At 69.5% G+C, this 48,018-nt stretch carries 41 protein-coding genes; 25 read left to right on the plus strand and 16 right to left on the minus strand.

The window, feature by feature from the left end; all coding sequences use genetic code 11:
- Nucleotides 1-77: 77 nt before the first annotated feature.
- Both D7W82_RS13815 and D7W82_RS13820 read left to right on the plus strand, forming a co-directional pair.
- Nucleotides 78-314, plus strand: a complete 237-nt coding sequence (locus D7W82_RS13815) for a hypothetical protein (RefSeq protein WP_014400128.1) — start codon at nucleotides 78-80, stop codon at nucleotides 312-314.
- 59 nt (nucleotides 315-373) lie between these two features.
- The gene (locus D7W82_RS13820; protein WP_370450994.1) at nucleotides 374-1,987 is read left to right on the plus strand and encodes a phospholipase D-like domain-containing protein; all 1,614 of its coding nucleotides are present in this window, start codon (nucleotides 374-376) and stop codon (nucleotides 1,985-1,987) included.
- Here D7W82_RS13820 and D7W82_RS13825 read toward each other — a convergent pair.
- Nucleotides 1,984-3,351, minus strand: coding sequence for a hypothetical protein (locus D7W82_RS13825; RefSeq protein WP_120618800.1), 1,368 nt, complete (start codon nucleotides 3,349-3,351; stop codon nucleotides 1,984-1,986). The genes D7W82_RS13820 and D7W82_RS13825 overlap by 4 nt on opposite strands.
- Before the next feature lie 104 nt (nucleotides 3,352-3,455).
- Entirely contained in the window at nucleotides 3,456-4,055 is a 600-nt protein-coding gene (locus D7W82_RS13830; protein ID WP_120618801.1) for a hypothetical protein, read from the minus strand.
- A 270-nt stretch (nucleotides 4,056-4,325) separates the two neighbouring features.
- Here D7W82_RS13830 and D7W82_RS13835 point away from each other — a divergent pair, with 270 nt between their 5' ends.
- From D7W82_RS13835 to D7W82_RS13875, 9 genes are all read left to right on the plus strand, one after another.
- Nucleotides 4,326-4,706: a BlaI/MecI/CopY family transcriptional regulator gene (locus tag D7W82_RS13835; RefSeq protein WP_014400122.1), complete on the plus strand. Its 381-nt coding sequence runs from the start codon at nucleotides 4,326-4,328 to the stop codon at nucleotides 4,704-4,706.
- Between the two features lie 5 nt (nucleotides 4,707-4,711).
- On the plus strand, nucleotides 4,712-6,838 hold the full coding sequence (locus D7W82_RS13840) for a M56 family metallopeptidase (RefSeq protein WP_120618802.1): 2,127 nt from the start codon (nucleotides 4,712-4,714) through the stop codon (nucleotides 6,836-6,838).
- Nucleotides 6,839-6,924: 86 nt separating this feature from the next.
- Nucleotides 6,925-8,640 (plus strand): aldehyde dehydrogenase, encoded by a 1,716-nt coding sequence (locus tag D7W82_RS13845; RefSeq protein WP_120618803.1) that lies wholly within the window; start codon nucleotides 6,925-6,927, stop codon nucleotides 8,638-8,640.
- Between the two features lie 52 nt (nucleotides 8,641-8,692).
- The gene (locus tag D7W82_RS13850) at nucleotides 8,693-9,868 is read left to right on the plus strand and encodes a tetratricopeptide repeat protein (protein WP_120618804.1); all 1,176 of its coding nucleotides are present in this window, start codon (nucleotides 8,693-8,695) and stop codon (nucleotides 9,866-9,868) included.
- Nucleotides 9,869-9,941: 73 nt separating this feature from the next.
- Complete coding sequence (locus tag D7W82_RS13855) at nucleotides 9,942-10,493, plus strand: hypothetical protein (RefSeq protein ID WP_120618805.1); 552 nt, start codon at nucleotides 9,942-9,944, stop codon at nucleotides 10,491-10,493.
- A 144-nt stretch (nucleotides 10,494-10,637) separates the two neighbouring features.
- On the plus strand, nucleotides 10,638-11,030 hold the full coding sequence (locus D7W82_RS13860) for a hypothetical protein (RefSeq protein WP_147439327.1): 393 nt from the start codon (nucleotides 10,638-10,640) through the stop codon (nucleotides 11,028-11,030).
- A gap of 8 nt (nucleotides 11,031-11,038) precedes the next feature.
- Nucleotides 11,039-11,458, plus strand: a complete 420-nt coding sequence (locus tag D7W82_RS13865; protein WP_120618807.1) for a hypothetical protein — start codon at nucleotides 11,039-11,041, stop codon at nucleotides 11,456-11,458.
- A gap of 49 nt (nucleotides 11,459-11,507) precedes the next feature.
- A complete protein-coding gene (locus tag D7W82_RS13870; RefSeq protein ID WP_147439328.1) occupies nucleotides 11,508-11,921 on the plus strand; it encodes a hypothetical protein in 414 nt (137 codons plus the stop codon).
- Nucleotides 11,922-11,929: 8 nt separating this feature from the next.
- Nucleotides 11,930-12,325: a hypothetical protein gene (locus D7W82_RS13875; protein ID WP_120618809.1), complete on the plus strand. Its 396-nt coding sequence runs from the start codon at nucleotides 11,930-11,932 to the stop codon at nucleotides 12,323-12,325.
- A gap of 52 nt (nucleotides 12,326-12,377) precedes the next feature.
- Here D7W82_RS13875 and D7W82_RS13880 read toward each other — a convergent pair whose 3' ends face one another.
- Nucleotides 12,378-13,514: a cyclic nucleotide-binding domain-containing protein gene (locus D7W82_RS13880; RefSeq protein WP_120618810.1), complete on the minus strand. Its 1,137-nt coding sequence runs from the start codon at nucleotides 13,512-13,514 to the stop codon at nucleotides 12,378-12,380.
- On the minus strand, nucleotides 13,511-15,100 hold the full coding sequence (locus D7W82_RS13885; protein ID WP_120618811.1) for a sodium:proton antiporter: 1,590 nt from the start codon (nucleotides 15,098-15,100) through the stop codon (nucleotides 13,511-13,513). Before D7W82_RS13885 ends, D7W82_RS13880 begins: the two co-directional genes overlap by 4 nt.
- Before the next feature lie 158 nt (nucleotides 15,101-15,258).
- Here D7W82_RS13885 and D7W82_RS13890 point away from each other — a divergent pair, with 158 nt between their 5' ends.
- Together D7W82_RS13890 and D7W82_RS13895 are read left to right on the plus strand one after the other, a co-directional pair.
- On the plus strand, nucleotides 15,259-16,029 hold the full coding sequence (locus D7W82_RS13890) for an ABC transporter ATP-binding protein (RefSeq protein WP_120618812.1): 771 nt from the start codon (nucleotides 15,259-15,261) through the stop codon (nucleotides 16,027-16,029).
- Nucleotides 16,026-16,829 carry an ABC transporter permease gene (locus tag D7W82_RS13895; protein WP_120618813.1) on the plus strand — a complete coding sequence of 268 codons (804 nt, stop codon included), beginning with the start codon at nucleotides 16,026-16,028 and terminating at the stop codon, nucleotides 16,827-16,829. Before D7W82_RS13890 ends, D7W82_RS13895 begins: the two co-directional genes overlap by 4 nt.
- Here the strand turns inward: D7W82_RS13895 and D7W82_RS13900 are convergent.
- Complete coding sequence (locus D7W82_RS13900; RefSeq protein WP_120618814.1) at nucleotides 16,826-17,998, minus strand: sorbosone dehydrogenase family protein; 1,173 nt, start codon at nucleotides 17,996-17,998, stop codon at nucleotides 16,826-16,828. The two genes, D7W82_RS13895 and D7W82_RS13900, sit on opposite strands and share 4 nt — an antisense overlap.
- A 165-nt stretch (nucleotides 17,999-18,163) precedes the next feature.
- Here D7W82_RS13900 and D7W82_RS13905 point away from each other — a divergent pair, with 165 nt between their 5' ends.
- Both D7W82_RS13905 and D7W82_RS41505 read left to right on the plus strand, forming a co-directional pair.
- The gene (locus D7W82_RS13905; RefSeq protein ID WP_120618815.1) at nucleotides 18,164-18,742 is read left to right on the plus strand and encodes a type 1 glutamine amidotransferase domain-containing protein; all 579 of its coding nucleotides are present in this window, start codon (nucleotides 18,164-18,166) and stop codon (nucleotides 18,740-18,742) included.
- Nucleotides 18,743-19,155: 413 nt separating this feature from the next.
- Nucleotides 19,156-20,049 carry a hypothetical protein gene (locus tag D7W82_RS41505; protein WP_120618816.1) on the plus strand — a complete coding sequence of 298 codons (894 nt, stop codon included), beginning with the start codon at nucleotides 19,156-19,158 and terminating at the stop codon, nucleotides 20,047-20,049.
- Nucleotides 20,050-20,123: 74 nt separating this feature from the next.
- Here D7W82_RS41505 and D7W82_RS13915 read toward each other — a convergent pair whose 3' ends face one another.
- Nucleotides 20,124-21,047, minus strand: a complete 924-nt coding sequence (locus D7W82_RS13915; protein WP_120618817.1) for a DUF1684 domain-containing protein — start codon at nucleotides 21,045-21,047, stop codon at nucleotides 20,124-20,126.
- A gap of 117 nt (nucleotides 21,048-21,164) precedes the next feature.
- Here D7W82_RS13915 and D7W82_RS13920 point away from each other — a divergent pair, with 117 nt between their 5' ends.
- Nucleotides 21,165-22,007: a 2-oxo acid dehydrogenase subunit E2 gene (locus D7W82_RS13920; protein ID WP_120618818.1), complete on the plus strand. Its 843-nt coding sequence runs from the start codon at nucleotides 21,165-21,167 to the stop codon at nucleotides 22,005-22,007.
- Between the two features lie 29 nt (nucleotides 22,008-22,036).
- Nucleotides 22,037-22,267: a hypothetical protein gene (locus D7W82_RS13925; protein WP_120618819.1), complete on the plus strand. Its 231-nt coding sequence runs from the start codon at nucleotides 22,037-22,039 to the stop codon at nucleotides 22,265-22,267.
- Nucleotides 22,268-22,277: 10 nt separating this feature from the next.
- Here the strand turns inward: D7W82_RS13925 and D7W82_RS13930 are convergent, their stop codons facing one another.
- Nucleotides 22,278-23,027, minus strand: coding sequence for an SDR family NAD(P)-dependent oxidoreductase (locus tag D7W82_RS13930; RefSeq protein ID WP_120618820.1), 750 nt, complete (start codon nucleotides 23,025-23,027; stop codon nucleotides 22,278-22,280).
- Between the two features lie 106 nt (nucleotides 23,028-23,133).
- On the opposite strand from D7W82_RS13930, the gene D7W82_RS13935 reads away from it, so the two are divergent.
- The gene (locus tag D7W82_RS13935) at nucleotides 23,134-23,739 is read left to right on the plus strand and encodes a TetR/AcrR family transcriptional regulator (protein ID WP_233587524.1); all 606 of its coding nucleotides are present in this window, start codon (nucleotides 23,134-23,136) and stop codon (nucleotides 23,737-23,739) included.
- Between the two features lie 91 nt (nucleotides 23,740-23,830).
- A complete protein-coding gene (locus D7W82_RS40515; protein ID WP_158617657.1) occupies nucleotides 23,831-24,391 on the plus strand; it encodes a hypothetical protein in 561 nt (186 codons plus the stop codon).
- 55 nt (nucleotides 24,392-24,446) lie between these two features.
- On the opposite strand, the gene rsgA is transcribed toward D7W82_RS40515, so the two are convergent.
- Nucleotides 24,447-25,535 (minus strand): ribosome small subunit-dependent GTPase A, encoded by a 1,089-nt coding sequence (gene rsgA, locus D7W82_RS13940; protein WP_120618822.1) that lies wholly within the window; start codon nucleotides 25,533-25,535, stop codon nucleotides 24,447-24,449.
- Nucleotides 25,536-25,893: 358 nt separating this feature from the next.
- On the opposite strand from rsgA, the gene D7W82_RS13945 reads away from it, so the two are divergent.
- A complete protein-coding gene (locus D7W82_RS13945) occupies nucleotides 25,894-26,631 on the plus strand; it encodes a MerR family transcriptional regulator (RefSeq protein ID WP_120618823.1) in 738 nt (245 codons plus the stop codon).
- Nucleotides 26,632-26,699: 68 nt separating this feature from the next.
- On the opposite strand, the gene D7W82_RS13950 is transcribed toward D7W82_RS13945, so the two are convergent.
- On the minus strand, nucleotides 26,700-27,455 hold the full coding sequence (locus tag D7W82_RS13950) for a hypothetical protein (RefSeq protein WP_147439329.1): 756 nt from the start codon (nucleotides 27,453-27,455) through the stop codon (nucleotides 26,700-26,702).
- Nucleotides 27,456-27,728: 273 nt separating this feature from the next.
- On the opposite strand from D7W82_RS13950, the gene D7W82_RS13955 reads away from it, so the two are divergent.
- The 4 genes from D7W82_RS13955 (at nucleotide 27,729) to D7W82_RS13970 (ending at nucleotide 40,421) form a co-directional block, all read left to right on the plus strand.
- Nucleotides 27,729-28,628 (plus strand): hypothetical protein, encoded by a 900-nt coding sequence (locus D7W82_RS13955; protein ID WP_120618825.1) that lies wholly within the window; start codon nucleotides 27,729-27,731, stop codon nucleotides 28,626-28,628.
- 225 nt (nucleotides 28,629-28,853) lie between these two features.
- Nucleotides 28,854-36,284, plus strand: a complete 7,431-nt coding sequence (locus tag D7W82_RS13960) for a HAMP domain-containing protein (protein WP_120618826.1) — start codon at nucleotides 28,854-28,856, stop codon at nucleotides 36,282-36,284.
- 119 nt (nucleotides 36,285-36,403) lie between these two features.
- Nucleotides 36,404-38,377, plus strand: coding sequence for an ATP-binding protein (locus tag D7W82_RS13965; protein ID WP_120618827.1), 1,974 nt, complete (start codon nucleotides 36,404-36,406; stop codon nucleotides 38,375-38,377).
- Between the two features lie 118 nt (nucleotides 38,378-38,495).
- Nucleotides 38,496-40,421 carry a sulfatase-like hydrolase/transferase gene (locus tag D7W82_RS13970; RefSeq protein ID WP_120618828.1) on the plus strand — a complete coding sequence of 642 codons (1,926 nt, stop codon included), beginning with the start codon at nucleotides 38,496-38,498 and terminating at the stop codon, nucleotides 40,419-40,421.
- Here the strand turns inward: D7W82_RS13970 and D7W82_RS13975 are convergent.
- The 6 genes from D7W82_RS13975 to D7W82_RS14000 all read right to left on the minus strand — a co-directional run bounded on the left by D7W82_RS13975 (nucleotide 40,418) and on the right by D7W82_RS14000 (nucleotide 45,602).
- Nucleotides 40,418-41,329 (minus strand): DUF3396 domain-containing protein, encoded by a 912-nt coding sequence (locus D7W82_RS13975; RefSeq protein ID WP_120618829.1) that lies wholly within the window; start codon nucleotides 41,327-41,329, stop codon nucleotides 40,418-40,420. The two genes, D7W82_RS13970 and D7W82_RS13975, sit on opposite strands and share 4 nt — an antisense overlap.
- Nucleotides 41,326-42,036 carry a hypothetical protein gene (locus tag D7W82_RS13980; protein WP_233587526.1) on the minus strand — a complete coding sequence of 237 codons (711 nt, stop codon included), beginning with the start codon at nucleotides 42,034-42,036 and terminating at the stop codon, nucleotides 41,326-41,328. The genes D7W82_RS13975 and D7W82_RS13980 overlap by 4 nt, the downstream gene beginning before the upstream one ends.
- A gap of 92 nt (nucleotides 42,037-42,128) precedes the next feature.
- Nucleotides 42,129-43,061 carry a type VI immunity family protein gene (locus D7W82_RS13985; protein WP_120618830.1) on the minus strand — a complete coding sequence of 311 codons (933 nt, stop codon included), beginning with the start codon at nucleotides 43,059-43,061 and terminating at the stop codon, nucleotides 42,129-42,131.
- Nucleotides 43,058-43,771, minus strand: a complete 714-nt coding sequence (locus D7W82_RS13990; RefSeq protein WP_120618831.1) for a hypothetical protein — start codon at nucleotides 43,769-43,771, stop codon at nucleotides 43,058-43,060. The genes D7W82_RS13985 and D7W82_RS13990 overlap by 4 nt, the downstream gene beginning before the upstream one ends.
- Nucleotides 43,772-43,893: 122 nt before the next feature.
- Complete coding sequence (locus D7W82_RS13995; RefSeq protein WP_370450995.1) at nucleotides 43,894-44,811, minus strand: type VI immunity family protein; 918 nt, start codon at nucleotides 44,809-44,811, stop codon at nucleotides 43,894-43,896.
- Complete coding sequence (locus D7W82_RS14000) at nucleotides 44,808-45,602, minus strand: hypothetical protein (RefSeq protein ID WP_233587530.1); 795 nt, start codon at nucleotides 45,600-45,602, stop codon at nucleotides 44,808-44,810. Before D7W82_RS14000 ends, D7W82_RS13995 begins: the two co-directional genes overlap by 4 nt.
- A gap of 157 nt (nucleotides 45,603-45,759) precedes the next feature.
- Between D7W82_RS14000 and D7W82_RS14005 the strand changes: the two genes are divergently transcribed.
- The gene (locus tag D7W82_RS14005; RefSeq protein WP_158617658.1) at nucleotides 45,760-47,517 is read left to right on the plus strand and encodes a DUF4157 domain-containing protein; all 1,758 of its coding nucleotides are present in this window, start codon (nucleotides 45,760-45,762) and stop codon (nucleotides 47,515-47,517) included.
- A gap of 6 nt (nucleotides 47,518-47,523) precedes the next feature.
- Here the strand turns inward: D7W82_RS14005 and D7W82_RS14010 are convergent.
- The coding region (locus tag D7W82_RS14010; protein ID WP_147439330.1) for an EamA family transporter at nucleotides 47,524-48,018 on the minus strand (495 nt) is incomplete at its 5' end.

The following is a 48,018-nucleotide window of genomic DNA, read 5'->3' on the forward strand; positions in this document are numbered from 1 at the left end:
GGGCAGCACGGCAGGGCGGGCGGTACGGGGCGGTACGGCACCTCACACAGACACTTCATCCTCGGAGAACGAAGACCATGGCGACCAAGACCCAGAAGCAGACCATCCAGCGCAAGGCCCGTCAGGTGAAGGCGAAGACGGTCAAGGCCGTGTCCAACGCTGGCAAGCAGGCGAAGCGCGTGCAGGTGACGCTCGGTGACCTGATCGCCGCTGCCTTCGACACCGTGGGTGGCGAGGCTCGCAAGGTGGCCAGGGTGGTCTCCTCGACCGACATGACGCTGGCGACCGGAAAGCACATTGTGTTCGTGGGGTGATGATCCGCCGGCCGGGCGCGGACGACATCGGGAATCCACTCCAGGGCCAGGTGACCGACGTGAAACCCATTCTCATCCCCGGACGCAACTGCTGGACGCGGACGGAAACGCATGACGCGGGCGTGCTGGTGGACGCCCGGGACTACTACCGGGAGCTGTATCGGGCCATCCGGAAGGCCCGCCGCTCCATCGTCATCACCGGTTGGCAGTTCGACAGCGACGTGACGTTGCTGCGCGGTGAGGACCTGGAGGAGGCCCAGGGAGGCGAAGTCCGGCTGCTGCCGCTGTTGGATCAGATGTGCCGGGAGAACCCGGAGCTGCACGTCTACATCCTCGCGTGGGACTTCAGCATGCTGCTCGCCATGGAGCGCGAGTGGATGCAGCACCTGCTCTTCAACTGGACGACGAACGAACGGCTGCGCTTCCGCTTCGATTCCTCCAGTCCGCTCTACGGCGCCCATCACCAGAAGCTCGTCGTCGTGGACGGCGTGATGGCGTTCACCGGCGGCATGGACGTGTGTGACTGCCGCTGGGACGACCGGGACCACCCCGCGCGCTCGAAGCTGCGCTGCGACTCCGGCCGCGACCCGCACGGGCCCTACCACGACGTGCAGACGGTGCTGACAGGCCCCGCGGTGAAGCCGCTCGCGGAGCTGTTCGAGGCGCGCTGGGCTCACTCGGGCGGAGGCGAGCTCCACCTGGAGCCCGTGAACCGCGACGACATGACTTTCGAAGCGACGATGCCCGCGCCTCCAGGCCCGGTGGCCATCAGCCGCACCTTCGGCAAGACGCTGCTGCCTCCGCAAGCGGAGGTGCAGGAGATCCGCGCGCTGTACGTGGACGCCATCGAAGCTGCCGAGCGCTTCATCTACATCGAGAACCAGTACTTCTCCTCACGCGCCATCTACGACGCGCTCGTCAAGCGCATGCGCGCGGCCGGACGGCCCCGGCTCCAGGTGATGCTGGTGCTGCCCCGTCAGCCGGAGGCCCTGCGCGAGCAGATCGCCATGGGCGTGGCCCAGGTGCGCCTCTTGCGCGCGCTGCGCGACGTGGCCTCCGAGACGGGCCACGGCTTCGCGGTGTACGGCTCGGCGGCGAAGGACGAGGACGGCTCGGACGTCTTCACGTACATCCACTCGAAGGTGCTCATCGTGGATGACACCTTCATGACCATCGGCTCCGCGAACACGACCAACCGCAGCCTGGGATTGGATTCGGAGCTCAACCTGAGCTGGGAGGCGGAAATCCCCGGCGACGCCGTGTCGCGCGCCATCCGCCGCGTGCGCGTGTCGCTGATGGCGGAGCACGTGGGCCTCTCCGGCGTGGCCGCGCTGCGCCCGCTGGTGGACGCGAAGCGCCTGGTGGAGACGTTGGACGGGCTGGCCCTCGCGGGACAGCACCGGCTGCGTCCGCACCCGCTGGAGACGGTGTTCGACCAGAACCCCCTCTTCAAGCCGCTGGAGCCGGAGGAGTTCCTCATCGACCCGGAGGAGTCGGTGCTGGACGAGTCCCTCTTCGAGGCCCTGCACAAGGGCGACGACGGCCTCTTCGCCTCCGGCGTGCGCCTGCTGTCGCGCTGGCTCGTGGGCAAGTCGTGCGAGACGGCCCGGCGGCACAGCGCCATCCTGCCCTGCGATCCCGTCCAGGAGGAGGGCGGGACCGCGGGGCACTAACGGCGGGCGAAGTCCACGCCCACGCCCGCGCCGACGCTCACGCCGCGCACCAGCGTGTCGTCCGGCTGCGGGAAGGTCACCGTGGCGCCGGCGCCCCAGATGTACATGGCGGGCAGCACGCGCTGGCGGAACTCCGCCGCCACCGAGTATTGGGGCTTGTCGCCCAGGCCCACCACGATCACGCGCGCGATGCCTCGCGACTCGCCGCCCGGGCTGCTGAAGCTCAGGGACAGGTCGCCATCCGCGCGGCCGAAGGCGGAGTACTCCACGGCGCCGCTGGCCACCACCTCCGGGGAGTCCGGTCCGTCGCCGCGCGCCACGGACAGCTCCAGGTAGCCGGAGAAGTCCTTGGGTACGCGCTGGTCGGACTGGGGCTCCTCGGAGAGGCCCACGGCGGAGAAGCGCGACAGCTCGTAGCCCGCGCCGAAGTAGCCGAAGCGGAAGCCGCCGCCCTGCCGGCGCCCCTGCGCGGTGACGCTGATCTGCGTGCCCTTGAAGTTGCCCTCGAACGCGACGCCCAGCAGGGCGCCCACGTCCTGCGCGCCCTCGTTGAGCCGCGCGCCGCCGGCGACCAGGGCCCACGAGCGCAGCCGCTCACCCTTGTACATGGCGAACTCGCCGCCCACCGACGCCACCGTGGCCTCCGGCGTCACCCCGCCCGCCTCGCCGAAGTCGTGCGCCGCCGAGGCGCGCACCAGGTAGCGGTCGAAGTTCGCCTCGCTGTCGCTGGCGATGCGGCCGATGTCCAGGAGCAGCTCGCCGGAGAACACGCGCGCGGCGAGCACGTCGCTGGCCAGGAGCTGCACGCGCGCGGGCCCCGCGGTGAACGACAGCGTGCCGCCCGCCGGGTGGTAGTTCGGGTTGAGCTGGTTGTCGTAGCGGTTCACCAGGTAGCCGCGCCCCAGCGACTCCTCCAGGAACGGCTGCACGCGCAGGCCGAAGCGGCCGGACTCGTCCCCAATGCGCAACAGGCGCACCACCTGGCCGTAGTCGCTGCGCTCGTCCCAGTCCTCGCGCCGCAGCCACGCGCCGTAGTCGTCGTCCTTCTGCTTCGGCTCGCTGTCCCAGAGCCGGAAGCGCAGCGGCGCGCCCAGCATGAAGGCGAAGTCCTCGCCGCCATCCACGCCCAGGGACGGGTACGCGTAGCCGAACAGGTCCTGCTTCCCACCCCGCGTCCCGGACGGGAAGCTCAGCGGCCCCACCTCCAGGAGCGCCCGGAACCCGATGCCTCCCGAGTCTTCCGGGCCCCCCGAGGACTCCGGCGCGGAGTACGACTCCTGCCGCGGATCATTGGGGACCTCCTCGATGGTGGAGGACTGGGAGTGAAGCAGGGCGATGAGGGCCACGAAGGGAGCACCAGTCATTGGTGCTCACTCTAGTTGGCGCGGCGCGGGCTGGACAGACGAATACCCGGGACGGCCCGCGAGCGGGCTTTCCCGAGTATCCGCCCTCGCGTGGGGCGCGATGACTAGTTCGTGGGATCCGGCGTGGCGTCCGTCTCCACCTTGGAGCTGTCCGTGCTCGGGGCGTCCGCGTCGCTGTCGAGGGCGCGGGACCCGGTGTCGTCGCTCACGTCGCTCACGTCGCTCTTGCCCTCGGTGCTGGTGGAGCCGGAGCCGCCGGTGCCGCCCAGGTTGCCCTCGGTGCCCAGGTTTCCCTTCTCATTGGGGTCGCGGTTCTGGTTCACCGCGCCGGAGGGGGACTGGGTGTCGCCCAGCTCGGTGGGCGTGTTCTGCTGGACGTCCCACTTCTCTCCGTCCCCGGTCTTCACGGCCTCGTCGGGCGCGCCGGAGCCGCCGGTGGCCTCGCCCTCGTAGACGGTGGGCGCGTTCATGCGGTCGCGCTTCTCCAGGTCGCTGACGTTGCCGGTCTCACCGGGCAGCTCCTGGTTGGAGGAGTCCGAGGACGAGGAGTCGATGCTCTCGCTGGTGTCCAGGGACTCGCCCGCGCTGCCGGAGCCGCCGATGGCGCCTGCCTCCGGTGACGAGGCCTCGCGGGTGTTGGCGTTGTGGCTGGCGCAACCGTACAGCGACAGGGCGGCGATCGCCGCGAACAGAGGGAGCTTCATGGGAAATCTCCGTGTGTGTCGGGTGGGTTCAAGTCGGCTGCCAGAAACTGGGTTGCCCTTCCGACAGAGACAAGGACACACACGGTCCTCTGCTACCCGACCCTTACCTGGGCGGCCGGGCGAGCGGGCGCTCAGGTGCCGGGCCGTAGGCGCCCTCGCCAATCCCAATCACGCAGCGCGCCCGCTCTCCGGAGACACCTGCTTGACTACGACTGTAGTCAGGCGTACCTTGCCTTCTGACTACAGCTGTCGTCACGAAGGGCAGGGCGCATGAAGAAGCCGGTGGGAGAGCAGGAGCTGGCGGTGCTGCGGTACGTGGCCGAGCACGGGCCGGCGACGGTGGGCGAGGTGGCCGAGCGCTTCGGTGAGGCGCAGGGCCTGGCGCGCTCCACCATCCTGACGGTGATGGAGCGGCTGCGGCTGAAGGGGCACCTGACCCGGAGCAAGGTGGACGGGGTGTTCCAGTACGCCTCGCCGGTGGCGACGCAAGAGCTGCTGCGCGACGTCGTAGGGAACTTCGTGCAGCGCACGCTCTCCGGGTCCCTGTCGCCGTTCGTGACCTACCTGTCGGAGACGGAGGACGTGTCCGACGAAGAGCTGAAGCAGCTCCAGGACGTCGTGGCGCGCCTGCGCCAGAAGCGGAAGGAGTGAGCCCCGTGACGCCTTTCATGACCTCGCCGTGGTGGTCGTCGTGGTCGGAGTCGGTGTGGCGCGCCTCGTGGCAGGGGGCGCTGTGCGCGCTGGCCGTCTGGGTGCTGGCCCGGACGGTGCCGCGCCTGCCCGCGGCCCTGCGCGCCGGCCTGTGGTGGCTGGTGGCGCTCAAGTTCGTGCTCACGCTGGGCTGGCCCAAGCCCATGCCCCTGGCGCTGCTGCCCGTGGAGTCCACGGCCGCGCAATCCCAGACGGTCCGCGTGGAAGGCGCTCAATCCCAGACACATGGCCAGACGGTCATGGTGCTCACGGCGCCTGATGCGACCGTGAGCATGCGGGTGCCGACGCAGGGGCGGACACCGGCTCATGCGGAGGAGCTCTCGACCGGGGCGCGGGTCACTGCGTTCTTCAAGGGCGCGGTGGCGTCGCTCCGCGCGCATCCGTGGACGGTGGGCGGGGTGTGGGCGCTGCTCGTCCTGTGGGGCGCGGGCGTGGCGTGGAAGGTGCGGGGCCACGTGCTGGCGTGGCGCCAGGTGCGGGGCATGCGGGAGCGCGCGCGGCCCTTGCGTCACCCGGTGCTGGAGGAGGAGGCGGAGTTCCTCGCGAATGAGGCGGGCCTGCGCCGTCCGCCCACGCTGCTCGTGTCGGACGAGGTGGTGAGCCCGCTGGCCGCGGGGCTGGTGTCGCCGGTCATCGTGTTGCCCGCGAAGGCGCTGCGCGATTTGCCGGAGGACTCGCTGCGCATGGCGCTCGCACATGAAATCGCGCACCTGCGGCGCGGGGACCTGTGGCTGGGCTGGGTGCCGGCGCTGGCGGAGACGGTCCTCTTCTTCCACCCGCTCGCGCGCCAGGCGGCCCGTGAGTACGCGCTCGCCCGGGAAGAGGCGTGCGACGCGGAGGCGCTGCGCCTCACCGGCGCGGAGCCCGCGGACTACGGCGAGCTGCTCATCGCCTTTGGCATCACCCGGCCCCCGGGCAGCGCAGCGGCGCTCGGGGCGTCGGCCCACCTTCACGCGCTGCACAGGAGGCTCCGCATGCTGGAACATGTCGACGTCGTCCCCACGCAACCCCGCCGGTGGCTGAAGGGCGCGCTGTTCGCCCTCGGCGCCGTGGTCCTGATGCCCTTCCAGGTCGTCGCCAAGGCGCCCGCGGAGAGCACCGCTCCCGCCGCGAAGGACGCGGCCCCCGCCCCCGTCAAGGTGGGCACCGTCCGGCACCTGCCGGAAGACGCCGCGCCGGCCTCCACCGCGAAGGCGCCCGCGCCCATCCCGGACAATGACAGGCGGGCTCCGGTGCCGCCCGCGCCGCCCGCGCCGCCGATGGTTGGAAAGCCCACCCCGCCGGTGCCGCCCGTGCCTCCGATCCGGAGCGCGGTGTCCCCGGTGGCGCCCATGGCCCCCATGCTCGCGGCCGCGCCGCGTCCCCCCGCTCCGCCCGCGCCTCCCGAGCCTCCGGACATGGGCATCGAGGACGGCGACACCTTCGCGTACCTCTCCGACGGCCGCACGATGATGGCCGGCTCCACGGACGACCTGTACCTGGCGCGCACCTTCAAGCAGCAGGGCAAGGACCTGCTCTTCGTGCGCCGCGACAACAAGCCCATGCTGATCCGCGACGCGAAGACGCTGGAGCAGGTGCGCAAGCTGTTCGAGGACGACCTCAAGCTGGGGGACGCGCAGGGAGCGCTCGGAGAGAAGCAGGCCGCGCTGGGCGCGCAGCAGGCCGCGCTGGGGCAGAAGCAGGCGGAGCTCGCCTACCCCATGTCGCAGATCGCCGCGAAGCACGCCGCCATCGCGTCGAAGCGCGCGGAGATCGCCATGGAGCGCGCCCGCCTCCACAGCCAGGAGGACAGCCCGGAGCGCGACCGCCAGGAGGCGGAGCTCGACAAGCGCGACGCGTCCTTCGACAAGGAGCTGGAGGGCCTGGACACGCAGCAGGAGGAGCTCAGCCAGAAGATGGAGGCCCTGGGCGAGCAGCAGGGGAAGCTCGGCGAGCAGCAGGGGAAGCTCGGCGAGGAGCAGGGGAAGCTGGGCCTGCAGCAGGCGGCGCGCAGCCGCGAGAACATGAAGAAGGTGATGGCCGTCATCGACGAGGCCATCCGCAAGGGCCTGGCCGAGCCCCTGCCCACCTGAGGACGGAGGGCGCGGCCCCTCGGTGACGGCGCACGCGGGGGTTCCCTCTACCGGGACCCGGTGTGAAGCCTGTCTCGGAGGTCGCCATGTCCGCCGCCGTCCCGCAGCACACGTCACGCACCACCATCGACATCCTGGTGCGCCGGGTCCGTGAGGGCTCGAGCGCGTGGGCGAAGCTCGCCCTGACGGAGCGCATCCGGCTCCTGGAGGACCTGCGCCACGCGTACGTCGCCATCGCGGAGCCGAGCGTGCGCGCGGCCTGCGAGGCGAAGGGAATCGACCCCGGCGGGCCACTCGCGGGTGAGGAGTGGCTCGGCGGGCCCATGGTGGTGGTGCGCAACCTGCGCCTGCTCTCGGAGGCGCTGAAGGACGTCCGGGCGCACGGCGCGCCCGTCATCCCCGCGAAGCACCTGCGCACGCTGGAGGACGGGCGGCTCGCCGCGCGGCTGTTCCCCCGGGACAGGTTGGAGGGGATGCTCCTGCCCGGCACCACGGGCGAGGTCTACTTCCAGCCCGGCGTCACCGCGGCCAACCTGCGCGAACACCAGGCGTCCTTCTACCGCAAGCCCCACAAGGGCCGGGTCTGCGCGGTGCTGGGCGGCGGCAACGTCAACTCCATCCCGCCCATGGACTGCCTCTACAAGCTCTTCGTCGAGGGCACCGCCTGCGTGCTCAAGATGAACCCCGTCAACGCGTACCTGGGCCCGTTCCTGGAGCAGGCCTTCGCGCCGCTCATCGCGCGCGACGCGCTGGCCATCGTGTATGGCGGCGCGGAGGAGGGCGCGCAGCTGGTCCACCACGACGCGGTGGACGAGGTGCACATCACCGGCAGCGACAAGACCCACGACGCGCTCGTGTGGGGCCCGCCCGGCCCGGAGTCCGACGAGCGCCGCCGGAAGAACGAACCGCTGCTCGCGAAGCACGTCTCCAGCGAGCTGGGCAACATCTCCCCCGTGGTGGTGGTGCCGGGGCCGTACTCGGACGGCGAGCTGCGCTTCCAGGCGGACGACATCGCCGGCATGGTCGCCAACAACGCGTCCTTCAACTGCAACGCGGCGAAGCTGCTGGTGCAGCCAAAGGATTGGATCCAGCGCGGCGCGCTGATGGACCGCATCCAGGCGAGCCTGGGCCACGCGCCCGTGCGCCGCGCGTACTACCCGGGCGCCCAGGAGCGCTGGCACCAGTTCACGGACGCGCGCCCCAACCTGCGGCTGGTGGGCAACCCCGGCGAGGGCGACCTGGCCTACGCGCTGATTCCGGACGTGGATCCATCGAAGACGGACGACCGTGTCTTCCACAACGAGCCCTGGTGCACGGTGCTGTCGGAGACGGGGCTGCCGGGCTCCGACGAACCCGTGGCCTTCCTGGAGGCCGCGGTGGCGTTCCTCAACGAGAAGGTGTGGGGCACGCTGAACGTGACGCTCATCGTCCATCCGAAGACGATGCGGGACCCGAGGGTGCGCGCGGCGGTGGAGAAGGCGGTGCGGGAGCTGCGCTACGGCACGGTGGCCCTCAACACCTGGCCCGCGGCGGCGTACGCGCTGGGCAGCATGCCCTGGGGTGGCCATCCGTCCGCGTCGCCCCGGGACATCCAGAGCGGGCAGGGCTGGGTGCACAACACGTTCATGCTGGAGTCCATCGAGAAGGCGGTGCTGCGCGCTCCGCTCACGTCCCTGCTCTCGCCCCCGTGGGTGCCGGGGCACAAGGGCGTGGCGGCGCTGGGCCGCCGGTTGGTGGAATTCGAGCAGTCCCCGTCCTGGTGGAAGGTCCCGGGTGTCGCCCTGGCCGCGCTGCGCCGGTAGGGGCAGGCGGGGAGGCGGGGAATCTGGAGGCTCGTGGTAGGTAGGGGGGACCATGGCATCCAGGTACGCGCAAGAGGGTGGGCAGTCGCTCCAGCAGGGGCAGCCCGCGGAGGCGGTGAAGAGCTTCCAGAAGGGCCTCTCCATCGACCCGAAGGACGTGGACTGTCTGATGGGCCTGGTGCGCGCCCACCTGAGCACCGGCGCCGCGAAGGAGGCCGAAGGGGCCGTGACGCGCCTGTTGCAGGTGCAGCCGGACAACACGGAGGCGCAGGCGCACCTGGCCATGCTCAAGGCGCAGGCCGGGGACCCCGTGGCGCTGGTGACGCTCAAGGCGCTGGCCGCCGCGCCCACCGCCGGCTACTTCGAGCGCTTCAACCTGGGCACGCTCCTGGCGGACCGCGGCGACCTGGAGGGGGCGAAGGCCGCCTTCGAGGCCGCGCAGGTGGTGGCGCCCCACAGCGTCTATCCGCACTTCGAGCTGGGGCGCATCGCGGTGCAGCGCAAGGACACGGCGGCGGCGGTGACGCACTTCCAGCAGGCCGCCTCGCTGGCGCCCCAGGAAGCCCTGCCGCACCTGATGCTGTCGCGCGCGCACGCGGAGAGCGGCGCCATCGGGGCGGCCATCGCGGCGGCCACGCGGGCCCTGGAGCACGCGCAGGGCCGCACGCGCGTGGCGGTGTTGCAGGACCTCTTCCGCCTCTACCTCCAGGCCAACGGCCAGGACGCGGCCCGCCGCACCATCCTGGAGCTGCGCGAGCTGGACCCCGCGCAGGTCCGCTACGTCCACCTGCACGGCATGGCCTGCATGCTGGCCGGGGAGCTGGCGGAGGCGAAGGCCCTCTTCGCGGAGGCCCTCGAGCGCGCTCCGAATCAGTGGGACATCCGCCACTCGCTGGCGCAGGCGCACGAGGCGCTGGGCGAGCGCGCCGAGGCCCGCAAGCTCCTGGAGGAGACCGTGGCGGCGGCGCCCCACGAGCCCGGCCCCACCAACGACCTGGTGCGCCTCCTGATGGGCGACCAGGACCACGCGCGGGCCCGCGTGCTGCTGGAGCGGGTGCTGGAGGCGAACCCCCAGGACGCGCTCACGCACCTGAACCTGGCGCGCGCCACCCAGCCGTTCGACCGGGCGGAAGCCACCCGGCACGCCAGGCAGGCGCAGTCGCTGGGCGCCGCGGACGACATCGTGAAGGACCAGGCGGCGCGGCTCCTGACGGAGCTGAGCGGCTGACGCACCCCGTCTTCCCCTGCCCCGGGCCCGTGCCTACCTTCAGGCGCGGTCCGAGAGCGGGCAGGGGGGACGTATGCGCAAGGCGGAGCAGGCACTCATCGAGCAGCTCGAAGCGCGCTTCCGGGAAGTGACGCGGCTGCTCTACACCACGTCCATCCCCGCGTCGGTGCTGGACGCGGAGCTGATGCCGATGATGGCCGAGGACGTCACCTTCACGGACCCCTGGCAGAAGGGGGGCGGCAAGGAGACGTACCGCAAGGGCGCGGCGGGCTTCCACTGCATGTTCCGCTTCGACTTCGACATCTTCCAGCTCAACGTCCAGCTGGAGCCGGATGGGAAGAGCGGGCGGGCCATCGTGGACGGGGTGATGAACCTCAAGCAGTTCGCGTGGCTCTACACGTACCCGCTGCGCACGCTGCTCGTGTACGACTTCACGCTCCAGCGCGGCGAGGACGGCGGTGAGGTGCTGCCGCTCATCCACGCGCACGAGGAGATGTGGAGCTTCGGCGACATGATCGCCAACGTGCCCGGCGTGGGCGCGCTCTACGACCGCTTCCGCAGCGCCTTCAGCGTGGGCTTCCTGGCGGCGTCCGCGCTGTGCGGGCGCCTCAAGCAATCCACCTGAGAGGCCGGGCGGCAGGGCACGGGCGTCATGCCCTGACATGTCTGTCAGGGATTGCGAGGGGCTACTCGGAGTGCGGCCGTCTGTCGGCCAGTGGGCACGGGTGTTGCTCTGGGGCGCGGGGTCCACTGTCCCCGGAGGTCCCGCGTGCGTCGCTGGCTGTTGCTGTTGCCCCTCCTCGCTGGCTGTGAGCCCGGTCTGGAGGCGGCTGGCGTATTGGATGCCACGGCGACGCGGCTGGAAGACGACCGTGTCTCCGTCGAAGTCACGCTGGCCTGCGGCCTCGTCTACGGCATGGCGCGGTCGCAAGGCTGTGACGCGGATGGCGAGCGCGTCTGCGTCTCCGCGACGTGGTACGCGGCCGACGACACGGTCTTCGCCCATCCGCTGCACCGGGCGGAGTCGTGCCAGACGGTCCCCGACATCATCGGCACCCAGGTGACGGTCACCACGCCGGACGCCGTGGACCGGGACCCCGGGCTGCGCATCCTGGTCAGCGCGGATCCCCGCGTGGCGAACGTCATCATCCCCAACCCCTGAGACCTCCCATGCATCCGACCTTCACCCTCGTGGCCCTCGCGGGCCTGCTGACGGCCTGCGGGCCTCGTTGGGACGCCGTGGGCGTTCGCGCCGCCTCCGCCACCCGTGACGCGGATGACCACGTCACCGTGACCGCCGTCTTGACCTGCGTGCCCGCGAACGGCTCGGAGCCTGACGGCTGTGACAAGGATGGGGAGTCCCTGTGCATCGGGCTCATCGGGTACCCGACCCCGGAGGTCCTGCCGGAGGATCGCTCCTCCTTGGGCGTCTGGCGCGTCTCCGAGTGTCTGCAACCCAAGCACTGGGAGGGGGCGACCGTGGTGTTGCGCTCACCGGAGCCCGTTCCACGCGACGTGCCCTGGACCCTGGAGCTGGGACGGACCCTCATCAATGGAGAGGGCCCGCGCGTCTTCATGGAGAGCCCCTGACGTGCGCACGTCTTGCTATGAAGGGCGGGTCTTTTCTGGGGGGACAGTGATGCGGCGTACCGTGAGTGGAGTGTTGTTGGCGCTGGCCGCCATGGCCATGGGCTGCGGCGAGGACCTGCAAGCACCCGACGTGTCCAGTGTCCGGGCCACGCGGCTGGACGATGGCCGGGTGTCTCTCGATGTCTTCGTCACGTGCTTCGCGCTCAAGGGGCAGCAGCCAGCGGACGAAGACTGCGGATTGCCGGAAGACGAGCCCCTCTGCGTCGATGCGGGGTGGTACCTGGTGACTGACGCTGCCTTCAGTACGCCCCTGTTCTCACAGCGGACGTGCGAGCCGGTCGGCACCGTCATCCGCAGGAAGATGACCGTCGTCTCGCCGGGCGTCGTCCCCGCCGAACACGACTGGCGCATCCTGGTCCAGGTGGATCCGCGCAGCACCCGCATCATCATCGCCAGCCCCTGAGCCTCCCCATGTCCCTGCGAATCCCCTGGATGTTGATGTGCTGTGGCCTGCTGGCCGCGTGTGGCTTTGGCCCGGACCTGGTGGGCGTCCGCACCGCCACCGCTGTCCGCGACGCGGATGACCGCGTCACGGTGACAGCCGTCCTCACATGCGTGCCGTGGGACGGTTCCCCGGCGGGAGTGGACTGCGACGCGGACGGCAAGGAGCACTGCGTGGTGGCCACCTGGACCGACTCGTACGGTCGGAGCTCCCCCCAGATCATCACGTCGGGCGTCCAGTGCGTGATTCCGCAGCGGGTCGAGGGCGCGACGGTGGTCATCCGTTCGTCGGCCCCCGTGCCGCGCGAGTCGGGCCTCACCATCAGGCTCGGCGACACGCCGAGGGTGGTCATCGACAGCCCGTGACAGGCCGCTTCAGGCGGGGATGAGCTTCTCCGCCTGAAGGGTGTCTGTCTGTTCAGCGCCCGAACAGCCCGCGCCGCTTCGTCTGCTGCGCCTGCCCGCCCAGGCGTGACAGCCGCTGGCCCAGGATGCGGCTCATCTCCAGCGCGACGGCGGGGTTGGCCATCATCACGCCGCGGAAGTCCTCGCGGCCCACGGCGGCCAGCTCGCACGGCGTGGCGGTGACGGCGGTGGCGTTGCGGGGCTCGCCCGTGAGCAGGGCCAGCTCTCCGAAGAAGCCCCCCTGCTTCACCGTGGCCACCGTCTGCCGCGAGCCGTCCTTCATCGCCACCTCGCCGGAGATGACGACGTAGAACGTCTCGCCCGCGTCGCCCTGGCGGAACAGCTCCGTGCCCGCGGGCGTCTGGAGCAGCTCCGCGCCGCGCGCCACCGCCTCCAGCTCGTCGTCACTCAGGGGCGCCAGGAAGTCCAGCTTGCGCAACGTCGTCGCCAGCGACGACGCCACGCCCGCGCCCAGCGGCGGCTCCGACGTGAGGAACTCCACCGCCTGCGCCACCTGCGTGCGGCGCGCCACGAGGATGACGTTGTGCCCGGCCTTCAGCACCGTGTTGCCCTCCGGCAGCGCGGTGTGGCCCTGCGGATCCACCAGCGCGATGAAGATGCACTCGCGAGGAAAGCCCTCCATGCCGCGCACCTGCGCCACCGTCTGCCCCGCCACCCGCGCACGCACGGGAATGGCCAGCTCGAAGAGGAGCGCGTCGCCGCTGCTGAGCGGCAGCGACCCGGACACCTGCGGGAAGTCGATGGCGGTGGTCATCTTCGCCACCACCACGTCCGCCTCCGCCACCAGCTCCTTCACGCCCGCCAGCCGGTACGCGTCGCGGTAGTTCGTGTCCAGCATCCGCACCATCAGGCGCGCGCTGGACGTGGAGCGCACCAGCATGGCGAACGCCAGGTTCGCCGGGTCGTGCGCCAGCACCGCCGCCGCCACGTCCGCCGTCCCGATGCCCGCCGCCTCCAGCACGCGCGGGTTGGTGGCGTCCCCGCACACCGTCACCACGCCCACCTCTTCGAAGAGGCGCGCGCAGATGCTCGCGTCGCGTTCGATGACCGTCACCGTGTGCTGCTCCGACACGAGCCGCGCCGCCAGCGCGCCGCCCACCCGTCCTCCCCCCGCGATGACGATCTTCATGACGCCTTCTGCTCCTTGCCTTCCGAGGTCGCGTGCCCGCCGTGCAGCACCTTCTCCAGGTCCAACATCCGCGCATCCAGATGCGCCAGCATCTCCTCCGCCGTCGCCTCCGGAATCAGCCCGTTGCGCCGCGCGCCCTGCAACGCCGTGCGCTCCGCGTCGATGAGCCGCCGCCGCGTGCTCAAGAGGTCCTTCGCCCCTTCGGCCAGGTGCTGCTCGCTGATGCGCCGCAGCTCCCGCTCCGCCCGGGCGATGTTCACCTGGTACTCGCTGCGCAGGTGCTCATAGGCCGCGCGCGGCAGCAGGCCCTGCGAATGCAACGCCTCCAGCTCCACGTGCGCCGCGCGGCTGGCGATGAGCTTCCCGCGCTGCTCCGCCATCTCCAGCGCCACCGCGTCCTGCTGGAACAGCCCCAGCCACTTGAGCGCGCCCGTGAGCATCAGCCCCTGGCCCACCATGGACACCAGCGTGACGCCGAACGCGATGGAGACAATCTGCTCGCGCGCGGGCGTGGTCTCCGGAAGACCCAGCGCCAGACCGATGGACAGCGCGCCCTTGATGTTGCCCAGCAGGAACACGTGCTGCCAGCGCAGCGGGATGGTCTCCGCGGGCTTGAACAGACGCAGGAGCAGGAAGGGCAGGTAGATGGCCACCGCGCGCCCCAGCACCACCGCCACCACCGCGATGCCCACGCCCGGCAGGTGCCCCTGGAGCGCCTCTGGCCGCGTGTCCAGGCCCACGGAGAGGAAGAGGAACGTGTTGACGCCGAAGGTGGCGTACTCCCAGAAGGAGTGGATGGCCACCTGGCTCTGCGGCGGCACCTCGCGCCGCAGCGTCACGCCCACCGCGAGCCCCGCCACCACCGCGGAGATGGCGCCCGACAGGTGCACCTCTTCCGCCATCACGTAGGACGCCAGCGCCACCGCCGTCGTCACCATGATCTCCGCGAGCGGATCCTCCGCGCGCCGGATGATGAAGCCGCCCAGGAGGCCCAGCGCCAGGCCCACCACCGCGCCACCCACCGACGCGAGCAGCACGTGGCCGCTCAAGGACCCCAGTGAGGGCGCCACGCCGCCCGCCACCACCGCCGCGATGGCCGTGTACGCCACCAGCGCGGTGCCGTCGTTGAAGAGGCTCTCGCCCTGGATGATGCCCGCCAGCCGCCCGGGCACCGGCGCGCGGCGGAAGGCGTAGAGGATGGACACCGTGTCCGTCACCGCGAGGATGGAGCCCAGCAGCAGCGCGGGCCCACACGCCAGGTGCAGCATCCAGTGCAGCGCGGCGCCGGTGGCGCCAATGGCGAGCACCATCCCCAGCGTGGACAGCAGGCCAATGGGGACCGCGTTCGCGCGGATGCCATTGAGGTCCGCCATGATGCCGCCCTCGAAGAGCAGCAGCGGCAGGCAGATGAGGAAGACCACCTGGGGGTTGAGCGGTGGAACCCCCGGCAGCAGGTGTGCGACCGAGATGAGCAAGCCACCAAGCACCAGCGCGACGTTGTACGGCACGCTGGCCCGCTTGGCGGCGATGGCAAGCGCGATGGCCGCCACCATCAGGCCGATTAAAATAGGTACTTCCAGCAGCACGGCGACTCCACTGGGACCAGGAAGGGGCGCGAAGCTTTCCAGATTCGCGTGGACCGTGCACGGGCACCGTCCGCTTTTCATCCCCTGCCCGCCTGCCTTCCTCCCTCTGGAAGTGCGCCCTGGCGGTACGGCGTCCGCGTGGTACAGCACCCCCCCAGATGAAATCCGGCTCGCTGGACACCCTGGTCCTCTCCGTCACGGCCCTGCGTAAAACCTATGGCGCCCACACGGCCGTGGACGGCATCTCCTTCCACGTGCGCCGCCGCGAAATCGTGGGCCTGTTGGGCCCCAACGGCGCGGGCAAGAGCACCACCATCAACATGCTCCTGGGCGTGCTCCAGCCCACCTCCGGCACCATCGCCATCGAGGGCACGGATTTGGAGACCCAGCGGGTGAAGGCGCTGTCCCGCACCAACTTCGCCGCCGTCTACTCGCCCCTGCCCGGCAACCTCACCGTGGCCCAGAACCTGCGCGTCTTCGGCCTCATCTACGGCGTGAAGGGGCTGTCCGCCCGCATCGAGACGCTGCTGGAGGAGTACGACCTGAAGCGCTTCCGCGACACCAAGTGCGGCGTGCTGTCCTCCGGCGAGCAGACGCGCGTGTCCCTGGCCAAGGCCATGCTCAACGAGCCGCGCCTGTTGCTGCTGGACGAACCCACCGCGTCGCTGGATCCGGCCACCGCGCTGGACATCCGCACCCGCATCAAGGCCTTCGCGGCCAAGGGCAACAGCAGCGTGCTGTGGACGTCCCACAACATGTACGAGGTGGAGTCCGTCTGCGACCGCGTCCTCTTCCTGGCGCGCGGCCGGGTGCTGCTGGAGGGCGACCCGAAGACGCTGCCTCGCGAGCACGGCAAGGCCACGCTGGAGGAGCTGTTCATCGCCGTGGCCCACGAGCCGCTGGCCCTGGAGAGGAGCGAAGCGCCATGAACCTGGACCACGTCGCGGGCATCGCGCTGCGCCAGTTCTATCTCTACAAGGGCAACTTCGCGCGCGTGGTGCCGCTGTTCGCCTGGGTGGCGGTGGACATGGTGCTGTGGGGCTTCATGACCCGGTACCTCAACGAGGTGACGTCCTCCGGCTACGACTTCGTGCCGGCGCTCCTGGGCGCGGTGCTGCTCTGGGACTTCTTCGCGCGCGTGATGCAGGGGCTGACGACGGGCTTCTTCGAGGACGTCTGGTCGCGCAACTTCCTCAACGTCTTCGCCACGCCGCTCACGCTGCCGGAGTACGTGGGCGGCCTGGTGTTGACGAGCATCGCGACCAGCGCCATTGGCCTCGTCGTCATGCTGCTCTTGTCCACCACGGTGTTCGGCCTGTCCTTCGCCGCCTACGGGGCGCTGTTCATCCCCTTCGTGCTGGTGCTGTTCCTCTTCGGAATCGCGCTGGGCATCCTCAGCAGCGCGATGGTGCTGAGGCTGGGCCCCGCGTCCGAGTGGTTCGTCTGGCCCATCCCCAGCCTGCTGTCCCCGTTCGTGGGCGTCTTCTACCCGCTGTCCACGCTGCCGGAGTGGATGCAGTGGGTGGCGAAGCTGCTGCCTCCGTCCTACGTCTTCGAGGGCGTGCGCACGCTGGTGGCCGGCGGCGAGTTCTCCGGCGCCACGCTCGGCTGGGGCTTCGCGCTGGCGCTGCTGGACATCGTGCTGGCGGGCTGGGTGTTCCAGCGCGTCTACCGCTACGCGGTGCGCACGGGCCTCTTGGCCCGCTACAGCGCGGAGAGCGTGAGCTAACGCCGGACGCGCAGGAGCAGGTCCTTCTTCGGGCCGCACTCGCCCCGGCCGTCGCAGTTGCTGGTGGTGACGTACAGGTGGCCGTCCGGGCCCATCAGCACGTCGCGCAGGCGGCCCCAGGTGTTTCGCAGGTACACCTCGTGCCGGGTCACGCGGTGGGGTTGCCGCGCGTCGAACTCCACCCGGTGCAGGTGCTTGGACTTGAGCGTGCCCACCAGCAGCGACCCCCTCCACTCCGGAATCGCGCTGCCCGTGTAGACGGCGGCGCCACCCGGGGGCGCGGCGTCGTCGAAGGTGAGCGACGGGGTGATGCGCCCGCGCTGCGTCTCGCACGAATAGATGCCGGGCCAGCCCAGGTTGTCGCCCGCCTTCACCACGTTCACCTCGTCGTGGCCAAAGCGCATCGTCTCGCCGCTGGGGCCATGGTCGGTGAGGTACAGCGTGGTGGCGTCCTTCCAGTCAAAGCCCTGCGTGTTGCGCACGCCCAGCAGGAACGCGGGCGAATCCGGAAAGGGATTGTCCTGGGGCACCGCCCCGTCCGGCGTCAGGCGCAGCAGCTTGCCCGCGGGGCTCTTCACGTCCTGGGACAGGTCCGGGTCGCGCGAGTCGCCCGTGCCCACGTACAGCATGCCGTCCGGCCCGAAGCGCAGCCGCCCGCCGTCGTGATACTTCGCGGACGGGATGCCGCCGAAGATGACGCGCTCGAAGGTCGCGCTCGCGCCGTCCGGTGACAGCGTCCAGCGCTCCACCCGGTTCTGCGCCTCCCCGTCCGCCTGGGTGGTGACGTACAGGTAGAACCGCCGGTTCGTCGCGAAGTCCGGGTGCGCGGCGATGCCCAGCAGGCCGCCCTCTCCGTTCGCCGTCAGGGGCAGCGTGGCCACGGCCCCGGGCTGCAGCTGGCCTCCGCGGAGCAGCCGCACGCGGCCCGGTCGCTCGGTGATGAGCGCGTCGCCGTCCTGGCCCGGCAGGAAGGCCACGCCCCAGGGGACCTCCAGCCCTTCCGCCACCACGTCCACGGTGACGGGCACGCTGCCGTCCTGGCCCCAGCCGTCCTCCACCAGGATGCAGTCCTCGGCGGAGGCCGTCCCCTGCGCCTGGCTCTTGCGGCAGGCGGAGGCGGAGGCGGTGAGCACCACGAGGGCGGACAGGAGCAGGCGTCGGGAGCGCATGGGGACAATCTAGCGTTGGTGAACGCGGCCTACCGACCTGGAAGGGGGGCAGCCGAGCGCGCTCGGGACTGGAAGACGGTGCCGGGTGGCGTTGTCGCGGCCCCTGTCGTGGGCACCTTGCTCGGGCGGGTTCAACGACACCAATGCCCAGCGGGAGGCAGTTCCATGGCGCGCATCGCATTCATCGTGGCGAACGACTTCGAGGACTCCGAGTTCCAGGTCCCCTACGACAAGCTCAAGCAGGCGGGCCACGAGCCCGTCGTCATCGGCGTGGAGGCCGGCAAGACGCTCAAGGGGAAGAAGGGCGCGGAGCTCCGCACGGAGAAGGCGGTGAAGGAGGTCAAGGCCGCGGACTTCGCCGCGCTGGTGATTCCCGGCGGCTACTCGCCGGACCACCTGCGCATGGACATTGGCATGGTCGGCTTCGTGCGCGACTTCTTCAAGGCGGACAAGCCCATCGCCGCCGTGTGCCACGCGCCGTGGATGCTGGTGGAGGCGGACATCGCGGACGAGCGCACCGTCACCTCGTTCCCCTCCATCAAGACGGACCTCATCAACGCCGGCGCGCGCTGGGTGGACCGCCAGGTGGTGGAGGACGGCAATCTCATCACGTCCCGCAAGCCAGACGACCTGGACGCCTTCTGCGCCGCCGTGCTGCGCCAGCTGAAGGACGGCATCGCCCCACGTCTGGAGTCGCCGCTGGCCCCGGAAGCCGCCGCGGACCGCGCACCCCCAGTGCACTGAGCCACCCATAAGGCGAAGCATGGTCCAACAGGACCCAGGCCCCCAGGGTGCTCCATGCGCTCTGGGGGCTTCTGCGTGCCGCGCGACGGAACGGAGTTCCCCCGCGGAAGCCGCCTGCCTGCCCCCGTTTCCAGAGGGAAGGTGTTGAGGGGACAACCCCCCATGCCCGCGACGCATTGCGCTGTCGGACGCATGCGTCAGGTTTTCGCTGTTCTGGAATTGTTCCGTTGTCTTTGGTTCTTCGCTACAAGACACTCGGACGTTTGTACGGGGTTTCACCAACCCCAGGGGAGTCATCAAATCCCCGAATTTTACAGTTGGGTTGCCATTGTGCAGTTTCATTGCTTATTGTTGCGACCGCCCCGCCCCCTCGACGAACTGCGCCATCACTGGCGGTCACTGTGGACTCCCGCATGAACCCGGCTCCTCGAAACGTGGTGTCCCCGCCCCGTCAGGTCGTCCGGGCGGTGTTGAACGAAGCGCTGGAGAGCAAGCTGGGCGGGGAGGTGGTGGTGAAGTCCACCACGGTCTCCGGCCGCATCTTCGTGGTGGAGCGCAAGGTGGCGTGGACGGTGCTCACGGGCCCGGGCGCGCGCAGCTTCTCCACGGCGCTCATCGACGCGAAGCTGGTCAGCCGCGAGGACGTCGAGCAGGTGATGGCGGAGTGCCGCAAGAGCGGCGGCAACTTCTGCGAGACGCTGGTGGCGTGGGGGCTGGTGCCGCGCGACACGCTGCGCGACCTGCTGTGCCACCACGTGACCGCGCAGCTGGAGACGCTCTTCGGGCTGACGGAGGCGCAGGCGCTCTTCGTGCCGCAGCCGCGCTCCTACGCCAGCCAGCTGACGTTCGACCTGGCGGAGCTCATGGCCAACACCCCGCAGCCTGCTGTTCCGCAGTCGCAGTCCCCCTCGGGTCCCCCCGTCCTACTGGAAGGTGAAGCCATGGCGAACGTGAAGCAGGCGCTGGAAGAGGCGATGAAGATTGAAGGGGCGTTCGCGGTCTGTCTCGCGGATGCCAACAGCGGGATGACCCTGGGAAGTGTCGGTGGGAACGCGACCTTCAACGTCGAGGCGGCGGCCGCGGGCAACACGGAGGTGATGCGCGCCAAGCTGAAGACGATGAAGGCCCTGGGCATCAAGGACCGCATCGAGGACATGCTCATCACCCTGGGCGAGCAGTACCACATCATCCGTCCGCTCGCGGCCCGCGAAGGCCTGTTCCTCTACATCGCGCTGCACCGCGCGAACGCGAACCTGGCGATGGCGCGCTTCCGCATGGCGGATGTGGAGAAGAGCATCCAGCTCTGAGGCTTCACCTGAGTGCCACCCCCACGCCGCCCGTTTCCCTCCTGGAGGGAAGCGGGCGGAGGCGTTTGGAGGGGTCAGTGCTCTCCCGCGCGCTGCTCACCGGCTTCCACGCGCAGGTGCAGGCGGTTGCCGCGCGGAGGCAGCGGGCAGGTGGCGAAGCGCGAGAAGGCGCACGGCGGATTGTAGGCGCGGTTGAAGTCCAGCACGACGCGCCCGTCCTTGTCCGGCAGCGGCGCTTCGAGGAAGCGGCCGGCGCCGTAGGTCGTGTCGCGGTTCGACTCGTCGCCGAAGACGATGAACAGCTCTCCGTCTCCCTCCTCCCCCACGGGCGTCAGGCGGTACTCCTTGCCCGCCACCGTGAAGACGAGCGTGCCGGCGGCCTTCATCTCCTCCGCGTACCCCAGCACCGTGGGCACGCTGAGCATGCGCGGCTTGTCGTCCGGCACCAGCCGCGCCTCCACCTTCCAGTCCGCGCTGGCCGGATACATGGGGATGCCGGGGAACTGCTTGCGCGCCGCCGCCTCCGAGTCCTTCACCCGCACGCCCAGCCGGTCCTTGCGGAGGATGATCTGGAAGCTCACCGCGCCCAGCCGCACCACGTCCGGCGCGCCCTTCTCGTCTGTCTTCAGCGCGCCGCCCGTGAAGGGTTTGCCCTCCAGCGTGAAGGCCACCCCCGGCGCGGGCTGGAAGCTCACGCTGTTGCCCTTGCGCACGAAGGTCCCCGCGCTGGCCGGCGCCGGTGAGGGCAGCGGCACCGCGCTGTCGGGCGCGGAGCCGGCCGTCTGCTCGCCCTCCTTCAACCAGGTGAGCCCCACCAGCGTCAGCCAGCCGTCCGGCGACTGCAGGCGTTGCAGCCGTTCGGCGTGCCACGCCTGCGTGGCGGCGGCGACGTCCTCCGCGGGGGCCTTCTTCTCCGCCTGCGCGGCGGGCTTCGGAAGCGGCTTCGCGGGAGGCGAGGCCTGTAATGCCAGGGACAGGACCAGGGCGAGGGTGCTCATGGGGAGGGACCTTGGAGGGCGGAAGGGCAGGGCAGGGGCGGTGGGGCCAATGTCTAACAGGTGCCCGTCCCGGTTGCGCGCGGTCCTCCCGCCGTGCAAAGGCTTGAGAAACCTTCCATGAACCTGGACCTCCACCCCGCGCCCCCGGCCAGTGCCCTGCGCAAGCTCGCGCTGGGGACATGGCGCGCGCCCCGAGACCCCACCGCCTACGCGGCGCTGGAGGTCCGCATGGAGCCGGCGCTCGCGTTCATGGCCACGCACCGCACGCTCACCGGCCGGCGCCTGACGGTGACGCACCTGGTGGCGAAGGCCGCGGCGGACGCGCTGCGCCGCCATCCGGAGGCCAACGTCGTGCTGCGCGGCCAGCGCCCGTGGCTGCGCGAGGACGTGGGCGTCTGCGTGCTGGTGGTGCAGCCGGCGAGCGGCGCGTCGCGCGTGGACCTGACCACCGCCACCGTGCACCGCGCGGACCAGAAGTCGCTGGAGGCGCTGGCGGACGCCATGGAGGCGCGGGTGTCGCGGGTCCGCGCGCGCGAGGACGTGGAGATTGAGCGGGGCAAGCGCCGCTCGTCGCTGCTGCCCGGCTGGATGATGGGCCCCGCGCTGCGGCTGTTGTCCTTCGTCTGGTACGGCCTGAACGTGAACCTGCGCCGGGTGGGCATGCCGTTCGACCCGTTCGGCTCCGTGGCGGTGACGAACCTGGGCTCGCTGGGGCTGGAGCGGGGCTTCGTCGCGATGGTGCCCTACACCCGCGTGCCGCTCCTGCTGGCGCCCGGGCTCGTGCGGGACGCGCCCGTGGTGCAGGACGGGGCGCTGGTGCCCGGCAAGGTCATGACGCTCACCTGCACCTGGGACGCGCGCCTCATCGACGTGGACCTGGCCGCGCGGGTGCTCCGGCACATCGGCGGCGCGCTGGAGGATCCCCGGGGGTGGGATGCACCGGGGACCGAAGCGCGCTAAAATGGGACCGTCATCCGGAGGTCGGCACCATGTCCGTGGATCCCTTTCGTCGCGTCGGTGGTTCCCGTCCCGTGGGACGGGTGCTGGGCGGCCAGGACCGCTTCGAGAAGGAAGCCCTGGAAGGCCCCCCTGAAGGCCCCCTGGCCATGGACCGCCGCCAGCGCATGGCCGGCGGCCCGTTGCCGGTGAATGGAGAGAGCCCCTTCGCCGCGAAGCTGCGCAAGCTGGGCGCGTCGAACCCGGACGGCAAGGAGGACTGAAGCGTCCGCTTCAGACCTGTCCGGCGCCGCCGTCCACGAAGAGCTCCGCGCCGTTGACGAAGCTGCTGTCGTCCGACGCGAGGAACAGCGCCGCCTTCGCCACCTCGTCCGGCTGCCCCATGCGGCCCAGCGGGATGAGGCCGGTGAGGAACTCCTTCAGCTGCTTCTTCCCCTCCACGTCGGGCACAAGCCCGTTGAGTCCCGGCGTGTCGATGGGGCCCGGGCTGAGCGTGTTCACCCGGATGCGCCGCCCCTTCAAGTCGGACGCCCAGGTGCGCGCGAACGAGCGGATGGCCGCCTTCGTCGCCGCGTAGACGCTGAACGCCGGTGAGCCGTCCGAGCCCGCCGTGGAGCCCGTCAGGATGACGGAGCCGCCGTCCTTCAACAGCGGCAGCGCCTTCTGCACCGTGAACAGCGTGCCCTTCACGTTGACGTTGAACGTCTGGTCGAAGTGCGCCTCCGTGATGGAGCCCAGCGCCGCGAACTCGCCCAGGCCCGCGTTGGCGAACACCACGTCGATATGGCCCGCCTCCTCCTTCACCCGCGCGTAGAGCGCGTCCAGGTCCGCCATCACGGACACGTCCCCGCGCACGCCCACCGCGCCGTGGCCAATCTCCTGCACCGCCCGGTCCACCTCCGCCTGCCGGCGGCCGGTGAGGAACACCTTCGCCCCCTCCTGCGCGAAGCGCTTCGCGGACGCGAAGCCGATTCCCGTGGTCCCACCCGTGACGACCGCCACCTTCCCGTCGAGCCTGCCCATGGTCCTGCTCCTTGTCCGGTCCCCGCTCAGGCGGAGGAGTTATGGACTTGATGGTCCATATCTAAGAATGGTGGACCGAACGGTCAATAACTTTTATTTTCCGGGCATGGCTCGGCCTCGGACATTCGATGAAGCGCAGGTGCTGCGGGCGGTGCGCGACCAGTTCTGGAACAAGGGCTACGCGGCGACGTCCATGGACGACCTGATGCAGGCCACGGGGCTGGGCAAGGGCAGCCTCTACGGGGCCTTCGGCGACAAGCATCAGCTCTTCGTGAAGGTCTTCGACACCTACTGCGTGAACTCCCTGGAGTCGGTGAAGAAGACGCTGGAGGGGCCGGACGCCGGGGCGCTGGAGCGCCTGCGCCAGTACATGCTGGGAATGGCCACCGCGTCCGCGTCGCCCGCGAACCGGCGCGGGTGCCTGCTGGCGCGCGGCACGTCTGAATTGGCGGCGCAGGACGCGCACGTGGCGGACCGGGCGCTGGAGACCTTCCGGGGGCTGGAGGCCGCGTTCGTGCGCTGCCTGGAGCAGGCCCAATCGCATGGGGACCTCGCGGCCCACGCGGACCCCAAGAGGTTGGGGGCCATGCTGCTCGCGGTCTTCCGGGGCCTGGAGGCCGTGGGCAAGGCCGGCATGGACGAAGCCAGCCTGCGCGGCATGGTGGAGACGGCATTCGAACAGCTGCCCGCCCCGGTGAAGCGCCGCCGTTAGCGCCGGCCTCTTCCGGTGACCCCCGCGTTCAGGCTAGGCACAGGGCCTGACCGCGGGTGCGAGCGGTCACTCACCGGGATTGGGGGCATTGATGAGGAAGGCACATGCGGTGGCGGCGTCGATGGTGGCGCTGATGCTGGGGCAGACGGGCTGCTATCGGACGAGCATCGTCACGAACCTGCGGCCGGAGCCCAAGGTCCACCAGGACCGGCAGTGGTTCACGGCGGTGGGCCTGCTGCCCGTGTCCAGTCCCCCTGGCAGCGAGTGCAAGAACGGCATCGCGTGGGCGCAGAGCCGCGCGACCCCCAGCGACTTCCTCATCCAGGCGGGCCTGGCGGTGGCGGGCGCGTTCATCGGTTCGGCGGTGTGCGCCGGTGGCGACCGGACCGAAGAGCAGCAGGCCAACTGCGCCGCCATTGGCCTGCTGGTGCCCACGCTCCTGGTGGGGTCGCGCACCGTGGCCTACGCCTGCGCGTCGGAGCCCCAGAACGCCAACCCGCGCCATGACCTGGGCACGGGCCCGGAGACGCCGGTCCGCGCCCCGGACCATGCGAACGCGCCGGAGGAGGGCGAGGTCCCGGCACTGGAGGCCCCGACCCCGCCGCCGCTGCCGCCGCCCGGCTCCGTGCCGGACTCGAGCCCTGGGCTCTGAAACACCTCCGGACGCGGCGCGCGGTCCTTCACGCGCCGCGCCCGAAGGTGTCTGTCTATTCGCCGCGCCGCTTCGAGCGCGTCAGGGCCCAGCCCTGGTTGGACCGGGCGCGCTCCACCCGCTTGTGCGCACGCTGAGCGGCGGCGTCCGTCTGACGGTGCTGGAAGGACTGCTCGCGCTGGAGCTTCTCGAAGCTCGCGCGCCGCTCCTCGGAGAGCGTGCCGTCCTCCACCGCCGCCCTCACCGCGCACCCCGGTTCGTTCTGGTGGCCGCAGTCGCTGAAGCGGCAGCTGGTGGCCAGCGCGAGCACGTCCGCGAAGGCGTTGGCCAGTGCCTCTTCCTCATCGCCCCACAGGCCCAATTCGCGCATGCCGGGCCCGTCGATGACGAGCCCGCCGTGCTCCAGCACGAACAGCTCGCGGTGCGTGGTGGTGTGCCGGCCCTTGTCTTCCGGACCCACGGGCTGGGTGACGAGCCGCGCGGCGTCCAGCAGCCGGTTGGCGAGCGTGGACTTGCCTACGCCGGACGAGCCCAGCAGCACGCCCGTCCTGCCGGGAGGAAGCCGTGCGCGCACGTCCTCCACGCCCAGGCCCGTCCGCGCGCTCACCGCGAGCACGTCCACGCCGGGGGACAGGGCCTCCACCTCCAGGACGCGCCCGGCCGCGTCGTCCGCGAGGTCCGCCTTGCTGAGGAGCACGACGGGCGTGGCGCCGCTGTTCCAGGCCAGGGTGAGGGCGCGTTCGACGCGGCGGGGGTTGAAGTTGCCGTCCAACCCCATGACGAGGAACACCACGTCCACGTTGGCGGCGATGAGCTGACCGTCGTGTTCGCTGCCCGCCTCGCGCCGCTTCAGCAGGCTGCGGCGGGGCAGCACGGCGTGCATCAGCGCCTCGCCGTCACCGGACGCGGGCGGTTGCAGGAGGACCCAGTCGCCCACGGTGGGCAGGGCCTCCGCGCCCTGGGCCTGATGGAGGAGGCGTCCAGAGGCGCGCGCGAGGAAGGCCGCGCCGGCGGTCTGCACGGTGAGCAGTCCCCGCTGCTGGCGCACGACGCGCCCGGGGACGAGGGAGGAGGACGATGGGGAGACAGCGTTGGACAGCGCGAGGTCGAGGTCGGGACCCCAGCCGAGGATTTCGAGTGTCACTTGAGGAACTCCGGGCAGAGCGATGCCACGGACGCGCGGGAGGGGACTCCGGGGCGCCGGGTGTGAAGGAAGCGGGGCTCGCGCTGCGACGGAAGACGGTGCTGCTACGACCGGCTCAGCGGATGCGCGCCCGCGTGGCGGACAGGGCCGCGACGACAAGGGGCGGAGTCATCAGGACAGGTCTCCTCAAGGGTGCGTGGAACCACCGGCGGTCATCGCCGTTCCGTGCGGGGACGTTAGCAATTCCTGTCGTCCGCTGGCCACCCCCGTGCGTTTTCCCCCTTGAACCTCACGCGACGTGAGGTTGTACCCATGACATCCAGTCGCGCGAAGGGGCGTGGCTGGAAAGGGGTGAGGCATGCAGCACACGGAGCTGAAGGTAGGGGAGCTGGCCCGGCGCACGGGGCTGTCCATCCGCGCGCTGCACCACTACGACGAGATTGGCTTGCTCAAGCCCTCGGCGCACACGGCGTCGGGGCATCGTCTCTATACGGCGGCGGACATCGCCCGCCTGAGTCACATCCTGTCGCTCAAGCAGCTCGGGTTCTCGCTGGAGGAGATCGCCGAGACGCTGGGCCGGGCGGACTTCTCCGCCCTGCGCGTGGTGGAGCTGCGGCTCCAGCGGGCCCGGGAGCAGCTGGCGGAACAGCGTCAGCTCTGCGACCGCCTGGATTCCCTCGCACGACAGCTGCGCGCGGCGGAGCCCGTCTCCGCCGACGACTTCCTACAGACCATCGAGGCCATGACCATGTTCGAGAAGTACTACACCCCGGAGCAGTTGAAGGAGCTGGAGGCCCGTCGCCAGGCGATGGGTGAGGACGCCATCAAGCAGGTGGAGGCCGAGTGGCCCCGCCTCATCGCGAGCATGCGCGAGCAGATGGAGCAGGGCGCCGACCCCGCGTCCGAGCCGGTGCGCGTGCTGGCCACGCGCTGGCGCGAGCTCGTCCGCGCCTTCACGGGCGGCAATCCCGGCATCGAGAAGTCGCTCCAGACGATGCACCAGCAGGAGCCGCAGGTGGCCCAGCGTCAGGGCCGCGACCCGAAGCTCATGGAGTACGTGGGCCGGGCCATGGCCTGTCTGGACGCGCCGAAGTAAAGCCAGACAAAGGCGACGGCCGCCAGCGAAGGGCTGGCGGCCGTGGCTGTCAGGTCAGGGCATCAAGATTACTGGCCGCCGAGGGAGCCGCCCGTGGTGCCATTGGAGCCGCTGGTGCCGGTGCCGCCCACGCCGCCCATGGTGCCGCCGGAGCCGCTGGTGCCGGTGCCGCCGACGCCGCCCGTGCCCGTCGTGCCGCTGGTGCCGCCCGTCCCGGTGCCGCCCGGGTTGATGACGGTCGAGCCGTTGGACTCGGTGCCGGGCGCGGTGGCGCCGGTGGTGCCGGTGCCCGTGCCACCAGTGGTGCCCGTGCTGCCGGAGCCGCCAATGGTTCCGGAGCCGCCGGAGCCGGTGGTGCTGGTGCCCGCGCCGCCGTAGGTGCCGGTGCTCGTGGAGGGCGGCGTGTACGAGCCCGCGCCGGTAGAGGGCGCGGTGCTGCCAGTGCCGTAGGTGTCCGTGCTGGAGCCGGTGGTCCCGGTGCCCGTGCCGATGCCGCTGGTCCCGGTGCCGCCCGTGCCGGAGGTGCTGCCGCCGGTGGTGCCGGTGCCGGTGGTGCCCGGAGTCGGGTTCACGCCGGTGCCAGAGCCACCCGTGCCGGTGGCGGTGTTGCCCGTCTGCACGCCCGTGGAGTTGGTGGTGCCGGGCGTGACCGTGCCCGTGGAGCCGGCGCTGCCCGTCTGCCCGCTGTTGATCATCTCCGGCGAAGCGCCCGAGGAGCCGGGAGTCGTCCCGGGGCTCGACCCGTCGCCTACCTGTTGGGCGAGCGCGCTGGTGGAGAGCAGGAAGCTGAAAGCCAGTGCCGCGGTGCCAATGGAGCGTCGCATGTGTGGAATCCTTTCCCGTCGCAGGTGGCGTAAAGGTGTGTGCTTCACCGGACAGGACAACCCTCTGGACCCAGCCGGCACATGGCAGGCCGGCAGCTCGCAGATCGTTCATGGGACGAAGCACGCGGGACAGGGCTTGCACGCACGCGCGCCGGAGCCAGTGAAACAGGTGGGGATGGAGCACCCCGGGTGTCCAACACCCGCGCTTCCGCATCGCCGCGAGAGGTCTTCGCCCCGTTTCTGTGCTGTCCTCCGGTCCAGGAAGGAGCGTGCGTGGGCGGACGGGAAGGGCATCTGGTGGCGGGCCGCAAGAGCGCGCGCCTCGCGCGAAGCGTGAGCGCCCGTGCCTGGCCGCTCACGCTCGTCATCGCCGCGGGCCTGGGCCTGCTGCTCTACGTCTCCACCACCAGCCTGCCGTACCTCATCGCCTCACCCGCCGGGGACGCGCACCTGGGCGCGCTCAATGACTGCCTGGCGCGGCAGCTGGGCGGCGCCACGCGGCTGGGCTGGGCCGTGGCACCGGACGCGTCGCGCGCGGCGGTGTTCGGGCCCCGCGTCGTCGCGGTCTGCGGCGAGGATGGCTCGCACTCGCGCTTGGAGATCCCCGGCGCCACCGCGCTCACCTTCGATGGCGAGCGCCGCCTGTGGGCCGCCGCCGGAGGCCACCTGCTTCGGGAGCGGGGCGGCGCGCTCCTGCCGGTGGGCGACATCACTCCACCGGAGTGGCTGATCGGCCACGCGGGCGGGGTCCTCGCGCTGGATGCCACCGGTCAGCTCATCTCCGTGGCGACGGACGGCAAGGTGCTGGGGCAGGCGCAGGTGCCGGGTCCGGGCGGGCGGCTGTCCATTGGCCCCGGCGGCGTGCTCGCGGCGGTGGAGTGGGGCGGCGGCGTCATCGTCTACGACGCCCGCACCCTGGAGTTGGTGCGGGCGGAAGCCCCATGCACCGTGGAGTTCCTGTGGTGGCTCGACACCGCGGATCAGGTCCTGCTGGCCTGTGGCGCCCCCGCTTCCCCGGATGCACCAGGGCCGGGCTCACTCCGCTTCGACGTCCGCACGGGAGCACGTGAAGCGGTGCCCGCACGCACGCGCGCGCCTGCCCGAAGGCTCTCGGGGCGGGCGCTGTATGTGCAGGGGTGTGATGGCTTCCCGTGCACCGCCTCGCCTCCCTGAAGCTGTTATGGGGAGGTTCCGCTCCGGGCCGGTGACACGCCGACACGGGGCTTTCCGGGGATCGTGGGACTTGAGTCCGGGCATGGCGTTCAGTGCCCGACACACAGGGCCTTTCCGACCCGGCTTTACATTCGACAAACCCGCGAACTCATTGGACGTTCCTGGGATCGCGGGCCGGTTTCCCAGCACCTGTCGCAACGCTTCCGCCGATCAGGGGTTTCATTCGTGGACGACACCAAGGTTTCCAGCTCCTCCGCTCCCCGCAAGCGCGCCAACGGCCGAAAGACAGCCGCCACCGCCGCAAGCCAGGACGCTGGCCCTCCAGGCGCCCGCTCGCAGGGCAACGTCGCGGCCAACCGGCTGAGCAACGCGGAGGCTTCGCGTGCCGAGCCCGCGCCCGCCCGCCGCGCTCCCGCGCGAGGGCGCAACGGCAACAACCGCCCGGCCGCCGATGAGAGCCTGCGCCCCGGTGGCCCTCCTCCGCTCCAGCAGCTGCTGGCGGCGCTCCGGGCCGTGCAGGGCGGTGACTTCTCCGTGCGGCTGCCGTCGGGCGCGCAGGACGTGGTGATGGATGAGATCGCCCGCGCGTTCAACGCGGTGGTGACGCTCAACTCCACGCTCACCCACGAGATCGTCCGCGTGGAGCGCGTCGTCGGCCGCGAGGGCCGCATGGGCGAGCGCGTCACCCTGGGCGACGTGCGCGGCGACTGGGCCACCAGCGTCCAGTCCATCAACGCCCTCATCGGCGACCTGGTGCAGCCCACCACGGAGGTCGCCCGCGTGCTGGTGGCGGTGGCCGAAGGCGACCTCACCCAGAAGATGGCGCTGGAGATCGACGGCCAGCCCGTGAAGGGCGAGTTCCTCCGCATCGGCACCACCGTGAACGCGATGGTGGATCAGCTCAACAGCTTCGCCGCGGAAGTGACGCGCGTCGCGAAGGAGGTGGGCACCGAAGGCAAGCTGGGCGGCCAGGCCGACGTGAAGGGCGTGTCCGGCGTGTGGAAGGACCTCACGGACAACGTGAACGTCCTCGCCGGCAACCTCACCGCGCAGGTGCGAAACATCGCGGAAGTGACCACGGCGGTGGCCCGCGGCGACCTGTCCCGCAAGATCACCGTGGACGTGAAGGGCGAAGTCCTTGAGCTCAAGAGCACCATCAACACGATGGTGGATCAGCTCAACAGCTTCGCCTCCGAAGTGACGCGCGTCGCGCGCGAAGTGGGTACGGAAGGAAAGCTGGGCGGTCAGGCCGCGGTGTCCGGCGTGTCCGGCACGTGGAAGGACCTCACGGACAACGTGAACTTCATGGCGTCCAACCTCACGACGCAGGTGCGCGGCATCGTGAAGGTGGTGACGGCGGTCGCCAACGGCGACCTCACCCAGAAGCTGATGGTGCCGTCACAGGGTGAGATCGCCGCGCTGGGCGCCACGCTGAACAACATGACGGACACGCTCAACGTGTTCGCGCAGCAGGTGACCAGCGTCGCGCGCACGGTGGGCGTGGAGGGCAAGCTGGGCGCCCAGGCCCAGGTGCCCGGCGCCGCGGGGACGTGGAAGGACCTCACGGACAACGTGAACCTGATGGCGTCCAACCTCACCAGCCAGGTGCGCAACATCGCGGAGGTCTCCACCGCCGTCGCCAATGGCGACCTGTCCCGCAAGATCACCGTGGACGTGAAGGGCGAGGTGCTGGAGCTCAAGAGCACCATCAACACGATGGTGGACCAGCTCCGCGCGTTCGCCGCGGAAGTGACGCGCGTCGCGAAGGAAGTGGGTACGGACGGCAAGCTGGGCGGTCAGGCCGCGGTGCCGGGGGTCGGCGGGACGTGGAAGGACCTCACGGACAACGTGAACAGCATGGCCTCCAACCTCACCACCCAGGTGCGCAACATCGCCTTGGTGACGACGGCGGTGGCCACCGGTGACCTGTCCAAGAAGATCACCGTCGACGCGCGCGGCGAAATCCTGGAGCTGAAGAACACCATCAACACGATGGTGGACCAGCTGAACAGCTTCGCCTCGGAAGTGACCCGCGTGGCCCGCGAGGTGGGCACGCACGGCAAGCTGGGCGGTCAGGCGGAAGTGAAGGGCGTGTCCGGCACGTGGAAGGACCTCACGGACAACGTGAACTTCATGGCGTCCAACCTCACCACCCAGGTGCGAGGCATCGCCAAGGTGGTGACCGCGGTCGCGAACGGCGACCTCACCCAGCGCCTGAAGATGGAGGCCAAGGGCGAGGTGGCGGAGCTCGCGGACACCATCAACGCGATGACCCAGACGCTCTCCATCTTCGCGCAGCAGGTGACGGACGTCGCGCGCACGGTGGGCGTGGAGGGCAAGCTGGGCGCCCAGGCCGTGGTGCCGGGCGTCGCGGGCACGTGGAAGGACCTCACCAACAACGTGAACCTGTTGGCGAACAACCTCACCGATCAAGTCCGTAACATCGCGGAGGTGACGACGGCGGTCGCGAAGGGTGACCTGTCCCGCAAGATCACCGTCGACGCGAAGGGCGAGGTGTTGGAGCTCAAGAGCACCATCAACACGATGGTGGACCAGCTCCGCGCGTTCGCCGCGGAAGTGACGCGCGTCGCGAAGGAAGTGGGCACGGACGGCAAGCTGGGCGGTCAGGCCGACGTGAAGGGCGTGTCCGGCGTGTGGAAGGACCTCACGGACAACGTGAACAGCATGGCCTTCAACCTCACCACCCAGGTGCGCGGCATCGTCAAGGTGGTGACGGCGGTGGCCGACGGCGACCTGTCCCAGAAGCTGGTGATGGAGGCCAAGGGTGAGATCGCCGCGCTCGCGGACACCATCAACGCCATGACCCAGACGCTGTCCGTCTTCGCGCAGCAGGTGACGGACGTCGCGCGCACGGTGGGCGTGGAAGGCAAGCTGGGCGCCCAGGCCGAAGTGCCGGGCGTCGCGGGCACGTGGAAGGACCTCACGAACAACGTGAACCTGCTGGCCAACAACCTCACGGCCCAGGTGCGAAACATCGCGGAGGTGACCACGGCGGTCGCGAACGGCGACCTGTCCAAGAAGATCACCGTGGACGCGAAGGGCGAGGTGCTGGAGCTCAAGAGCACCATCAACACGATGGTGGACCAGCTCCGCGCGTTCGCCGCGGAGGTGACGCGCGTCGCGAAGGAAGTGGGTACGGAAGGCAAGCTGGGCGGTCAGGCGGACGTGAAGGGCGTGTCCGGCGTGTGGAAGGACCTCACGGACAACGTGAACGTCCTCGCGGGCAACCTGACGGACCAGGTGCGAAACATCGCCAAGGTGACCACTGCGGTGGCCAACGGCGACCTGTCCCAGAAGATCACCGTGAGCGTGAAGGGCGAGGTGCTGGAGCTGAAGAACACCATCAACACGATGGTGGACCAGCTCCGCGCGTTCGCTTCGGAAGTGACTCGCGTCGGTAAGGAAGTGGGTACGGAGGGCAAGCTGGGCGGCCAGGCCGCGGTGCCCGGCGTCGCGGGCGTGTGGAAGGACCTCACGGACAACGTGAACGTCCTCGCCGCGAACCTCACGGACCAGGTGCGCAACATCGCCAAGGTGACCACGGCGGTGGCCTACGGCGACCTGTCGCAGAAGATCTCCGTGGAGGCGAAGGGCGAAATCCTGGAGCTCAAGAGCACCATCAACACGATGGTGGACCAGCTCCGCGCCTTCGCTTCGGAAGTGACCCGCGTCGCGAAGGAAGTGGGTACGGACGGCAAGCTGGGTGGTCAGGCCGCGGTGCCCGGCGTCGCCGGCACGTGGAAGGACCTCACGGACAACGTGAACAGCATGGCGTCCAACCTCACCAGCCAGGTGCGAAACATCGCGCTGGTGACCACGGCGGTCGCGAACGGTGACCTGTCCAAGAAGATCACCGTGGACGCGAAGGGCGAAATCCTGGAGCTGAAGAACACCATCAACACGATGGTGGACCAGCTGAACAGCTTCGCCTCCGAAGTGACCCGCGTGGCGCGTGAAGTGGGCGCGGAAGGAAAGCTGGGCGGTCAGGCGGAGGTGAAGGGCGTGTCCGGCACGTGGAAGGACCTCACGGACAACGTGAACTTCATGGCCCGCAACCTCACCACCCAGGTGCGCGGCATCGTGAAGGTGGTGACCGCGGTCGCGAATGGCGACCTCAAGCAGAAGCTGGTGGTGGACGCGAAGGGCGAAGTGGCCGCCCTGGCGGAGACCATCAACAACATGACCGACACGCTGGGCATCTTCGCGGAGCAGGTGTCCTCCGTGGCCCGCGAGGTGGGCGTGGAAGGGAAGCTGGGCGGCCAGGCCCGCGTGCCCGGTGTGGCCGGCACGTGGAAGGACCTCACGGACAACGTGAACTTCATGGCGTCCAACCTCACCACCCAGGTGCGCGGCATCGTGCGCGTGGTGACGGCGGTGGCCAACGGCGACCTGACCCAGAAGCTCATCGTGGACGCGAAGGGTGAAGTCGCCGCGCTCGCGGACACCATCAACAACATGACCGACACGCTGGGCACCTTCGCGGAGCAGGTCTCCACGGTGGCCCGCGAGGTGGGTATCGAAGGAAAGCTGGGCGGCCAGGCCCGCGTGCCCGGCGCGCGCGGCACGTGGCGGCAGCTGACGGACAACGTGAACCAGCTGGCCGGTACGCTCACCAGCCAGCTGCGCGCCATCTCCGACGTGGCCACCGCCGTGACCAAGGGCGACCTGACCCGCAGCATCACGGTCGTCGCCGAAGGCGAGGTCGCGGCGCTGAAGGACAACATCAACCAGATGATCGTCAACCTGCGTGAGACGACGCAGAAGAACCAGGAGCAGGACTGGCTCAAGACGAACCTGGCGAAGTTCAGCGGCATGATGCAGGGCCAGAAGTCCCTGGACGCCGTCAGCCGCCTCATCATGAGCGAGCTGACCCCGCTGGTGTCCGCGCACCACGGCGCCTTCTTCCTCTCCGACCCCGAGGGCGGCGTGCCGTCCCTCAAGCTCACCAGCACCTACGCGTACCGGGAGCGCAAGCACCTGGCGAACCGCTTCCGCCTGGGCGAGGGACTGGTCGGCCAGTGCGCGCTGGAGAAGAAGACCATCCTGCTGACGCGCGTCCCGTCGGACTACATCACCATCTCCTCCGGGCTGGGTGAGGCCGCGCCGCTCAACATCATCGTCCTGCCCGTCCTCTTCGAGGGCGAGGTGAAGGCCGTCATCGAGCTGGCCTCGTTCCACCCGTTCAGCGCCATCCATCAAATCTTCCTGGATCAGCTGACGGAGAGCATTGGCGTGGTGCTCAACATGATCATGGCGAACATGCGCACGGAGACCCTGCTCTCCGAGTCGCAGCGCCTGACCCAGGAGCTCCAGAGCCAGTCGCGCGAACTGACCCAGCAGCAGGATGAGCTCAAGCGCACCAACATCGAGCTGGAGGACAAGGCGAAGGAGCTGGCGGACCAGAACACCCGCGTGGAGGAGAAGAACCGCGAGGTGGAGCTGGCGCGCGTCAGCCTGGAGGAGAAGGCGGAGCAGCTCACCATCATCTCCAAGTACAAGAGCGAGTTCCTGGCCAACATGAGCCACGAGCTGCGCACGCCGCTCAACTCGCTGCTCATCCTCGCGAAGCTCCTGTCGGACAACAAGGACGGGAACCTGTCCAACAAGCAGGTGGAGTACGCGAACACCATCTACGCGTCCGGCGGGGACCTGCTCAGCCTCATCAATGAGATCCTCGACCTGTCCAAGGTGGAGGCGGGCAAGATGCAGGTGGAGCCCCGGGACATCGTCCTCACGGAGCTCAACCAGTTCATCGACCGCAGCTTCCGCCCGGTGGCGGACCAGAAGGGCCTCACCTTCCAGGTGGAGGTGCTGACGGGCACGCCGCGCCACGTGCGCACGGACCCGCAGCGGCTGCAGCAGGTGCTCAAGAACCTGCTCTCCAACGCCTTCAAGTTCACCGACGAGGGCGGCGTGAAGCTCACCGTGCGCCTGGCGGACAAGGGCATGCGCTTCGACCACGAGGCGCTGCGCCGCTCGCGCCACGTGCTGGCCTTCGCCGTGAAGGACACCGGCATCGGCATCGCCAAGGACAAGCAGCGCATCATCTTCGAGGCGTTCCAGCAGGCGGACGGCTCCACCGCGCGCAAGTACGGCGGCACCGGCCTGGGCCTGTCCATCAGCCGTGAAATCGCCAAGCTGCTGGGCGGCGAAATCCGCCTGGAGAGCGAGCCGGGCAAGGGCAGCACCTTCACCCTCTACCTGCCGCCGGAGTACCAGGGCGCGGACGAGGAGGGCGGACAGGGCAACGAGGAGACCGCTCGCGCGGTGGGAGCCCTGCCGGAGACGCTCGCCACCCCGTCCACGTCCGGCCTCGTCACGGCGCCGCCGCCGCTCGCGCCGCCGTCCCCGGTGGCGGAGCCTCAGGCCCATGTGCTGGACGCCGCGCTGCCCCCGCAGGTGGAGGGCTCGCACGCGCCTGTCGTGGTGGAGGACGACCGCGAGTTCATCCGCGAGGGCGACCGCACCTTGCTCATCATCGAGGACGACCTGAAGTTCGCCCGCATCATGGTGCAGATGGCACGCGAGAAGGGCTTCAAGGCCCTGGTCGCCACGCGCGGCGACAGCGGCCTGTCCATGGCGCACGAGTACCAGCCGGACGCCATCACCCTGGACATCCAGCTGCCCGTGGTGGACGGCTGGAGCGTGCTGGACCGCCTCAAGCGCAACCCGCGCACGCGCCACATCCCCGTCCACATCATCAGCGTGATGGACAAGCACCTGGGCAACACCCAGGGCGCGTTCGGCTACCTGACCAAGCCCGTGAGCAAGGAGGGGCTGGAGCGCGTCTTCGGACAGCTGTCGCGCTTCCTGGAGCGCCGCGAGCGCCGCCTGCTCGTCATTGAAGACGACGACGTGCAGCGCAGCAGCCTCACCCAGTTGCTCAGCGACGGCGGTGACGTCGTCGTCACCGCGGTGGCGTCCGGCCAGGAGGCCCTCCAGAAGCTGGAGGAGAACGAGTACGACTGCCTCGTCATCGACCTCCTGTTGCCCGACATGGACGGCATCAAGCTGGTGGAGGAGGTGAAGACGCAGCAGCGCTTCCGCGACCTGCCCATCGTCGTCTACACCGGCCGTGAATTGACGCCCAAGGACGAGTCCCGGCTGCGGCGCTACACCGGCAGTGTCATCCTGAAGAGCGGTGCGAAGAGCCCCGACCAGCTGCTCAGCGACACCGCGCTCTTCCTGCACCGCCTGGACGAGAATCTTCCGGCGCGCGCGCGCGCGGCCCTGGCGCAGCGCAACGACCAGGACGCACCGCTGGCCGGCAAGAAGGTGCTGCTGGTGGATGACGACATGCGAAACATCTTCGCGCTCACCAGCGTGCTGGAAAATCACAGCATGCAGGTCGTCTTCGCGGAGAACGGGCGGGCTGCCATTGAGATGCTCGGCCAGCACCCCGACGTGGACGTCGTGTTGATGGACGTGATGATGCCGGAGATGGATGGCTATGAAACCATGCGTGCCATCCGCAAGGACGCCAAGTACGCCAGCCTGCCCATCATCGCCGTCACCGCGAAGGCGCTGAAGGACGACCGTGAGAAGTGCATGGCCGCCGGTGCGAGTGACTACCTGCCCAAGCCGGTGGATACCGACAAGCTGCTGGAACTGGTCCGGCTGTGGGTGAGTGCTTGATACTCAACGAGGGCGATCCATCCTCGTGCCCCCTTTACACTTCCGTCTGGAAGGGGGCGGCCCTAGCCTTGTTCGCCGTGTATCGGGTCCCCTGACCCACGCGCTCCCCCGCCGCGCACATGAACTCCACTGAGCACACTCCGGAACGTCCCCAGGAAGCCGCCGCCACCCCGCGCGCGGCCATCCTGATGGTGGACGACCATCCGGCCAACCTGTTGGCGCTGGAAGCCATCCTCGAGCCGCTGGGCCAGGACCTGGTGAAGGCGACCAGCGGCGAGGAGGCGCTCAAGCAGCTGTTGCAGCGCGACTTCGCGGTCATCCTGATGGACGTGCAGATGCCGGGGCTGGACGGGTTCCAGACGGCGGCGCTCATCAAGCAGCGCGAGCGCACGCGCACCATCCCCATCATCTTCCTCACCGCGCTCAGCCGTGACGCGGCGCATGTCTTCAAGGGCTACGCGCACGGCGCGGTGGACTACCTGCTCAAGCCCTTCGACCCGGAAATCCTCCGCTCGAAGGTCAGCGTCTTCGTGGACCTGTTCCTCAAGGAGCAGCAGCTCCAGCGCCAGGCGGCCCTGCTGCGCCAGCGCGACCGCGAGGCCCTGGAGCGCCAGAGCGCGCTGCGCTACCGCAGGCTCACGGAGTCCCTGCCGGAGCCCATGTGGGCGGCCCGTGCGGATGGGGCGCTGACATACGCCAACCGCGCCTGGCGCGACTACACCGGCCACCACGAGGGGTATGAGCTGTCGCTCTCCTCCTTCCTCCTGGACGTGCACCCGGTGGACCGCGAGCGGATGCGCAGCGTGTGGAGCGACGGGGTGGTGCAGGTGCAGCGCAGCTCGCAGGAGTTCCGGCTGCGGCGCAAGGACGGCGTCTACCGCTGGCACCTGGCGCGCGCGGTGCCCGAGCACGACGAGCACGGGCAGCTGGTGGGCTGGCTGGCCATCGCCACGGACATCGACGACAAGCGGCGCGCTGAGGAGGCGCTGGGGCGCTTCAAGACGACGCTGGACGCGACGCTGGACTGCGTCCTGATGTTCACCCCGGACACGCTCACGCTCGCGTACGCGAACGCGGGCGCGGCCAAGCAGCTGTCCGCCTCCGTGGAGGAGCTGGTGGGCCTGTCGGTGCTGGAGGTGGAGGCCGCCTTCGACGAGACGGGCTTCCGCAAGCTGCTGGCGCCGCTGATGTCCGGCACGCTGCCGTCGCAGACGTATTCCACCAACCACCGCCGCCGCGACGGTTCAGAGGTGCCGGTGGAGGTGGTGCTCCAGTACGTGGCGGAGGGGGACGGCCCCGGCCGCTTCATCTCCGTGGCGCGCGACATCACCGAGCGCCAGCGCGCGGAGACGGCGCTGCGGCTGGCGAGCGAGGCGAAGGACGCGTTCCTCGCCGCCGCGAGCCACGAGCTGCGCACGCCGCTGGCCGCGGCGAAGGGCCACGCGCACCTGGCGCTGCTGAAGCTGGGCGGGCAGACGGAGGCCGGCCCCGGCAAGTCGCTGCAGATCATCAACCGGCAGATCGACCGCATGGCGAAGCTGGTGGAGGACCTGCTGGACATCAGCCGGCTGCAGGCGGGGCGGCTGTCATTGGAGCTGGAGCCGTTTGATTTGTCGCAGCTGGTGCTGGAGACGCGGGACCGCATGGCGGTGCTGTCGCAGACGCACGAGCTGAAGGTGGAGGTCCCCGAGCGCCTGGAGGGCACGTGGGACCGGGGGCGGCTGGACCAGGTGCTGACGAACCTCTTGTCCAACGCCATCCGCTATTCGCCCGAAGGCGGCCAGGTGCTGGTGCGCCTGGCGGTGGAGGGCGACAGCGGGGTGCACCTGTCCGTGAAGGACCAGGGCGTGGGCATCCCCAGCGAGAAGCAGCGCCTCATCTTCGAGCGCTTCGGCCGTGCGCACGGCAGCAAGTACGGCGGGCTGGGCCTGGGGCTCACCATCAGCCAGGGCATCGTGGAGCAGCACGGGGGCCGCATCTGGGCGGAGTCCACGGGCACGGCGGGCCAGGGCTCCACCTTCAACGTCTGGCTGCCCCGGCGCACGGAGGCCCAGGCGGCGACGCCGACGGAGTCCTCGCGCACGCCGAGCTGAGCCTTCCGCGTCGGGAGGGGACGCGGCCTGCGTCCCCTGGGGACGCGGTTCGTGGGGACGGTGTCTCTGCCCGTGGCTCTGAAGCGCCGTTGGTATGGCCCGTGCTCAGGGACGGGGCATGTCCTCGTCCTCGCGGCCCAACATCCTCATCCTGACGGTCGATCAGCTCCAGTTCCCCCGCTTCGCCTATGGGCCGGAGGGCGGCTTCCTGCCGGCCATCAAGGACATCCTGGGCTTCGTGGCAGAGGGCGGGGAGGACAACCCGTTCCGGAAGTTCTTCCCCGGCTTCGCGGCGCTGCGGAAGAACGCGGCGGTGTTCCGCAACCACACCATCGCGGCGTCGGCGTGCACGCCCAGCCGCGCGGTCATCTACACGGGACAGTACGGCACGCGCACGGGCGTCACGCAGACGGACGGCCTGTTCAAGAGCGGGGACGCGGCGGCCTTCCCGTGGCTGTCGGCGCAGGGGATTCCGACGCTGGGGCACTGGTTCCAGAAGGCGGGCTACCACACGCACTACTTCGGCAAGTGGCACGTGAGCAATCCGCCGGACCACTCGTTGAAACAGTATGGCTTTGACGACTGGGAGCTGTCGTATCCGGAGCCGCACGGGGCCTCCATCAACAACCTGGGCGCGTTCCGTGACGAGGGCTTCGCGGACGTGACGTGCGGCTTCCTGCGGCGGATGGCCTTGGGTGAGCCGTACAACCGGGCGCTGGCGGAGCAGTCGTACGCGGCGCCCCGGGCCGCGGCGCCGGAGGGGGAGGCCCAGCCGTGGCTGGCGGTGGCGTCGTTCACCAATCCGCACGACATCGCGACGTATCCCATCCTGCCTCGGCAGCTGGACCCGGGGGCGCCCAAGCTGGGGCCGCTGACGGTGCCGGCGCAGGGGGCGCGGTCGGTGACGCCCACGGCGGGGTCGCTCACGGTGCCGCTGAACCCGCTGGGGTTCCCGCAGGACAACGCGGGCGTGCCGTCGAACCTGCGCGACACGCTGGCGAACAAGCCGGACTGCCAGCGGGACTACGCGTACAAGATGGGGCTCGCGCTGTCGTCGAAGACGGGGCTGACGCTGCACCAGGCGAACGAGAACATCGACCCGGTGACGGTGACGTTGAACGCGGGCATCCCGTTCCAGCTGACGGTGAATCCGGAGAAGGCGGCGGAGCGCTTCCAGCAGTACTACGCGTGGCTCATCCACCTGGTGGACGGGCACCTCGCGAGGGTGCTGCGGACGCTGGACGAGACGGGGCTGCGGAAGAACACGGTGGTGGTGTTCCTCTCCGACCACGGTGAGTACGGCGCGGCGCACGGCTACCTGATGGAGAAGTGGCACGCGTCCTACCAGGAGGCGCTGCACGTGCCGCTGGTGGTGCAGTTCTCCGAGGAGCAGGAGACGCGCTACATCGACGCGCTGACGAGCCACGCGGACATCGTGCCCACGGTGCTGGGGTTGGCGGGCATCCCGCGCGAGGAGCAGGCGGCGATCCGCACGGACCTGCGGCTCCACCGTCCGGTGCCGCCGTTCGTGGGCGCGGACCTGAGCCCGCTGGCGAGGGGCGAGGCGACCACGGTGCTGGAGCCCAACGGCACGCCGCGAGAGGGCGTCCTCTTCATCACGGACGACGAAATCACGGAGCCGCTGCCGCGCACGGGCGACCCGCACCAGGTGCACGACGACGCGCTGTTCACCGTGTACACGCGAGCGGTGGAGCGGCTGCGGGAGCAGGGCAAGGTGGAAGGGTTGAGGCCCGGAGCGGTGTGCCAGCCGAACCACGTCCGCTGCGTGCGCACGCCCCGCTGGAAGCTGGCGAGGACGTTCGACCCGTCCGGAGCGCACGCGGACCAGTGGGAGCTGTATGACCTGGAGACGGACCCGCTGGAGCTGGAGAACCTGCTCGTCTTCGATCAGCCGTTCCCGACGCTGATTCCGTCACTGCCGCGAGGGCTGTCCCGCGTGGAGGTGGAGGAGGCGGCGCGCGCGACGCGGACGCTGCTGGAGCGGTACGAGGTGGAGAAGCTGTCGCCCTGGCCGCAGGGTTAGAGGAACCGGCGGAGCCACTGGTTCGTGTCCTGTTGGAAGGGGAGGAGCGCTTCGCTTTCGTACTGGAAGAGGAAGGGCTCCATCAGGCGGGCCAGCGCGCGGTACTGGGGGGGAATGGGCTTCGCCTGCGTGTCGATGGGGTCAGGCCATTCGTCCAGGGTGACGAGCACGCGGTCCCCGTCCATGGGGAGCAGGGAGACCTCCGGGAAGGGGAGCGCGTTGCGGAGCGTGGTGATGCCGCCCAACTGTCCCAGCAGGGGCTGGCCGAGGAACGTGAGCCAGTAGGGCCCCAGGGTTTGGGTTCCAAGGCGAGAACTGAAACTCCTGGCATCGGGCGCATCAAGGCCGAGGTAGCGAGTGAGGAGGGCTTCGGTGATGTCCCAATCCCCTGCAGCCCAGGAGCCCTGTGTCGAGACAAGGGCGAAGCTGGCGTAACCGAAGTTGAAGGGCAGCTCACGAGCCAGTTCAAGTGCCAGCGAGCGAAGGCGCGTCACACCGTGCTCCACGAGGTATTCCGTGGGGAACGTGAACGCCAACGTGCTGACTGGAGCATCATGGAAGGGACTGTCGAGCCGACGCCCATAATACTCGACCTGATAATCACCGGTTTCGCTGGGGCTCTCCAGCAGCTCAGCGGTCCTGCCGCCGCCGCCACCGCGTCCAACGACTTCCTCGCGGTTGTGTGTCCACCCTTCGTCGTCGAGCGGGACCATGTCTCCATCCGCTGACGTGTACCAATTGAGTGAGCCGGCCGGAATGGCACGAACGTAGGCCTCGATAGCGCGCCAGATCGCGGAGCCGATCTCTGAATAGTCGCGATGGATGAAGAACGAAAAGACAATGCCATCCCGCGCCGTGAGCCAGTCATTCCTGCCCCGAAGTCTGATGACTGGGTAGTTCTCTTTCATGGCGGCGCGATTCCTTTGACTGGCGAGATGAGCAGGGCTTTGCCACCTAACGCTTTTTCGTAGACGCTCCCCTGGAGATCATCTGCATAGGGGCTGCTGCTTCCGTAGCGAGCCCATTGTGGCCGATTGGTGTTAGGGCAGGGGAACTTGAAGTCCAGGGTGAGCGCGGCCTTCAAGAGGTTTCGGTCCGCGTGCAGAACGATGTCCGGCTTGATGGTGCCTCGGAGTTCGTCGGTGCAGCCGTCGGCGATGAGTTGCGCTTCCTTCGCCCGGCTGATGGTCTCCAGGAAGCGGGCGTTCGGGTAGTAGCGGTAGCGCTGCTCGATGCTGAAGGGCGCGGGCCACAGCTCCTTCAGCACTTCCTCCGCGCACTGGAGTGCGAGCACGTGCTTCTGCTTGCCGAGTTGCATGGCCCGCGTCACGGGCTTGCCGCAGCGGTCCTGCTCCACCACCTCCGCGCACTCCTGCCGCGTCGGAGGTCGGTTTTCGAAGTAGCGCGCATTGCCCAACTGCTCGGCTTGGACCGCACACGCGACGAGCTGCTGCTCCAGTTCATCCGCGTCGTGGTCCTGCTGCATCAGCGCGAGCACGGCGGGAGGGATGGACCGGACCAACGGGGACGCCATGGCCTGGGTCGCGGCCCGCGCGGACGCCTGCTCCGCCACGTAGGCCGCATGCCGTGCCTTCCCGGCGGTCTCCGTGTCCACGAATCGCAGGTCCCCATGCCGTGAACCGCCGGCACACCCCGTGAGCAGGGCGCAAGCCACCCACAGGCTTGTCGCGGGAGGTCGTCCTGGCTTCAGGGTTGGAGGAACCGGCGGAGCCACTGGTTCGTGTCGTGTTGGAAGGGGAGGAGCGCTTCGCCTTCGTACTGGAAGAGGAAGGGCTCCATCAGGCGGGCCAGCGCGCGGTACTGGGGGGGGATGGCCTTCGTCTGTGTATCGATGGGGTCAGGCCATTCGTCGAGGGTGACGAGCACGCGGTCCCCGTCCATGGGGAGCAGGGAGACCTCCGGGAAGGGGAGCGCGTTCCGGAGCGCGTCGATGCCGCCCAGGTGTCCCAGCAGAGGCTGTCCCAGGAACGTGAGCCAGGCGGGTGCCAGGGCTCGGGTTCCCAAGATGGACCTGAAGCCAGTGCCTTGATGGAGATCCAAGCCTGGATAGCGAGCGAGGAGTGCCTCGACGATGGGCCATCTCGCCGCGCCCCACATTCCATGGGATGAGATGATGGCGAAGCTGGCGTATCCGAAGTTGAAGGGCAGCTCCCGAGCGAGCTCCAGCGCCAATGTGCGCACGTGCGCCGCACCGTTTCCCTGGAGGTAGTCCGTGGGAAAGGTGAATGACACCGCGTTGACGGGAGCTTTACCGAACGGCGTGTCGAGTGGATGGCCTTCGTACTCAAAAACGTACCCGCTGGAGATCTCACCTCCGCCCGGGCTTTCGGAGAGTTCCGCATTCCCACTGGTGCCCCAGGGACGCTCGAGTATTTGCTGGCGAGCGATCTCCCAGCCCTTGTCATCCAGCTCCAGGATGTCGCCGTCATCCGTGCCGTACCAGCCCAGCGAGCCCGGAGGAATGGCGCGGAGATAGGTTTGCAGGGCACGCCACACCGCAGTCGCTATCTCCTTGTGGTCGCGGTGGATGAAGAAGCTGAGGCCAATGCCGTCGCGGGCCGCGGGAATCGGAGGCGAACCTTTCGACCACAGGCGGATGACAGGGTACTCCCTGGTCATGGCTTCACCTCTTTGACTCCTATACGGGGCGAAATGAGCAAGGCCTTCCCTCCCAGGGCTTCCTCGTAGACGGCCCGCTGCGACATGCTGGCGTAGGTTCCCGTGCCATACCTTGTCCAGGTTGGCTCATTCGTGTCCGGACACGGGAACTTGAAGTCCAGGGTGAGCGCGGACTTGAGCAGGTTGCGGTCGCCGTGCAGGACGAGGTCCGGCTTGATGGTGCCTCGGAGTTCGTCGGTGCAGCCGTCGGCGATGAGTTGTGCTTCCTTCGCCCGGCTGATGGTCTCCAGGAAGCGGGCGTTCGGGTAGTAGCGGTAGCGCTGCTCGATGCTGAAGGGCGCGGGCCACAGCTCCTTCAGCACCGCCTCCGCGCACTGAAGCGCGAGCACGTGCTTCTGCTTGCCGAGTTGCATGGCGCGGGTCACGGGCTTGCCGCAGCGGTCCTGCTCCACCACCTCCGCGCACTCCTGACGCGTCGGAGGTCGGTTTTCGAAGTAGCGCGCATTGCCCAACTGCTCGGCTTGGACCGCACACGCGGCGAGCTGCTGCTCCAGTTCATCCGCGTCGTGGTCCTGCTGCATCAGCGCGAGCACGGCGGGAGGGATGGCCCGGACCAGCGGGGAGGCGATGGCCTGGGTCGCGGCCCGCGCGGACGCTTGCTCCGCCACATACGCCGCGTGCCGTGCCTTCGCGGCGGTCTCCGTGTCCACGAACCGCAGCTCTCCATGCCGGGAGTGCCGTGAGCCGCCTGCACATGCCGTCAGCAGGGCGCAAGCCACCCACAGGCTCGTCGCGGGACGCATGTGCTGCTGGATCGGTTTCCGTCCTGGCTTCAGGGGAAGAGGAACCGGCGGAGCCATTGGTTCGAGTCCTGCTGGTAAAGGGGGAGTCCTTCGCCTTTGTACTGGAAGAGGAAGGGCTCCATCAGGCGGGCCAGCGCGCGGTACTGGGGGGGGATGGGCTTCGCCTGCGTGTCGATGGGGTCGGGCCATTCGTCGAGGGTGACGAGCACGCGGTCCCCGTCCATGGGGAGCAGGGAGGCCTCCGGGAAGGGGAGCGCGTTGCGGAGCGAGTCAATGCCGCCCAACTGTCCCAGCAGGGGCTGGCCCAGGAACGTGAGCCAGGCGGGGGCCAGGGCGTGTGTGCCGATGATCGCGCTGAGCTCCCTGGTGTTGTAGGCGTCCAGTCCCAGATACCGGGTGAGGAGCGATTCGGTGATGTTCCAGTCGGCGGAGCCGAACAAGCCTTGGGGGGAGACGACGGCGAAGCTGGCGTAGCCGAAGTTGAATGGCAGCTCGTGCCCGAGTTGGAGTGCAAGGGTTCGCAGGTGTGAAGCCCCGTGCTCCAGGAGGTATTCGGTCGGGAAGGTGAACGACACCGAGCTGATGGGGTCCTCGAGGATGGAGTCCCCGAGTTGCCGCCCGTAGTATTCGAAGTGGTAGCTGCCAGCCTCGCTCGGACTCTCCAGGAGTTCGATGGGGCGGAGTCCATTCCAGGGAGGCTCCAGCAGACACTCCCGGAGGTATTTCCATCCAGTGTCATCGAGAGGAGTCATGTCTCCATCGTCGGACGGGTACCAGCCCAGCGTTCCCGAAGGAATGACTCGACGGTAGATTTGCAGGGCGCGCCATACCGCAGGGGCGAAATCCTTGGGGAGACGATGGATGAAGAAGGAGATGACGATGCCGTCGCGTCCCGCGAGCCAGCCTTTCCTGGCGCGAAGCTGGATGACCGGAAAGATGTCCTTCACCGCAGCCTCACTCCATTGCCTGGAGAGATGAGCAGAGCCGGTCCGCCCAGCGCTGCCTTGTAGACTTCACCCTGGTTCATGCCGATGTATGGACTGCTGGGGCCATACTCTGTCCACTTTGGCAGGTTGCTATCCGGGCACGGGAACTTGAAGTCCAGGGTGAGCGCGGACTTGAGCAGGTTGCGGTCGCCGTGCAGGACGATGTCCGGCTTGATGGTGCCTCGGAGTTCGTCGGTGCAGCCGTCGGCGATGAGTTGCGCTTCCTTCGCCCGGCTGATGGTCTCCAGGAAGCGGGCGTTCGGGTAGTAGCGGTAGCGCTGCTCGATGCTGAAGGGCGCGGGCCACAGCTCCTTCAGTACCTCCTCCGCGCACTGAAGCGCGAGCACGTGCTTCTGCTTGCCGAGTTGCATGGCCCGCGTCACGGGCTTGCCGCAGCGGTCCTGCTCCACCACCTCCGCGCACTCCTGGCGCGTCGGAGGTCGGTTTTCGAAGTAGCGCGCGTTCCCCAACTGCTCGGCTTGGACGGCGCACGCGACGAGCTGCTCCTCCAGTTCATCCGCGTCGTGGTCCTGCTGCATCAGCGCGAGCACGGCGGGAGGAATGGCCCGGACCATCGGGGACGCCATGGCCTGGGTCGCGGCCCGCGCGGACGCCTGCTCCGCCACGTAGGCCGCATGCCGTGCCTTCCCGGCGGTCTCCGTGTCCACGAATCGCAGGTCCCCATGCCGTGAACCGCCGGCACACCCCGTGAGCAACGCGCACACCATCCAGGGACTCGTCGCGGGACGCACGTGCCGGACTCTATTTCCTTCCCTGGCTTCGAGGTGCGGCCTGTCTTCAGGGGCTCGCGGTGAGCTGGGAACCCTGGTGTAGTAGATGTTTCACGGGACACGCCCCGATACATTGGGAGCACGGACATTGGATGCTCGGCACCGTTGGATCTCACCCATGCTCCTGGAGCAGGCCTGCGCTCGGGGCCAGGCACTCCCTGGGGCGTTGCGTGTCCGGTTCGAGCGCGCCTTCGGGGCCGACCTGAGCGCTGTGCGCCTGCACGAGCATCCCCTGGTCGCGAGCCTGGGGGCTCAGGCCCTTTGCTGGGGCGAGCAGATCCTCTTCGCTCCGGGGGCACTGGAACTCGACCTGGCTCGCGGGACCCGGATCCTCGCGCATGAGCTGGTGCATGTGCTGCAACAGCGCGCGGGGCGCGTCCCTCACGGGAACGGCGGGAATGGGCTGCTCGTGGATGAAGCCCTGGAAGCAGAGGCCGAGTCCCTGGGGGCACAGGCCCTCTCGGGGGAACGCGCGCACCTCGCGGCTTCCCGGGCGCGGACTTCACCGACTCCCGCGCTCCAGGCGTACCACGTCATCCAGAACGCCCAGTTCGTCGCCCAGGACGTCAATCTCCACAACGCCACCTTCGAAACCCAGCGGGACGGACTGCGGCCCCACCCCTATCCGAAGACGCACGGCGACAGCTTCCTCATCGACGCCGGGACGGCGAACGTCATGGTGCGGGCGCACAACCAGGTCGCGCTCCGGTTCTCGGATGACAACGAGCTCGCCATCGAGGACACCGATCCCCGCCACGAGCAGCCCAAGCACTTCTTCGCCACGGACAGCGCCATCTCACGGTGCAACCGCGCGCTGAGGTCCGCGGGCTCCAGCTACCGGATCGCCAAGGTCCCCGGGCCGCGCTACCTGGAAATCGGCCCTCCCGCGCAGCCGGGCTGCCTGCCCTTCCTGAGCGGCCCGGGACCCAAGCGGCTGTTCCAGGTGGCCATGTCCGAGGATGGGCACCTGGAGCCCGCCGTGTCGCAGAACTGCAACGAAATCTCCGGCAAGGTCATGGGGGAGCAGCAGGACTCGCAGCGCACCGTGAGGCTCAAGCAGTCCGGCAATCAGCTCTTCCTCAACCTGCCGCGCTGGCAGCTCGGAGGGTGGGCCCCTGCCTTCCAGGCCCATGGAGACATCCCCTTCCGGCTGGCGGTGCTCCTCACCACGTTCCTCTTCCATGGACAGGGCGAGGGCCCCAACGCCGCCGCGGCCCGGCAACGCGCGGTCAATGACTACCAGGTGGGGCTGCAGAACGCGCTGGCCGGCGCCAATACCCCCGTTGCCCAGATGGCGGCGCTCGCGGGCTACTACGGCCCCATTGGCCGCAACTACGGCCGGCTGGTGAACCGGGTCCGCGCCAATGCCGGCATGACCCTCAACGGCGTCAACCTCAACGGGCAGACGCTGAGCGCACGCTACGAGCAGCTCCTCTTCCGTCTGGGCCTCAATGCCCATGCGGATCCGCGCGTGGGGGATGCGTTCCAGACGTACTCCGTGGGCGCCATGGAGCGCTACCAGGACGCCCAGAACCGCAACTGGATGCGGATGCGGGACGAGGTCGCTCCCCGCCCGGTGGCGCCCATCCCTCCGCCTGTCTACTGCGAGCCGGTGTGGGAGTATCACTGGGGCGGCGTGGTCGCGGAGAGCGGCGCGGACCGCATCACCTTCGAGAACTACGCGCGCAACTACGAGGACCGCGATGGGCCCCAACTCCATGGCGGCGAGTCCCGCTCGTTCTTCCAGATGACCCGCGTGCCCACCGGGGTCAATGATCCGCTCATCGCCCAGTCCTGGCACGAGAGCTGTTACGCCCACGGCTTCGCCAATGCCCTGACGCTGTGCGTCTCCAAGATCAGCCGCTGTGGGCGCTGAACCGGCTCACCGCTTCCCGCGGGCCAGCAGCATCACCGCGACCAGGATGGCGCTCATCGCGCCCCAGGTCATGGGGCCCAGCGTCTCTCCCGCGAACACCACGCCCAGCAGCACCGCCACCGCCGGGTTCACGTACGCATAGCTCATCGCGAGCGCTGGCCTCGCGTGCTTGAGCAGATAGCCATACGCGCTGAACGCCACCAGCGAACCGAACACCAACAGATACACGAACGACACCATCGCGCGCGGGGGCACCGCGTCCGCCATCCGCTCCCCCAACGCGAAGCTCAGCGCCATCATCATCACGCCCGCGCTCAACATCTGCGTCGCCGGTGCCATCAACCCCGAGGGCATCGGCAACCGCCGGCTCCACACCGACCCGAAGGCCCACGCCGCCGGCGCCACCACCACCGCCAGCGCCGCCACGCCTCCGCCGCTCATGTCCCCGCCCAGGTTGAGCAGCACCACCCCCGCGAACCCCAGCACCAGCCCCGCCAGCTC

This window comes from Corallococcus sp. CA049B (genome assembly GCF_003611685.1).
Lineage (GTDB): Bacteria > Myxococcota > Myxococcia > Myxococcales > Myxococcaceae > Corallococcus > Corallococcus coralloides.

What these genes read in the sequence shown, in the direction of transcription:
- D7W82_RS13815 (WP_014400128.1), top strand. Translation starts at nt 78, where the DNA reads ATGGCGACCAAGACCCAGAAGCAGACCATCCAGCGCAAGGCCCGTCAG.
- D7W82_RS13825 (WP_120618800.1), bottom strand. Translation starts at nt 3,351, where the DNA reads ATGACTGGTGCTCCCTTCGTGGCCCTCATCGCCCTGCTTCACTCCCAG.
- D7W82_RS13830 (WP_120618801.1), bottom strand. Translation starts at nt 4,055, where the DNA reads ATGAAGCTCCCTCTGTTCGCGGCGATCGCCGCCCTGTCGCTGTACGGT.
- D7W82_RS13835 (WP_014400122.1), top strand. Translation starts at nt 4,326, where the DNA reads ATGAAGAAGCCGGTGGGAGAGCAGGAGCTGGCGGTGCTGCGGTACGTG.
- D7W82_RS13845 (WP_120618803.1), top strand. Translation starts at nt 6,925, where the DNA reads ATGTCCGCCGCCGTCCCGCAGCACACGTCACGCACCACCATCGACATC.
- D7W82_RS13850 (WP_120618804.1), top strand. Translation starts at nt 8,693, where the DNA reads ATGGCATCCAGGTACGCGCAAGAGGGTGGGCAGTCGCTCCAGCAGGGG.
- D7W82_RS13855 (WP_120618805.1), top strand. Translation starts at nt 9,942, where the DNA reads ATGCGCAAGGCGGAGCAGGCACTCATCGAGCAGCTCGAAGCGCGCTTC.
- D7W82_RS13865 (WP_120618807.1), top strand. Translation starts at nt 11,039, where the DNA reads ATGCATCCGACCTTCACCCTCGTGGCCCTCGCGGGCCTGCTGACGGCC.
- D7W82_RS13870 (WP_147439328.1), top strand. Translation starts at nt 11,508, where the DNA reads ATGCGGCGTACCGTGAGTGGAGTGTTGTTGGCGCTGGCCGCCATGGCC.
- D7W82_RS13875 (WP_120618809.1), top strand. Translation starts at nt 11,930, where the DNA reads ATGTCCCTGCGAATCCCCTGGATGTTGATGTGCTGTGGCCTGCTGGCC.
- D7W82_RS13880 (WP_120618810.1), bottom strand. Translation starts at nt 13,514, where the DNA reads ATGAAGATCGTCATCGCGGGGGGAGGACGGGTGGGCGGCGCGCTGGCG.
- D7W82_RS13890 (WP_120618812.1), top strand. Translation starts at nt 15,259, where the DNA reads ATGAAATCCGGCTCGCTGGACACCCTGGTCCTCTCCGTCACGGCCCTG.
- D7W82_RS13895 (WP_120618813.1), top strand. Translation starts at nt 16,026, where the DNA reads ATGAACCTGGACCACGTCGCGGGCATCGCGCTGCGCCAGTTCTATCTC.
- D7W82_RS13900 (WP_120618814.1), bottom strand. Translation starts at nt 17,998, where the DNA reads ATGCGCTCCCGACGCCTGCTCCTGTCCGCCCTCGTGGTGCTCACCGCC.
- D7W82_RS13905 (WP_120618815.1), top strand. Translation starts at nt 18,164, where the DNA reads ATGGCGCGCATCGCATTCATCGTGGCGAACGACTTCGAGGACTCCGAG.
- D7W82_RS41505 (WP_120618816.1), top strand. Translation starts at nt 19,156, where the DNA reads ATGAACCCGGCTCCTCGAAACGTGGTGTCCCCGCCCCGTCAGGTCGTC.
- D7W82_RS13915 (WP_120618817.1), bottom strand. Translation starts at nt 21,047, where the DNA reads ATGAGCACCCTCGCCCTGGTCCTGTCCCTGGCATTACAGGCCTCGCCT.
- D7W82_RS13920 (WP_120618818.1), top strand. Translation starts at nt 21,165, where the DNA reads ATGAACCTGGACCTCCACCCCGCGCCCCCGGCCAGTGCCCTGCGCAAG.
- D7W82_RS13925 (WP_120618819.1), top strand. Translation starts at nt 22,037, where the DNA reads ATGTCCGTGGATCCCTTTCGTCGCGTCGGTGGTTCCCGTCCCGTGGGA.
- D7W82_RS13930 (WP_120618820.1), bottom strand. Translation starts at nt 23,027, where the DNA reads ATGGGCAGGCTCGACGGGAAGGTGGCGGTCGTCACGGGTGGGACCACG.
- D7W82_RS13935 (WP_233587524.1), top strand. Translation starts at nt 23,134, where the DNA reads ATGGCTCGGCCTCGGACATTCGATGAAGCGCAGGTGCTGCGGGCGGTG.
- D7W82_RS40515 (WP_158617657.1), top strand. Translation starts at nt 23,831, where the DNA reads ATGAGGAAGGCACATGCGGTGGCGGCGTCGATGGTGGCGCTGATGCTG.
- D7W82_RS13945 (WP_120618823.1), top strand. Translation starts at nt 25,894, where the DNA reads ATGCAGCACACGGAGCTGAAGGTAGGGGAGCTGGCCCGGCGCACGGGG.
- D7W82_RS13950 (WP_147439329.1), bottom strand. Translation starts at nt 27,455, where the DNA reads ATGCGACGCTCCATTGGCACCGCGGCACTGGCTTTCAGCTTCCTGCTC.
- D7W82_RS13965 (WP_120618827.1), top strand. Translation starts at nt 36,404, where the DNA reads ATGAACTCCACTGAGCACACTCCGGAACGTCCCCAGGAAGCCGCCGCC.
- D7W82_RS13970 (WP_120618828.1), top strand. Translation starts at nt 38,496, where the DNA reads ATGTCCTCGTCCTCGCGGCCCAACATCCTCATCCTGACGGTCGATCAG.
- D7W82_RS13975 (WP_120618829.1), bottom strand. Translation starts at nt 41,329, where the DNA reads ATGAAAGAGAACTACCCAGTCATCAGACTTCGGGGCAGGAATGACTGG.
- D7W82_RS13985 (WP_120618830.1), bottom strand. Translation starts at nt 43,061, where the DNA reads ATGACCAGGGAGTACCCTGTCATCCGCCTGTGGTCGAAAGGTTCGCCT.
- D7W82_RS14005 (WP_158617658.1), top strand. Translation starts at nt 45,760, where the DNA reads ATGCTCCTGGAGCAGGCCTGCGCTCGGGGCCAGGCACTCCCTGGGGCG.